This is a genomic window from Actinomyces sp. B33 (assembly GCF_028437565.1).
Lineage (GTDB): Bacteria > Actinomycetota > Actinomycetes > Actinomycetales > Actinomycetaceae > Pauljensenia.
The window spans coordinates 114,347-170,790 of sequence record NZ_JAMRYR010000002.1 but is presented as its reverse complement, the minus strand read 5'-3'; the positions used below and the strand labels follow the sequence as shown (position 1 = coordinate 170,790).

51 protein-coding genes and 1 tRNA gene (2 of these 52 running past the window's edge) are annotated in these 56,444 nt (G+C 71.9%); 26 read left to right on the top strand and 26 right to left on the bottom strand.

The window, feature by feature from the left end; genetic code table 11:
* Positions 1-20: the 5' end (the start) of a glycine--tRNA ligase gene (locus tag M3T53_RS03250; protein WP_272433023.1), read on the bottom strand. 1,372 nt of this gene lie to the left of the window's left edge; 20 of the gene's 1,392 nt are visible here — the first part of the coding sequence; the start codon lies at positions 18-20; its stop codon lies off the left edge, out of view.
* 213 nt (positions 21-233) lie between these two features.
* On the opposite strand from M3T53_RS03250, the gene M3T53_RS03245 reads away from it, so the two are divergent.
* A complete protein-coding gene (locus tag M3T53_RS03245; RefSeq protein WP_272433298.1) occupies positions 234-626 on the top strand; it encodes a Fur family transcriptional regulator in 393 nt (130 codons plus the stop codon).
* Positions 627-727: 101 nt separating this feature from the next.
* Positions 728-1,279 carry a DedA family protein gene (locus tag M3T53_RS03240; RefSeq protein WP_272433022.1) on the top strand — a complete coding sequence of 184 codons (552 nt, stop codon included), beginning with the start codon at positions 728-730 and terminating at the stop codon, positions 1,277-1,279.
* 16 nt (positions 1,280-1,295) lie between these two features.
* Here M3T53_RS03240 and M3T53_RS03235 read toward each other — a convergent pair whose 3' ends face one another.
* The 3 genes from M3T53_RS03235 to M3T53_RS03225 form a co-directional block, all read right to left on the bottom strand.
* Positions 1,296-2,156, bottom strand: a complete 861-nt coding sequence (locus M3T53_RS03235; RefSeq protein ID WP_272433021.1) for an isoprenyl transferase — start codon at positions 2,154-2,156, stop codon at positions 1,296-1,298.
* Positions 2,153-2,887 (bottom strand): DNA repair protein RecO, encoded by a 735-nt coding sequence (recO, locus tag M3T53_RS03230; RefSeq protein WP_272433020.1) that lies wholly within the window; start codon positions 2,885-2,887, stop codon positions 2,153-2,155. Before recO ends, M3T53_RS03235 begins: the two co-directional genes overlap by 4 nt.
* Positions 2,888-3,018: 131 nt before the next feature.
* A complete protein-coding gene (locus M3T53_RS03225) occupies positions 3,019-3,942 on the bottom strand; it encodes a DUF5692 family protein (protein ID WP_272433019.1) in 924 nt (307 codons plus the stop codon).
* A gap of 183 nt (positions 3,943-4,125) precedes the next feature.
* Between M3T53_RS03225 and M3T53_RS03220 the strand changes: the two genes are divergently transcribed.
* Positions 4,126-4,761, top strand: a complete 636-nt coding sequence (locus M3T53_RS03220; RefSeq protein WP_272433017.1) for a TetR/AcrR family transcriptional regulator — start codon at positions 4,126-4,128, stop codon at positions 4,759-4,761.
* Here the strand turns inward: M3T53_RS03220 and leuA are convergent.
* Positions 4,742-6,496, bottom strand: a complete 1,755-nt coding sequence (gene leuA / locus M3T53_RS03215) for a 2-isopropylmalate synthase (protein WP_272433297.1) — start codon at positions 6,494-6,496, stop codon at positions 4,742-4,744. The genes M3T53_RS03220 and leuA overlap by 20 nt on opposite strands.
* A gap of 551 nt (positions 6,497-7,047) precedes the next feature.
* Between leuA and M3T53_RS03210 the strand changes: the two genes are divergently transcribed.
* The 4 genes from M3T53_RS03210 to M3T53_RS03195 all read left to right on the top strand — a co-directional run bounded on the left by M3T53_RS03210 (position 7,048) and on the right by M3T53_RS03195 (position 12,090).
* Entirely contained in the window at positions 7,048-8,754 is a 1,707-nt protein-coding gene (locus tag M3T53_RS03210; protein WP_272433016.1) for an L-lactate permease, read from the top strand.
* A gap of 257 nt (positions 8,755-9,011) precedes the next feature.
* Positions 9,012-9,815 carry a (Fe-S)-binding protein gene (locus M3T53_RS03205; RefSeq protein ID WP_272433015.1) on the top strand — a complete coding sequence of 268 codons (804 nt, stop codon included), beginning with the start codon at positions 9,012-9,014 and terminating at the stop codon, positions 9,813-9,815.
* The gene (locus M3T53_RS03200; protein ID WP_272433014.1) at positions 9,812-11,434 is read left to right on the top strand and encodes a LutB/LldF family L-lactate oxidation iron-sulfur protein; all 1,623 of its coding nucleotides are present in this window, start codon (positions 9,812-9,814) and stop codon (positions 11,432-11,434) included. The genes M3T53_RS03205 and M3T53_RS03200 overlap by 4 nt, the downstream gene beginning before the upstream one ends.
* A gap of 2 nt (positions 11,435-11,436) precedes the next feature.
* On the top strand, positions 11,437-12,090 hold the full coding sequence (locus tag M3T53_RS03195) for a LutC/YkgG family protein (protein WP_272433295.1): 654 nt from the start codon (positions 11,437-11,439) through the stop codon (positions 12,088-12,090).
* 82 nt (positions 12,091-12,172) lie between these two features.
* On the opposite strand, the gene M3T53_RS03190 is transcribed toward M3T53_RS03195, so the two are convergent.
* From M3T53_RS03190 to M3T53_RS03165, 6 genes are read right to left on the bottom strand one after another with little or no spacing between them, the layout of a single operon-like run.
* Complete coding sequence (locus tag M3T53_RS03190) at positions 12,173-12,910, bottom strand: TIGR03943 family putative permease subunit (RefSeq protein WP_272433013.1); 738 nt, start codon at positions 12,908-12,910, stop codon at positions 12,173-12,175.
* Positions 12,907-13,986: a permease gene (locus tag M3T53_RS03185; RefSeq protein WP_272433012.1), complete on the bottom strand. Its 1,080-nt coding sequence runs from the start codon at positions 13,984-13,986 to the stop codon at positions 12,907-12,909. The genes M3T53_RS03190 and M3T53_RS03185 overlap by 4 nt, the downstream gene beginning before the upstream one ends.
* Positions 13,986-15,155 carry a GTPase Era gene (gene era / locus M3T53_RS03180; RefSeq protein WP_272433011.1) on the bottom strand — a complete coding sequence of 390 codons (1,170 nt, stop codon included), beginning with the start codon at positions 15,153-15,155 and terminating at the stop codon, positions 13,986-13,988. The genes M3T53_RS03185 and era overlap by 1 nt, the downstream gene beginning before the upstream one ends.
* A 2-nt stretch (positions 15,156-15,157) precedes the next feature.
* Positions 15,158-16,483, bottom strand: coding sequence for a hemolysin family protein (locus M3T53_RS03175; protein WP_272433009.1), 1,326 nt, complete (start codon positions 16,481-16,483; stop codon positions 15,158-15,160).
* Positions 16,480-16,929 (bottom strand): rRNA maturation RNase YbeY, encoded by a 450-nt coding sequence (ybeY, locus tag M3T53_RS03170; RefSeq protein WP_272433008.1) that lies wholly within the window; start codon positions 16,927-16,929, stop codon positions 16,480-16,482. The genes M3T53_RS03175 and ybeY overlap by 4 nt, the downstream gene beginning before the upstream one ends.
* Before the next feature lie 15 nt (positions 16,930-16,944).
* Positions 16,945-17,991, bottom strand: a complete 1,047-nt coding sequence (locus M3T53_RS03165) for a PhoH family protein (RefSeq protein ID WP_272433006.1) — start codon at positions 17,989-17,991, stop codon at positions 16,945-16,947.
* A 95-nt stretch (positions 17,992-18,086) separates the two neighbouring features.
* Here M3T53_RS03165 and hrpB point away from each other — a divergent pair, with 95 nt between their 5' ends.
* Positions 18,087-20,639, top strand: a complete 2,553-nt coding sequence (hrpB, locus tag M3T53_RS03160; RefSeq protein WP_272433005.1) for an ATP-dependent helicase HrpB — start codon at positions 18,087-18,089, stop codon at positions 20,637-20,639.
* A 103-nt stretch (positions 20,640-20,742) separates the two neighbouring features.
* On the opposite strand, the gene M3T53_RS03155 is transcribed toward hrpB, so the two are convergent.
* From M3T53_RS03155 to argS, 4 genes are all read right to left on the bottom strand, one after another.
* Positions 20,743-21,618 carry an aldo/keto reductase gene (locus M3T53_RS03155; protein WP_272433004.1) on the bottom strand — a complete coding sequence of 292 codons (876 nt, stop codon included), beginning with the start codon at positions 21,616-21,618 and terminating at the stop codon, positions 20,743-20,745.
* Positions 21,619-21,729: 111 nt separating this feature from the next.
* Positions 21,730-23,931 (bottom strand): S8 family peptidase, encoded by a 2,202-nt coding sequence (locus tag M3T53_RS03150; protein ID WP_272433003.1) that lies wholly within the window; start codon positions 23,929-23,931, stop codon positions 21,730-21,732.
* A 209-nt stretch (positions 23,932-24,140) separates the two neighbouring features.
* Positions 24,141-25,556, bottom strand: a complete 1,416-nt coding sequence (lysA, locus tag M3T53_RS03145; protein WP_442866916.1) for a diaminopimelate decarboxylase — start codon at positions 25,554-25,556, stop codon at positions 24,141-24,143.
* Positions 25,553-27,232, bottom strand: coding sequence for an arginine--tRNA ligase (argS, locus tag M3T53_RS03140; protein ID WP_272433001.1), 1,680 nt, complete (start codon positions 27,230-27,232; stop codon positions 25,553-25,555). The genes lysA and argS overlap by 4 nt, the downstream gene beginning before the upstream one ends.
* Positions 27,233-27,578: 346 nt before the next feature.
* On the opposite strand from argS, the gene M3T53_RS03135 reads away from it, so the two are divergent.
* The 6 genes from M3T53_RS03135 to M3T53_RS03110 all read left to right on the top strand — a co-directional run bounded on the left by M3T53_RS03135 (position 27,579) and on the right by M3T53_RS03110 (position 34,020).
* Complete coding sequence (locus M3T53_RS03135) at positions 27,579-28,919, top strand: ABC transporter substrate-binding protein (RefSeq protein WP_272433000.1); 1,341 nt, start codon at positions 27,579-27,581, stop codon at positions 28,917-28,919.
* Between the two features lie 94 nt (positions 28,920-29,013).
* On the top strand, positions 29,014-29,859 hold the full coding sequence (locus M3T53_RS03130) for a carbohydrate ABC transporter permease (RefSeq protein WP_272432999.1): 846 nt from the start codon (positions 29,014-29,016) through the stop codon (positions 29,857-29,859).
* A complete protein-coding gene (locus tag M3T53_RS03125; RefSeq protein WP_272432998.1) occupies positions 29,856-30,740 on the top strand; it encodes a carbohydrate ABC transporter permease in 885 nt (294 codons plus the stop codon). Before M3T53_RS03130 ends, M3T53_RS03125 begins: the two co-directional genes overlap by 4 nt.
* Positions 30,741-30,743: 3 nt before the next feature.
* Complete coding sequence (gene malQ / locus M3T53_RS03120; protein WP_272432997.1) at positions 30,744-32,261, top strand: 4-alpha-glucanotransferase; 1,518 nt, start codon at positions 30,744-30,746, stop codon at positions 32,259-32,261.
* Positions 32,258-33,334 (top strand): LacI family DNA-binding transcriptional regulator, encoded by a 1,077-nt coding sequence (locus M3T53_RS03115; protein WP_272432996.1) that lies wholly within the window; start codon positions 32,258-32,260, stop codon positions 33,332-33,334. Before malQ ends, M3T53_RS03115 begins: the two co-directional genes overlap by 4 nt.
* Positions 33,331-34,020, top strand: a complete 690-nt coding sequence (locus tag M3T53_RS03110; protein WP_272432995.1) for a hypothetical protein — start codon at positions 33,331-33,333, stop codon at positions 34,018-34,020. The genes M3T53_RS03115 and M3T53_RS03110 overlap by 4 nt, the downstream gene beginning before the upstream one ends.
* A 19-nt stretch (positions 34,021-34,039) precedes the next feature.
* Here M3T53_RS03110 and M3T53_RS03105 read toward each other — a convergent pair whose 3' ends face one another.
* Positions 34,040-34,495: a ribose-5-phosphate isomerase gene (locus M3T53_RS03105; RefSeq protein ID WP_272432994.1), complete on the bottom strand. Its 456-nt coding sequence runs from the start codon at positions 34,493-34,495 to the stop codon at positions 34,040-34,042.
* Between the two features lie 157 nt (positions 34,496-34,652).
* Here M3T53_RS03105 and M3T53_RS03100 point away from each other — a divergent pair.
* Positions 34,653-34,725, top strand: a tRNA-Arg gene (locus M3T53_RS03100).
* 399 nt (positions 34,726-35,124) lie between these two features.
* A complete protein-coding gene (locus M3T53_RS03095; protein WP_272432993.1) occupies positions 35,125-36,540 on the top strand; it encodes a sodium:proton antiporter in 1,416 nt (471 codons plus the stop codon).
* Positions 36,541-36,637: 97 nt separating this feature from the next.
* Here the strand turns inward: M3T53_RS03095 and M3T53_RS03090 are convergent, their stop codons facing one another.
* The 4 genes from M3T53_RS03090 to M3T53_RS03075 all read right to left on the bottom strand — a co-directional run bounded on the left by M3T53_RS03090 (position 36,638) and on the right by M3T53_RS03075 (position 40,782).
* Positions 36,638-37,459, bottom strand: coding sequence for a glycerophosphodiester phosphodiesterase family protein (locus tag M3T53_RS03090; protein WP_272432992.1), 822 nt, complete (start codon positions 37,457-37,459; stop codon positions 36,638-36,640).
* The gene (locus M3T53_RS03085) at positions 37,456-38,310 is read right to left on the bottom strand and encodes a M23 family metallopeptidase (RefSeq protein WP_272432991.1); all 855 of its coding nucleotides are present in this window, start codon (positions 38,308-38,310) and stop codon (positions 37,456-37,458) included. Before M3T53_RS03085 ends, M3T53_RS03090 begins: the two co-directional genes overlap by 4 nt.
* 127 nt (positions 38,311-38,437) lie before the next feature.
* On the bottom strand, positions 38,438-39,475 hold the full coding sequence (locus M3T53_RS03080; protein ID WP_272432990.1) for a hemolysin family protein: 1,038 nt from the start codon (positions 39,473-39,475) through the stop codon (positions 38,438-38,440).
* Positions 39,472-40,782, bottom strand: a complete 1,311-nt coding sequence (locus tag M3T53_RS03075; protein WP_272433294.1) for a hemolysin family protein — start codon at positions 40,780-40,782, stop codon at positions 39,472-39,474. The genes M3T53_RS03080 and M3T53_RS03075 overlap by 4 nt, the downstream gene beginning before the upstream one ends.
* A gap of 280 nt (positions 40,783-41,062) precedes the next feature.
* On the opposite strand from M3T53_RS03075, the gene M3T53_RS03070 reads away from it, so the two are divergent.
* The 6 genes from M3T53_RS03070 (at position 41,063) to M3T53_RS03045 (ending at position 49,108) form a co-directional block, all read left to right on the top strand.
* Positions 41,063-41,878 carry a class I SAM-dependent methyltransferase gene (locus M3T53_RS03070; RefSeq protein ID WP_272432989.1) on the top strand — a complete coding sequence of 272 codons (816 nt, stop codon included), beginning with the start codon at positions 41,063-41,065 and terminating at the stop codon, positions 41,876-41,878.
* On the top strand, positions 41,871-42,500 hold the full coding sequence (locus tag M3T53_RS03065; protein WP_272432988.1) for an ABC transporter ATP-binding protein: 630 nt from the start codon (positions 41,871-41,873) through the stop codon (positions 42,498-42,500). Before M3T53_RS03070 ends, M3T53_RS03065 begins: the two co-directional genes overlap by 8 nt.
* Before the next feature lie 56 nt (positions 42,501-42,556).
* Complete coding sequence (locus tag M3T53_RS03060) at positions 42,557-43,594, top strand: ABC transporter substrate-binding protein (RefSeq protein WP_272432987.1); 1,038 nt, start codon at positions 42,557-42,559, stop codon at positions 43,592-43,594.
* Positions 43,595-43,597: 3 nt separating this feature from the next.
* Complete coding sequence (locus M3T53_RS03055; RefSeq protein ID WP_272432985.1) at positions 43,598-44,470, top strand: ABC transporter permease; 873 nt, start codon at positions 43,598-43,600, stop codon at positions 44,468-44,470.
* Between the two features lie 188 nt (positions 44,471-44,658).
* Positions 44,659-48,432: a multifunctional oxoglutarate decarboxylase/oxoglutarate dehydrogenase thiamine pyrophosphate-binding subunit/dihydrolipoyllysine-residue succinyltransferase subunit gene (locus M3T53_RS03050; protein WP_272432984.1), complete on the top strand. Its 3,774-nt coding sequence runs from the start codon at positions 44,659-44,661 to the stop codon at positions 48,430-48,432.
* A gap of 76 nt (positions 48,433-48,508) precedes the next feature.
* A complete protein-coding gene (locus M3T53_RS03045; protein ID WP_272433293.1) occupies positions 48,509-49,108 on the top strand; it encodes a GDSL-type esterase/lipase family protein in 600 nt (199 codons plus the stop codon).
* Between the two features lie 30 nt (positions 49,109-49,138).
* On the opposite strand, the gene M3T53_RS03040 is transcribed toward M3T53_RS03045, so the two are convergent.
* The 3 genes from M3T53_RS03040 to M3T53_RS03030 are packed head-to-tail and all read right to left on the bottom strand — an operon-like array spanning position 49,139 to position 51,653.
* Positions 49,139-49,924, bottom strand: coding sequence for an ABC transporter permease (locus M3T53_RS03040; protein ID WP_272432983.1), 786 nt, complete (start codon positions 49,922-49,924; stop codon positions 49,139-49,141).
* Positions 49,921-50,706 (bottom strand): ABC transporter permease, encoded by a 786-nt coding sequence (locus M3T53_RS03035; RefSeq protein ID WP_272432982.1) that lies wholly within the window; start codon positions 50,704-50,706, stop codon positions 49,921-49,923. The genes M3T53_RS03040 and M3T53_RS03035 overlap by 4 nt, the downstream gene beginning before the upstream one ends.
* Positions 50,703-51,653, bottom strand: coding sequence for an ABC transporter ATP-binding protein (locus tag M3T53_RS03030; RefSeq protein ID WP_272432981.1), 951 nt, complete (start codon positions 51,651-51,653; stop codon positions 50,703-50,705). The genes M3T53_RS03035 and M3T53_RS03030 overlap by 4 nt, the downstream gene beginning before the upstream one ends.
* A gap of 128 nt (positions 51,654-51,781) precedes the next feature.
* Here M3T53_RS03030 and M3T53_RS03025 point away from each other — a divergent pair, with 128 nt between their 5' ends.
* Both M3T53_RS03025 and M3T53_RS03020 read left to right on the top strand, forming a co-directional pair.
* Entirely contained in the window at positions 51,782-53,071 is a 1,290-nt protein-coding gene (locus M3T53_RS03025) for a sensor histidine kinase (protein ID WP_272432980.1), read from the top strand.
* Positions 53,068-53,760 carry a response regulator gene (locus M3T53_RS03020; protein WP_272432979.1) on the top strand — a complete coding sequence of 231 codons (693 nt, stop codon included), beginning with the start codon at positions 53,068-53,070 and terminating at the stop codon, positions 53,758-53,760. The genes M3T53_RS03025 and M3T53_RS03020 overlap by 4 nt, the downstream gene beginning before the upstream one ends.
* Positions 53,761-53,882: 122 nt before the next feature.
* On the opposite strand, the gene M3T53_RS09860 is transcribed toward M3T53_RS03020, so the two are convergent.
* The 3 genes from M3T53_RS09860 to M3T53_RS03010 all read right to left on the bottom strand — a co-directional run bounded on the left by M3T53_RS09860 (position 53,883) and on the right by M3T53_RS03010 (position 54,989).
* Entirely contained in the window at positions 53,883-53,957 is a 75-nt protein-coding gene (locus M3T53_RS09860; protein WP_370465157.1) for a 50S ribosomal protein bL37, read from the bottom strand.
* Between the two features lie 89 nt (positions 53,958-54,046).
* Positions 54,047-54,364 carry an anti-sigma factor family protein gene (locus M3T53_RS03015; RefSeq protein ID WP_334540208.1) on the bottom strand — a complete coding sequence of 106 codons (318 nt, stop codon included), beginning with the start codon at positions 54,362-54,364 and terminating at the stop codon, positions 54,047-54,049.
* The gene (locus tag M3T53_RS03010; RefSeq protein ID WP_272432978.1) at positions 54,351-54,989 is read right to left on the bottom strand and encodes a sigma-70 family RNA polymerase sigma factor; all 639 of its coding nucleotides are present in this window, start codon (positions 54,987-54,989) and stop codon (positions 54,351-54,353) included. The genes M3T53_RS03015 and M3T53_RS03010 overlap by 14 nt, the downstream gene beginning before the upstream one ends.
* A gap of 222 nt (positions 54,990-55,211) precedes the next feature.
* On the opposite strand from M3T53_RS03010, the gene M3T53_RS03005 reads away from it, so the two are divergent.
* Positions 55,212-55,727: a DoxX family membrane protein gene (locus M3T53_RS03005; RefSeq protein ID WP_272432977.1), complete on the top strand. Its 516-nt coding sequence runs from the start codon at positions 55,212-55,214 to the stop codon at positions 55,725-55,727.
* Positions 55,724-56,444 carry the 5' portion of a 3-phosphoshikimate 1-carboxyvinyltransferase gene (gene aroA, locus M3T53_RS03000; protein WP_272432976.1) on the top strand. Its footprint extends 575 nt past the window's final position, so only the first 721 of its 1,296 coding nucleotides appear in the window; its start codon is at positions 55,724-55,726; its stop codon lies off the right edge, out of view. Before M3T53_RS03005 ends, aroA begins: the two co-directional genes overlap by 4 nt.

The window sequence follows — 56,444 nt, the reverse complement described above, 5'->3', positions numbered from 1 at the left end:
CGAGAAGGGCCGTGTGCCACTGTGGAGCTCCTTGGGGAATCGCGGCCGCGCCTGGCTGGCGCGGCATCGGTCCCGATGATCCTATCGGACCGCGCCCGGGGGCAGGCGCGCCGTCTTCGCTATCCTGGTCGGTGTCATCGGTTCGGTCCGTCGAGCCGATCGGCCCGGGCCCGTGGGCCGTCGGGCCAGGGCGCGCTCCGCCGGGTCCCGCGCCCGCACGTCCAGGAGGAATGATGCAACGAATGACGAAGCAGCGTCAGGCGGTCTTCGAGGAGCTGACCCGCGTCCCCGATTTCCGCAGCGCCCAGCAGATCTTCGAGGACCTCCACCTCCAGGGGCACCGGGTGGGCCTGGCCACCGTCTACCGCAACCTCCAGACCCTCGCCGAGGACCGGCGGGTCGACGTCCTGCGCTCGACGGAGGGCGAGGCCCTCTACCGGATCTGCGAATCGGACGAGCACCACCACCACCTCGTGTGCCGCGTGTGCGGGCACGCCGAGGAGATCGCCCAGTCGCAGATCGAGTCGTGGGTGTCGGAGATCGCCGCCTCCCACGGGTTCTCCGAGGTCTCGCACTCGATGGACCTGTTCGGCGTGTGCGCGAACTGCTCGGCCTCCCCGCAGTGATCCGGCCTCCGCGTCTGCGCCGGGACTGGAAGCGACAACGCAGGTGAGGCTACCCTGACATCGACGGTCGCGAGCGGATCGACGGGAAGGAGCCGACACCGATGATCCCCGACTGGGCCTCCTCCGGGGCGCCCCTCATCATCTTCCTCTTCTTCGTCGTCCTCCTGCGCGCCCAGGGCACGTACTGGCTCGGCCGCCTCGCGGCCCGCGGGGCCCTGGCCGGGGCCGACAAGAGCGGGGTCCTCGGGCGCCTGGCCTCCTGGTTCACCGGCCCCACGCCCCGCAGGGGCGCGGCCCTCCTGGAGAAGTGGGGGCTCGTCGTCATCCCCCTGTGCTTCCTCACCGTCGGGGTCCAGACCGCCGTCAACGCCGGCGCGGGGGTCGTGCGCATGCGGTGGAGGACCTACACGCTGTGCATGCTCCCCGGATGCGTCCTGTGGGCCCTGATGTACGGCCTCGGGCTGCTGGCCGTGTGGACCGCGGCGATCACCGCGGTCGCGGGCTCCCCCTGGGGGTGGGCGGGGATGGCCCTGGTCGTCGCGCTCGTCTGGTGGAGGGTCGCCTCCAAGCGGCGCGCCCGCCGCGCCCCGGGATCGGAGACGCCCGAGGCCGTCCTCGACGCCCCCGTCCCCGCGCTCGACAGCCGGCGCTGAACGGGCCTCGCCGCCCTCAGCTCCCGTCTCCCCCCGCGCCCGGCCGCGCGACGAGCTCCTCGGCGCCTCCGAAGCGCCTCTCGCGCCCGGCGTACTCCAGGAGGCAGTCCCACAGGGCCTCGCGGTCGAAGGCCGGCCACGGCACGGGGGAGAACATCATCTCCGCGTACGCCATCTGCCACAGGAGGTAGTTCGAGATCCGCTGCTCCCCGGAGGTGCGGATCATCAGGTCGACGTCGGGCAGGTCGGGCAGGTAGAGATGGCGCGCGACGGTCCGCTCGCCCACCCGCGCCGGGTCGAGGCGTCCGGCGGCGGCCTCGGCGGCGATCGAGCGGGCGGCGTCGGCCAGTTCGGCCCGTCCCCCGTAGTTGACGCACATGACGAGGTCGAGGACGCTGTTGCCCCGCGTGCGCTCCTCGGCCCGCTCCAGGGCGCCGATCACGGACTTCCACAGGCGGGGGCGGCGCCCGCTCCAGCGGACGTGGACCCCCCATTCGTCGAGCTGGGCGGTGCGCCGGGCGAGGACGTCGGTCGCATAGCCCATGATGAATCGGACCTCGGCGGGGCTGCGCCGCCAGTTCTCCGTGGAGAAGGTGTAGACGCTCAGATGGCGCACGCCCGCGTCGATGGCGCCGGCGATGGTGTCCATGAGGGCGTACTCGCCGGCCCGGTGCCCCTCGGTGCGGGCCAATCCCCGCTGGTTCGCCCACCGGCCGTTGCCGTCCATGATGAGGGCGACGTGGGCGGGCGCCTCGCCGGGGGCGAATCGGGGGGCGGGGGCCGACCACTGGCCGGGGCCGGCGACGGGGGCGGCGGGGTCGCGGGGCGCCCGGTCCATCGGGGTGGGTCGCGGCTGCGACGGGGCGGGCGTCATCATCGGCTCCTTTCGAGGACCTGGAGGCTGCGCAGGCGCCGCTCCAAGTGCCACTGGGTGTAGGAGGAGATCAGAGAGGCGGCCTCCGGCCGGGCGTAGGTCTCGGAGGCGTCGGCGCACGCCCAGTCCCCCGACAGGAGGTCGCCGAGGAGGGACATGGCGTCGGGCGAGGGCGAGGCGGCGCCGGCGGGGCGGCAGGAGTCGCATACGGCTCCCCCCTCGGGGATGGAGAAGGAGGAGTGGGGGCCGCGGGCCCCGCAGGAGGCGCAGTCGAAGCACGACGGCGCCCAGCCGGCCAGGGCCAGGGCGCGCAGCGTGTAGGAGGTGCGGATCAGCTGAGGGTCGTGGCGGCGTTTCGCCAGGGCGAAGAGGGCGCCGACGAGGAGGAGGTACTGGGAGTGGGAGCCGTCCTCGGGGTCCCCGGTCAGGCGCTCGGCGGTCTCGACGATGACGGTCGCCGTCGTGTACAGCCCGTAGTCGGCGGCGATGGCCTCGCCGTGGGAGGCGATCGTCTCGGCCTGCGTGATGGTGTCGAGGGTCCTGCCCCGGTGGAGCTGGACGTCGACGACGCTGAACGGCTCGAGGCGCGCGCCGAACTTCGAGGAGGTGCGCCGCACTCCCTTGGCGACGGCGCGGACCTGGCCGTGCTCGCTTGTCAGCAGGGTGATGATCCGGTCGGCTTCGCCGAGCTTGTGGGTGCGCAGGACCACGGCCTCGTCCCGGTAGCTCCTCATCACGCAGACGATTGTCCCACCGCGGGGAGCCGACGAGGCCCCGGGGCGTCGGCGGGGCGGACGACGAGAAGCCGACGGGCGCCCCGCGGAGCATCGACGGCTCTGCGGGGCGCCCGCCGGGGGGTGGGGTCTCAGACGTTGGCCGCGCGCACGGAGCGGTAGGCCTCGAGGTCCGTGTAGAGCTCGTCGCGCAGCGGGTTCTTGCGCCCGACGACGATGGCGCGGATCTGGTAGATGGCGACCGCGACGTTGGACGCCAGGGCGATCGCCGAGACGACGAAGAGGGCCGTCGGGTCGTGGGAGGCGTCGACGGCGAACCGCGAGTCGGTGACGAAAGACGGCACCGCCATGGTGAACATCATCCACAGGGCGAGGGTGTGGGCACGGTGCTGGAGCCAGGCGCCCTTCTTGAGGAAGAACGCGGGGATCGTGCACGAGATCAGCAGGGCGGCGCCCGCGTAGAACGAGTGGTCGCCGACGCAGTTGTAGACGTAGGCGAAGTTCCACAGGTCGTAGGCGATGATCCAGAACCAGACCATGTCGGGCCACACCATCGTTTTGGCCGAGTCCTTCGAGATGATGATGCCCGTCCACCCGCAGATCGTCAGGAGGTTGAGCAGCCCCGCGATGCCGTTCATGTAGTTCCACGGGCCCGACACCATGAAGACGCCGTCGACCATGCCGTTGGCGCCCATGGCGCCGACCTCGAAGTCGCGGATGCACGCTTCGAGGATGTTGATCGCGAGGATCGCCGGCGGGAAGGCCAGCGCCCATGTGTTGGTCGACAGCCGGGGAATGTACCTCAGCGCCATGAAGCCGAGGCACCCGGCGAGGGCCGAGTAGACCTTGACCCAGTGGAACCACGTGCCGGTCGAGGAGTCGGGGCCGGCGGTCGTCGGCCACACGAAGATCGTCAGGAGGATCGGCAGGGCGACGAAGATGGCCAGGCCCGCCCACTTCCAGCGGCGGGTGATTTCGTTGCCGATGATGAGGGCGAGGAGGACTCCCAGCCAGGCCAGCCAGGAATACCAGGGGATGGATTCGAAGAGGAACACAGCAGCTCCTTGGACGGGGGGATCGGCGTCGATCCCCGATGGGACGGTGACGTCACCGTACGGGTCCCCTCGCCGCGGCACCATGGACACTCCTCCGGAAGTGTCAAGTTCTCATCCTCCGCGATTCCGGGCCCCACGACCGTTGCCCTATCCTGCTGTCAAGGCAACGGGGAGGCGGTCGGCATGAGGGCGGACGGACGGTCGGACGCGCGCGAGGCTCTCGCGCGGGCCCTGACCGAGGAACTCACCCGCGTCCCCCTCTCGCGCGTCTCCGTGCGGCGCCTGAGCGACCTGGCCGGCGTGAGCCGCCAGGCCTTCTACTACCACTTCGCCAACGTCAACGACCTGACGGTCTGGGTCTTCACCCACGAGATCGCCGACCGCATCCTCGCCCACGCCTCCTACGACCAGTGGTCCGACGGGTTCCTCTCGATGCTCGTGTGGATGCGCGCCCACCCGGACGAGACCTACGCCGTCATCGAGTCGCTGTCCGTCCAGGATTTCGAGATCTTCCTCCACCGCCAGCTGCGCGCGATGATGGAGGTCATCGCCGCCGAGGTCGGCGACGGCCTCGAGCCGGCCGACGACGACCTCTCCTTCGTCATCGACCACTTCACCCTGTCCGTCCTGGGGCACCTGAGCCACTGGCTGGCGACCCGCATGCGCGACGACCCCTATGTGCTCGTCGAGAGGATCGAACGGATCCTCCACGGGCAGGTGCGCCGCTCCCTCGAGCTCTTCGCCGCCTCCCCCACCTCGTCCTGGAGCAGGCCCCCGGCCCCCGCACGCGGGGACTCGCCTAGCGCAGCGCCCGGTTGACCGCCGAGACCACAGCCTTATAGGAGGCGCGCGTGATCGACGAGTCGATGCCGACGCCCCACACGATCTGCCCGTCGACCGCCGCCTCGACGTAGGCCGCGGCCTTGGCGTCGCGCCCCTGGCTCATCGCGTGCTCGGCGTAATCGAGGACCCGCACGTCGAGATCGAACTGGTGGAGGGCGACGACGAACGCGTCGACGGGCCCCGTCCCGTGGGAGACGACCTCGACGCGCTCCCCCGAGTCGACGATGACGGCCCGCAGGTCGACGTCCTCGTCGCCGCGTGTCGTCACCTGGGAGGATGCCAGGGCGAACCGGCCCCAGGGCGTCAGATCGGGAGCCGCACTGGTCGGCAGGTACTCATCTGCGAAGATCGTCCACAGGGTCTGGGCGTTGATCTCACCGCCGTAGGTGTCGGTGTGGCGCTGGACGATGCGGGAGAACTCGACCTGGAGGCGGCGCGGCAGGTCGAGGCTGTGGGCCGTCGACATGAGGTAGGCGACCCCGCCCTTGCCGGACTGGGAGTTGACGCGGACGACCGCCTCGTAGGAGCGCCCCACGTCGTGCGGGTCGATCGGCAGGTAGGGCAGCTCCCACGCGACCGCGTCCTCGTCGCCGCCTGCCGCGTCGACCCGGGCCTTGCGCGCGGCGAACCCCTTCTTGATCGCGTCCTGGTGGGAGCCGGAGAACGACGTGTAGACGAGGTCGCCGACGTAGGGGGCGCGCACGGGCGTGTCCATCTGCGTGCACTGCTCGACGGTGCGCCGGATCGCGTCGACGTCGGACAGGTCGACGCCCGGGTCGACGCCCTGGCTGAACAGGTTGAGGCCGAGGGTGACGAGGTCGACGTTGCCGGTGCGCTCGCCCTGGCCGAGGAGGCAGCCCTCGACGCGGTCGGCGCCCGCCATGATCGCCAGCTCGGCGGCCGCCACCCCGGTCCCCCGGTCGTTATGCGGGTGGACGGACAGGGCGATGTGCTCGCGCCGGGTCAGGTTCCGGGACATGTACTCGATCTGGTCGGCGTAGACGTTGGGGGTGGCCCTCTCGACGGTCGCCGGCAGGTTGAGGATGATCTCGCGGTCCTCGTCGGGCTGCCAGACGTCCATGACGGCCTCGCAGATGTCGAGGGCGAAGTCCGGCTCGGTGTCGACGAAGACCTCCGGCGAGTACTCGAATCCGAACACCGTGTCGTCGCCGAGGCGCTTGTCCGCCTGGGCGATGACCTCGCGGGCGCCGGCCACCGCCAGTTCGAGGGTCTGCGCGCGGTCATTGCCGAAGACGACGTCGCGGAAGACGGGCGCGGTCGCGTTGTACAGGTGGACGGTGGCCCGGGGGAGGCCGACGAGGGCCTCGACGGTGCGCTCGATGATCTCGGGGCGCGACTGGGTGAGGACGGAGACGGTGACGTCGTCGGGGACCGCCGCGTCGTCGACGAGGGAGCGGACGAAGTCGAAGTCGGCCTGCGAGGCCGCGGGGAAGCCGATCTCGATCTCCGTGTAGCCCAGTCGCACGAGAAGGTCGAACATCCGGCGCTTGCGCGCGGGATCCATCGGCTCGATGAGGGCCTGGTTGCCGTCGCGCAGGTCGGTGGACATCCACCGGGGTGCGCGGACGATCCTGCGGTCGGGCCACATCCGGTCCGTCAGGGGGACGGGATTGACGTCGAGAAAAGAACGGTACTTGCCGATCGGCATGCCGTATCCGGCGGGGGCGGGGACGCGGGCGGTGGTCTTCATCATGCTCCGTTGCTGCGGGGACGGTCTGGGAGGGGACCGGAGGGCGTGTCGGCCGCGGCGAGTTTCCGGCCCGTCAGGCCTCGCCGCGGCACCCAAGGAGGAGGAGCATGTCGTCGCGCATGCCCCCAAGGGTAGGAGGAGGGTCCGCGGGGCGCGGGAGGCGACACCATGTGGACGCCGCCGTCGGCGCCCGGTCCCCGCGCGGGCCGGTGAAAGGGCGCACTGTCCAAGGACCTTGTCTCGTCGAACCGCCGTCCCCGCGCGAACGGGACATCGGGCAACGAAACCGTCTCCAAAAAGGTCGCCGAACCGCCGTCCCCGCGCGAACGGGACGCCTCGGGCCCGCCCGGCGCTTGCCCACGGCGGCGGGCGCAGCTCCCGCGCGAGCCGGTGGGCGGCGCGGCCGCCCCGGCCCGGCCCATCGCCGGCGTCGTCCCCGCGCAGGTCGACAGGGGCGTCGCGGTTCACGGGGCCGGATCGATGTGGAATGATGTGGGACCAAGGTCCGATGCCCGGTCGCATCGGATCCGACCACGATCACCGCCGCGTCCATGGAGGCCGCCATGCTCCTCACCGTTCCCCTCGGTGCCCACGCCCTCGTCCCGATACAGTCCTTCACTCCCTCGACGTCGGCCGTCGGCGGATCGGTCGGGCTGACCGCGGCCGTAGGCATCCTCCCCCTCCTCGTGTTCTTCACGCTCATGGGAGTCTTCAAGGTCGCGACCCACTGGTGCGCGCTGATCTCGTGCGCCGCGGCTGCCGTCCTCGCGGTCGTCGCCTTCCACATGCCCGTGGGGCTGACGCTCCTGTCAGGGACCCAGGGCCTGGCGATGGGTTTCGTCCCGATCATCTACATCATCATCGCGGCCGTGTGGCTCTACAACCTCACCGAAACCTCCGGGCGCAGCGCGGACCTCAAAGCGGTGTTCAACACCATCGGTAAGGGCGATCAGCGCGCTCAGGCGCTCATCATCGCCTTCTCCTTCTGCGGCCTCCTCGAAGGCCTCGCCGGCTTCGGCGCCCCCGTGGCCATCGCCGCCGCGATGCTCCTGACCGTCGGCGTCCCCAAGATGAAGGCCGCCGTCGCCACGATCGTCGGCAACGCGATCAACGTCGGCTTCGGGGCCATGTCGATCCCGATCATCACGGCCGCCCGCCTGGGCGGGTCCGAGCCGGCATCCGTCGCCCAGAACATGGGGCACCTGACGTGGATCATCGCCTCGACGATCCCCCTCCTTCTCCTCCTCATCCTCGACGGCCGCCGAGGCGTCGCCCAGCTGTGGCCCCTCGCCCTCGTCGCCGGAGCGGCCACAGCCGCCGGGCACTTCTTCACGCCGTTCCTGTCCTTCGAGCTGACCGCGGTCGTCGCCTCCCTCCTGGGGCTCGCGGCCTCCTACCTGTTCCTCCTCGTGTGGACGCCGACGATCCCCGAGGAGTACCGCACCCAGGTGCTCGACGAGGACCGGCCCGACCGCGGGCGCGTCCTCCTGGCCCTCGCCCCGTACATCCTCGTCGTCGTCATCATCGGGGTGACGAAGCTGTGGACGATCGGCGTCGACCTGCGCCAGGCGCTGGCCGCCACCGACGTGCCGATCCCGTGGCCGGGCCTGTACGGGCACCTCCTGGGCGCCGACGGCGCCGCCTCCGGGTCGGCCGTGTACACGCTGCAAACCCTGTCGAACCCGGGGACGTGGATCTTCGTCACCGCCGCGATCATCGCCGTCCTGTACGGGACGAGGTCGTCGGGCGGTCGCTATCGGGTCACGGTCGGGCAGATGTTCGCCGTCCTGCCCAAGACGATCTACTCGCTGCGCCTGTCGATCCTGACGATCGCGACCGTCATGGCCCTCGCCTACATCATGAATTTCTCCGGGCAGACGAGCGCCGTGGGGGCCGCGTTGGCCTCGACCGGCACCGCGTTCGCCTTCCTCTCGCCGATCCTCGGGTGGATCGGGACGGCCGTCGCCGGCTCGGCGACGAGCGCCGGCGCCCTGTTCGCCAACCTCCAGTCCACGGCGGCCGCCGGCGCCGGCCTCGACCCGAGGATCCTCCTGGCGGCCAACACCATCGGTGGGGGCCTGGGCAAGATCGTCTCCCCCCAGAACCTGGCGATCGCCGCGACCGCCGTCGACGCGCCGGGATCGGACGCGCAGATCCTCAAGAAGGCCGCCCCCTACTCGCTCGGGCTCCTCCTCGTCCTGTGCTCCCTCGTCTTCGCCGCCTCGCAGGGGTGGTTCGGGGCCTATATGCCGGTGTGAGGCCGGGTCCCGGCGCCCGCCCGCATGGAAAAACTATGCGCGGCCGTTGTGTAATCCGACGACGGCGGGGGCCAACGGGGCCGGGACCCAAGACCCATCCCCGATTCCTCGCAGCACCGGGAAACGCTGCTATTCCGGCGTTTATGAGGATTCGTCGAAACTTCGGGCCCGCAGCCGTTCACGGGACCTCCGGCCCAGCCCTACTCTCGGAGGCGTTCGCCCGCCCGACGAGGGGCGGGCCCGTGAAAGGAAAACCCGTGCGCATCGCCCTGTTCGCGACGTGTCTGGCCGACACGATGTTCCCCCAGGCCGCCCAGGCCACCGTCTCCGTCCTCGAACGCCTCGGGCACGAGGTCGTCTTCCCCGAGGGGCAGACGTGCTGCGGCCAGATGCACGCCAACACCGGCTACTTCGAGCAGGCCGCCTCCATCGCCCGCAACCACGTGAGGACCTTCGAGCCCGTCCTCGACCGCGAATGGGACGCGATCGTCGTGCCCTCCGGGTCGTGCACCGGCGCCGCCCGCCACGAACAGGAGCTCGTCGCCGACCACGTCGGGGACCGCGATCTGGCCGCCCGGGCCTCGCAGATCGCCGCCCACACCTACGACCTGTCCGAGCTGCTCACCGACGTCCTCGGCCTGGAGGACGTCGGCGCCTACTTCCCCCACACCGTCACCTACCACCCGACATGCCACTCGATGAGGATCGCCCGCGTCGGCGACCGGCCCTACCGCCTCCTCAGGGCCGTCGAGGGGCTGACCCTCCTCGACCTGCCCGACGCCGAGGTGTGCTGCGGCTTCGGCGGCACATTCTCGCTGAAGAACGCGGACACCTCGACGGCGATGCTCGCCGACAAGGTCTCGAACATCATCTCCACGCGCGCCGAGGTCCTGTGCACCGGCGACTACTCGTGCCTCATGCACATCGGCGGCGGCCTGTCGCGGCTGCGGTCGGGAGTGCGCATCATGCACCTGGCCGAGATCCTCGCCTCGACGAAGGAATCCCCCTTCCTCGCCAATATCTCCTTCGCCCCCGCTCACGCACAGGTGGTGACCCGATGACCCCGACGTTCCTCGGTATGCCCTCCCCCGCCGCCCCCCAGACCCCGCACACCGGCGGCTGGCGGACCACCGTCGAGATCCCCGAGAACACGCTGCGCTGGGGGACGACGTTCCCCCAGGGCGCCCGCAAGACCCTGGCGAACACGCAGATGCGCCGCAACCTGGGCCACGCGACCCGGACGATCCGCGCCAAGCGCCAGATGCGCGTCGACGAGATGCCCGACTGGCAGGAGCTGCGCGACGCCGCCGAGGCCGTCAAGTTCGAGACCGCCTCGCGCCTGCCCGAGCTCCTCGAGCAGTTCGAGGCCAACGTCACCGCCCGCGGGGGCGTCGTCCACTGGGCGCGCAACGCCGCCGAGGCCAACCGGATCATCGGCGACATCATCGCCTCCAAGGGCGTCGACGAGGTCGTCAAGGTCAAGTCGATGGCCACCCAGGAGACGAACCTCAACGAGTACCTCAAGACCCGGGGGATCACGGCCCACGAGACCGACCTCGCCGAGATGATCGTCCAGCTCGCCGACGACATGCCCAGCCACATCGTCGTCCCCGCGATCCACCGCAACCGCTCCGAGGTCCGAGGCATCTTCCTCGACCGCATGGACGACGCCCCCGAGGACCTGTCCGACGACCCCCAGGAGCTCACCGCCGCGGCCCGCGCCCACCTGCGCCGCAAGTTCCTCCACACCAAGGTCGCCGTGTCCGGCACGAACATGGGAATCGCCGAGACGGGCACCGTGTCCGTCTACGAGTCCGAGGGCAACGGCCGCATGTGCCTGACGCTGCCCGACACGCTCATCACCCTCATGGGCATCGAGAAGATCGTCCCGCGCTTCCAGGACGTCGAGATCTTCTCCCAGCTCCTGCCCCGGTCGGCCACCGGCGAGCGGATGAACCCCTACACGTCGATGTGGACGGGCGTCACCCCCGGCGACGGCCCCCAGGAGTTCCACCTGGTCCTCATGGACAACGGACGGACGAAGACCCTGGCCGACCCGGTGGGCCGCCAGGCCCTGGCCTGCATCCGCTGCGGGTCGTGCATGAACATCTGCCCCGTGTACCAGCACACGTCGGGCCACGCCTACGGGTCGATCTACCCGGGGCCGATCGGCGCGATCCTCACCCCCCAGCTCACCCAGGGCCTGGCCGAGGACGACCCGGTCCACACCCTGCCCTTCGCCTCGTCCCTGTGCGGGGCGTGCGCCGACGTGTGCCCCGTCAAGATCGACATCCCGTCGATCCTCATCGAGTTGAGGGCCCGCAGCGTCGACGTCAAGCGGACGGTGCTGCCCGACGCCTGGGACATCGGGATGCACGCGTCGGCCCCGGTGATGTCCAACGACAAGCTGTGGCGCGTCGCCACCGAGGCCGCCAAGGCGATGAGGCTCCTGGGCGCGAAGAAGGGGCGCATCGGGGCCCTGCCGTTCCCCGCCTCCCTGTGGACCGGCGCCCGCGACCTCCCCGTCCCCCCGAAGGAGACGTTCCGCCAGTGGTGGAAGAGGACGCACCCGGATTCCGACGCCTCGGCGGCCCGCACAGACGCCCCCGCCCGGGGGGTGCCCCTGGCGAGCTCGCGAGGAATGACCGACCTGACGAACGACGAGGAGGCCCAGCGATGACGATGGATGCGAAGACGGCGATCCTCGCCCGCGCGCGCGACGCGATCTCCCGGTCCCAGCAGGGCCGGCCCGTGGGCGACATCCCCCGCGGATACACGCGCAGGGGGGAGTTCGGGCCAGGCTCCGACGAGGCGGTGGCCGCGATGGTCGAGGCCCTGGAGGACTACGGCGCCGAGGTCGTCCTGGCCGCCGACGAGGCGGGGGTCGCCGATGCCGTCGACTCGATGCTCGCGGGGCTGACGAGCGTCGTCGTCCCCGATGGGCTCCCCGACGCCTACAAGGAGGCCGCGGGCCGTTCGGGCCGGCGGGTCCGGGAGGACTCGCGCACCGCCCCCGTGCCGACCCTCGACCTGGACGGCGTCGACGCGGTCGTCACCTGCTCTCGCGTCGGCGTGTCCCTGTCGGGCACGATCGTCCTCGACGGCGAGCCGGACCAGGGGCGCCGCGCGATCTCCCTGGTGCCGGACACGCACGTCGTCGTCCTCGACCGGTCGATGATCGTCGAGACGGTCCCCGAGGCCGTCGCGATCCTCGGCGAGCACCCGACCCGCCCGACCACGTGGATCGCGGGCCCGTCGGCGACCAGCGACATCGAGCTCGTGCGCGTCAACGGCGTCCACGGGCCGCGCACCCTCCGGGTCGTCATCGCCGGCTGAGGCCGCGAGCGGGAGAGCGGGGCGGGGCCGATGGCCCCGCCCCGCTCCCGTGTCACGAGGTCAGGAGCTCGGGGGCGGCGGTTCAGTAGACGTAGGGGTCGTCCGGCTCGTCGATGGGGACGACGGACTCGGCGCGGACGAGGACCGTCCCGTCGACGGGCGCGGGCTCGTCGGCGGTGAACGTCCCCGACAGGCGCACCCAGTCCCCCGGCTGGAGCCGGTTGCGCCACCCGGGGTCGCGCACGGGCACTCCGACGGGGATCGCGTCGAGGGCGCAGCAGGTGATGGCGAATCTGGCCACCCAGTACGTGTCCTCATCGAGGGAGTCGGTGACCATGACGAATCCGTCGACGTCGAGGTCGCGGCCGTCGAGGTCCCGGGGGTCGGTCGAGGCGGACACGTCCGACCAGTCGCGCACGGTGGGCCGCTCGGGCAGGGTCTCCAGGGTGGTCGGCTCGCGCGCCGGCGCCAGGGGGGCGGCGGCGCCGACGGGGGCGCGGCGCGCCGCCGACGAGGCGCTGAGGGACGCCGCGGGGACGAGGCCCAGGGCGCAGGTCATCGCGATGACGAGGAGGGCCGAGCCGCCGGCGGCCAGCCTCCCCCGCGCGCCCGGGGTGGCGGCGCCGTGGTCCTCGTGGTCGTCGCCGGCGCGCAGGGCGAGGGCGCCGATCGACCCGATGAGGCCGATGGCGGCCATGAGGGCCGACAGGAGGACGTGGCGGGGGTGGACGTAGAGGACCAGCCGCCCGGTGGCGGCGTAGCAGAGGATCACGCACGAGGCGACGAGGGCGGCCAGGAGGCTGAGGGTCGAGCGCTTCATCGGGTCATCACCAGGTTGACGACGAGCCCGAGGAGCAGGCTGGCCCCCGCCGCGCCGATGGCGGTGCAGGCGACGACGCGGGTGGTGAAGGTCGTGCGCAGCAGGGCGAGCATCTTGATGTCGATCATCGCGCCGAACACGAGGAAGGAGACGATCCCCCCGGGCAGGAAGGCCGATCCGAGGGCGAGGATGAAGAAGGCGTCGACGGTCGAGCACACGGACACGACGAAGGCCAGGACCATCCCGGCGATCACGGAGGCCACCGGGGAGGAGCCCAGGTCCGTCAGCGCATCGCGGCCCACGCAGACCTGGATGAGCCCGGCGACGAGGCTCCCCCCGGCTAGGGCCGGCACGAGCGCGGGGATCTCGCGGGAGAAGAACGTCAGGGCCCGTCTCCAGGCGCCGGCCCCCGCGGGGTGCGCCCCGTCGACTGCGACGAGCGGGGCCGGGAGCCCGTCGACGGCCCCGATCCGCGGGGCCGTCCCCCCATCGGCGGGCGCGGCCGGGGGCGGGGGCGCTCCCCACCGGGCGACGAGGGCCGCGACGACGTGGGCGACGGCGAACCCGCCGATGACCCGGATCAGGAGGATCGGGCTGGTCCACCCGAACGCCTGCGCGGTCGTCAGGATCGTCACCGGGGCGATGAGGGGGGCGGCGAGCGTGAAGGCGATGACGTCGGGGACCGGCAGCCCCCGGGCGAGGAGGCCACGGGCGAGCGGGACGTTGCCGCATTCGCACACGGGGATCACGGCGCCGAGGACTGACACGGCCAGGCGGCGCAGCCACGGGCGGGCGTCGATGAGGGGCCGGACGAGGGAGTCGTCGGCCCAGGCGCGCAGGAGGGCCGACAGGGCGACGCCGAGGACGACGAAGGGGAAGGCCTCGAGGAACACGCTCGTCGACAGGGTGACGACGTCGCGCGCTCTCTCCCACGGGAGGGGCTCGAGCTCGCCGGTCGCCAGGCGGACGACGACGACGAGGGCCGCCACCGCGATCCACAGGGCGAGGCGGGCCCCCGTCCGCTCCCGCGGGGGGGCCGTCCGGTCGGCACGGTGGCGCGAGGCGGCGGGGGCCATCAGAATCCCAGTCGTCCGAGCATCTTCGGATCCGACTGCCAGTCCTTGGCGGTGCGCACGTGCAGGTCGAGGAAGATCCGCCGTCCGAGGAGCTCCTCGATGCGGGGGCGCGCGTCGGTGCCGATCTGCTTGAGGCGGGACCCGCGCTTGCCGATGATGATGGCCTTCTGGGAGTCGCGCTCGACGTAGACGTTGACGTGGACGTCGAGGAGGGGCTCGCGGTCGTCGCCGTCGCGGCGGGGCCTCTCGATGATCTCCTCGACTTGGACGGCCAGCGAGTGCGGCAACTCGTCGCGCACCCCCTCGAGGGCCGCTTCGCGGATGAACTCGGCGATGAGGGTGTCGCGCGACTCGTCGGTGACGTCGCCGTCGGGGTACAGGGGCGGGGACGGGGGGACGTGATCGACGAGGACCCGCGTCAGGGTGTCGATGCCGCGCCCCTCGACGGAGCTGACGGGAACGATGGCCGCGAAGTCGCCCATCTCGTCGATGGCCAGAAGGTGCTTCATCAGGCGGTCGCGGGTCACGAGGTCGCATTTGGTGGCGACGGCCACCACGGGGCGGCGCACGTCGCGCAGCTCGCGGGCGATGAAGCGGTCCCCCGGGCCGATCCTCTGGTCGGCCGGCAGGCACAGGACGACGCAGTCGACCTCGGCGAGGGCCTCGCGGACCATGTCGTTGAGGCGCTTGCCCAGGAGCGTGCGGGGACGGTGGTAGCCGGGGGTGTCGACGAGGACGAGCTGGGAGTCCGGGGCGTGGACGATGCCGCGGATGTTGTGGCGGGTCGTCTCCGGCCGCGTCGAGGTGATGGCGATCTTGCGGCCGACGAGGGCGTTCGTCAGCGTCGACTTGCCGACGTTGGGCCGTCCGACGATGGAGACGAATCCGGCGCGGAACCCCTCCGGGTAGTCGGGGGCGACGAGGGCGGCGCCGGCGTCGGCGTCCTCGCGCAGGGCGCGCAGGTCGGTCAGGCGCTCGAAGGCGTCGAGGTCCGCGTCGTCGGCGTCGTCGAGGCCGTCGGCCCCGTCCTCGTCCATCCCCGCGCCGTCCGGCCCGTCGGCGGGAGCGGGGCCGGGGACGGGCCCCTCCTCGTCGGCGTCGACCTGCGGCGGGGCGTCGCCGAAGGCGTTCGGCCCGGACATCAGCTCCTCGTCGGAGGGGAAGCGCACGATCAGTTCTCCTTGTCGGTCTCGTCGGGGCCCGCGACCCCGTCCTCGTCGATCCGCGAACACACGATAGTCCCCACCTGGCGGCGCCTCCCGCGCGCTTCCTCGGCCTCCATGCGCACGCCCGCGGCCTCGCCGACCGCGCCGGGCAGGGGGACGCGGCCGATGGCCTTGGCGAGGAGGCCCCCGACGGAGTCGACGTCCTCGTCCTCGATCTCCAGTCCGACGAGCTCGCCGAGCTCGCCGATGGGCAGGCGCGACGGGACCCGCCACACGCCCGGCGCGATCTCCTCGGGCTCGACGACGTGGCGGTCGTGCTCGTCGGTGAGCTCGCCGACGACCTCCTCGATGAGGTCCTCGAGGGTGACGAGCCCGGCGACCCCGCCGTACTCGTCGATGACGATCGCCATGTGGAAGTGGTCGGCCTGCATCTGGCGCAGCAGGTCGTCGGCGGGCTTCATCTCGATCGTGTACTCGACGGGGCGCATCATCTGCTCGGCCGTCAGGTCGAGGTCCCGCCCGTGGGTCTCGCGCCGGGCGACAACGTCCTTGAAGTAGAGGATGCCGCGGATGTCGTCGACGTCGTCGCCGACGACGGGCACGCGCGAGAAGCCCGAGCGCACGAAGAGCCGCAGGGCCTTGCCGGCGGGCAGGCCGGCGTCGGCGGTCACCATGGCGGTACGCGGGACCATGACCTCGCGCACGAGGGTGTGCCCCAGGTCGAGGACGGAGCGCAGCATCTCCCGGTCCTCGTCCTCCAGCCCCTCGGTCTCGCCGACCTGGTCGACCATCTCGCGCAGGTCGTTGGCCATCTCCGCCCGGGCCTCCGCCTCCGTCTGGGCAGGCTGGGGCAGCCTCCCGCGGATCCTCTCGACGAGGGGGTCGAAGGCGCGGGTCGCGGCGACCATCGCCGATGCGGCGCCGGTGCCCGCCAGGGCGATCCCCTCGGGCCTGCGGCCCCCCCACCGGGTCGGCAGGAGGGAGACGAGGAAGAACTGGAGGGTCGACACGAGGCCGACGGACACGAGGGCGACGACCCACCAGGGGAGGTGGGCGCGCACGAGGAGGAGGGTGACGAGGACGGCGACGACGACCTGGAAGAACGTGCGGCCCCCCCGCAGCGCCAGGCTCGCGCGGGTCCGGTGCCCGAGGAGGGCCCGCAGGTCGTGGGCGCGCGGCCGGTCCTCGTCGACGAGGTCGTCGACGGCGGCCAGGGACAGGCGCTGGAAGGCGACGTCGAGCGCCTGGAGGAGGCTCGCGGCCGCCAGGGCGACGACGGTGACGACGAGGAGGGCGGCGACGGGGATCGAGTCGGCGGCGGCGCTCGTCATCGGGTCGCGAGGAAGGTCAGGAGGAGCTTTCGCTGGAGGGCGAACATCTCCTCGCGCTCGGCGTCCTCGGCGTGATCGTACCCCATGAGGTGAAGCATCCCGTGGGTGGCCAGGAGGAGCATCTCCTCGACCGTCGAGTGCCCGGCCTCGCGGGCCTGCTCCTCGGCGACCTGGGGGCAGATGCAGATGTCGCCGAGGGTTCCCGGCGGCGTCGGCCGGTCCGGCGTGCCTGGGCGCAGCTCGTCCATGGGGAAGCTCATGACGTCGGTGGGGCCGGGCAGGTCGAGCCAGCGCACGTGCAGGTCGGCCATCGGCTCGGGGTCGATGAACAGGATGTTGAGCTCGGCGTCGGTGGCGACGTGCATGGCGGTGAGCACGTGGTCGGCGAGGGCCGCGAACTCGGAGCCGTCGATCTCGTAGTCGGTCTCATTGATGACCTCGGTCATGCCTGGTCCCCTTCTTCAGCGGTGGCGGGCGCGGGAGGCGCGGATGCGGTCGCGCCCGGTCTCGGCGCGCAGGCGGCGCGCGGCGGCCCCGGCCTCGTCCCAGCGCGAGTAGGCGTCGATGATCTGGCCGACGAGCTCGTGGCGGACCACGTCGGCGCTGGTCAGGTGGCAGAACTCGATGCCGTCGATCCCGTCGAGGATGCGCTCGATGACGGCGAGGCCCGACTGCTGGGCGCCTGGCAGGTCGACCTGGGAGGAGTCGCCGGTGACGACGATCTGGGAGTTGAAGCCCAGGCGGGTGAGGAACATCTTCATCTGGTTCGCCGTGGTGTTCTGGGCCTCGTCGAGGATGATGAAGGAGTCGTTGAGGGTCCTGCCGCGCATGTAGGCCAGGGGGGCCACCTCGATGGTCCCGGCGGCCATGAGCTTGGGCAGGGCCTCGGAGTCGAGCATGTCCTTGAGGGCGTCGTACAGGGGCCGCAGGTATGGGTCGATCTTGTCGGTGAGGGAGCCGGGCAGGAATCCGAGGTTCTCACCGGCCTCGACGGCGGGGCGGGTGAGGACGATGCGGCGAGCCTGCCCCGACAGGAGGCGCTGCACGGCGCGGGCCATCGCCAGGTAGGTCTTGCCGGTGCCGGCCGGGCCGATGCCGAAGACGACGGTCGACCGGTCGATGGCGTCCGCGTACGCCTTCTGCCCGGGGGTCTTCGGGCGGATCGCGCGGCCGCGGACCGACAGAATCTCGTCGCCGGGGGCCGAGGCCAGGCTCGTCGACGTCAGCAGGGAGATCGCGTGCTCGACGGCAGCCGCGTCGAGCGGCTGTCCGCGCTTGGCCAGCGAGATCAGCTCCTCGAGGAGCTGGGCGGCCGTGTCGGTATCGTGGCGGTGCCCGCTCAGCGAGATCTCCCGTCCGACGACGAGGACGCGCACGCGGGCGAAGCCCCGTTCGACGGCGCGCAGCACCTGGTCGGAGGTCCCCAGGACGAGGACCGGGTCGACGTCGGCGGGGATGACGACGCGACGGGTCGTCGTGACGATGCTCTCGGTGGTCGGATCGCTCATGGGCGGGCGAGGGCCTCCTTCGGGTGTGCTCCTGCGGAGAGTCTAGCCTCCGCCGGTCGTGGCGGCCGAGGACGCGCATCGGGGATACTCGGGGGGTGCGCCACCTCGAGGACCTCCTGTCCGCCCCGCCGGATCTGCCGGTCGTCTCCGCCCTCGGCGCCCTCGCCCGCGCCTGCGAGTCGGGCGCCGCGCTGGTCGTCACCGCCCCGCCGGGCACGGGCAAGACGACGCTCCTGCCGCCGGCCGTGGCCTGCGCCCTGACGTCGCCGGGCCGCGGACGCGTCCTCGTCACCCAGCCGCGCCGAGTCGCCGTTCGGGCGGCGGCCCGCCGGATCGCCTCCCTCCTGGGCGAGGGCGTCGGCGGCCACGTCGGCTACTCGGTGCGCGGGGACTCGCGGGTCTCGGCGGCGACGCGCGTCGAGATGGTCACCCCCGGCGTCCTCCTGCGCCGCCTCCACGCCGACCCTGAGCTGCCCGGGGTCGCGGGCGTCGTCCTCGACGAGTTCCACGAGCGCGACCTCGACACGGATCTCGCCCTGGCGTTCCTCCTCGACGTGCGCCAGGCGCTGCGCGACGACCTCGTCGTCGCCGTCGCCTCCGCGACCCTCGAGGCCGACCGCGTCCGCTCCCTCCTGGAGTCGGCCGTCGGCAGGGCGCCCGCGCGCATCGACGTGCCCGGCGTCCTCCACCCGTTGACCGTCCGGTGGGAGCCCCCGCCTCGCGGCGCCGAGCCCCTCGGCCCGGTGGGGGACGGGAGGATCGGCGTGCGCAGGGAATTCCTCGGCCACGTCGCCCGCAGCGTCGTCTCCCACCTGGGGGACTCCTCGGGCGACGTCCTCGTGTTCGTGCCCGGCGCCGCCGAGATCGAGCGCGTCTGCGCCCTCCTGGACGGCGTCGACGCCGACGTCCTCCCCCTCCACGGCTCCCTGCCCGCGCGTGCCCAGGACGAGGCACTGGCCCCGGGGAGAAGGCGCCGGATCGTCGTGAGCACGGCGGTCGCCGAGTCCTCCCTGACGGTCGCCGGCGTCGACCTCGTCGTCGACGCGTGCCTGGCGCGCGAGCCGCGGCTCGACGCGGCTCGCGGCGTCTCCCGGCTCGTCACCGTCCCCGCGTCGCGGGCGCGCCTGGATCAGAGGGCGGGCCGCGCGGCGCGCCTGGGGCCCGGCACGGCCGTGCGCCTCATCGACGAGGCGGACTGGGCGCGCCGACCCGCCCAGTCGGAACCCGCGATCCGCGTCGCGGACCTGACGGGACTGCGCCTCCAGAGCGCCGCGTGGGGGGCTCCGGACTGCTCCGGGCTGGCTCTCCTCGATCCGCCCCCGGCTGGGGCCTTCGAATCGGCGGGGGCGCGGCTGCGCTCGATCGGGGCGATCGACGCCGCGGGGGCGGCGACCCGCCTCGGGCGGCGCCTCGCCCGCTTCCCCCTCGACCCTCCGCTGGCCCGCGCCCTCGTCGACGCCGCTCCCGTCCTCGGCGCCCGCCGCGCCTGCCGGGTCGTCGCCCTCCTCGGCGCCGACCTGCGCTCCCCCGGCGCCGACCTCGCGGCCCTCGACAGGCGCCTCGACGAGGCGCGCGATCCCGACTCGCGGCGCGTGCGCGACGACGCCCGGCGCCTGGAGGCCCTGCTCGGGTCCGAGCCCGCCGCTTCGACCGGCGCCGGCGCGCGCGTGGCCGCCGGGCGCGAAGAATCGCTCGGGCTCGTCGCCGCCCTCGCCCGACCCGACTGGATCGCCCGCAGGCGCCCGGGGTCGACGTCGTACCTGCTCGCCCAGGGCGTCGGCGCCGACCTTCCCGCGGCCTCCCCGCTCGAGGGGCAGGAGTGGCTGGCCGTGGCCTCCCTGGATCGCACGGGCGGCGCCCGTCAGGCGAGGATCCTGTCCGCCGCGCCCCTCGACGAGGTCGCCGCTTTGGAGGCCGGGGCTCCCCTCCTCGTCGACGAGTCCCGCGCCCGAGTCGTCGACGGCCGCGTCCGGGCGACCCGTGAGCGCCGCCTGGGGGCGATCCCCCTGGCCTCGCGCGACGCCGGCCGGGTCGGCGCCGATGAGGCGGTGTGCCTCGTCCTCGACGCGCTGCGCGCCGATGGGCTCGACGCCCTCGGATGGTCGGCCCCGGCCAGGTCCCTGCGCGAACGGATGGCGGCGCTCCACCGGGCCGTGGGGGCCCCGTGGCCCGCGGTCGACGACGAGGCCCTGCTCGCCCGAGCCGACGAGTGGCTCGCCCCGCGGGGGCCGGATCTGGGGCGCGGGGCGCGCCTCGACTCGGTGTCGATGCTCGACGCCCTGCGGGCCCTCATGCCGTGGCCGCAGGCCTCTCGGCTCGACGAGCTCGCCCCGGAGTCGCTGGAGATCCCCGCCGGGGGGAGGCGTCCCGTCGACTGGTCGAGCGGGACCCCGGCCCTGTCCCTTCGCGTCCAGCAGGCCTTCGGCTGGACGCGCGCGCCGGTTCTCGCCGACGGCGCCCTCCCCCTCGTCCTCCACCTGACCGATCCGGCGGGGCGCCCCGTCGCCGTGACCTCGGATCTCGAGTCGTTCTGGGGCGAGCCGTACCGGCAGGTCCGCGCCCAGCTCCGGGGCCGCTACCCGAAGCACCCGTGGCCCGAGGACCCGCTGAGCGCGACCCCGACGTCCCGAGCCAAGCCCCGGCGCTGACCCCGTGCCAGGCGGCGCCTCGACTCGTCGTCATCGCAGGGGGCCGGGACCCGCATGAGCGGCGGCCGGCCCCGGACTCATCGGGCGCGCGGCCCGGTGCGGCTCACTCGCCGCGGGCCTTCATGTCCTCCAGGGTCTGCGGGAAGGAGAAGGTCGCGGGGTCTCCACCGACTCGTCCGTCCTCGCGGTGGAGGAGGTTGAGCTCGTCGGCGTCCACGTCGGACAGGGCGACGGCGGCGGCCGCGAGGTTCTCGGCCATGCGGTCGGGGTGGACCGACTTGGGGATGACGACGTGGCCGACGCTCAGGTGCCAGGCGAGGACGACCTGGGCGGGGGTCGATCCGATGCGGTCGGCGATGGACACGACCGTGGGGTCGGCGAGGTCGGCGCCCTGGCCGAGCGGGGAGTAGGCCTCGACGACGACTCCGAGGTCTCGGCACAGGGCGCGCAGCTCGGGCCGGTGGAACAGGGGGTGGGCCTCGATCTGGTTGACGGCGGGGACGACGCCGGTCTCGTCGACGAGGCGGAGCAGGTGATCGGGCAGGAAGTTCGACACGCCGATGGAGGTGGCCAGGCCCTCGTCGCGGATCCGGATGAGTTCCTCCCATGTCTCGACGTAGAGGTCGGCGCTGGGAACGGGCCAGTGGATGAGGTAGAGGTCGACGCGATCGAGGCCCAGGGCGTCGAGGGACCTCTCGAAGGCCTCACGGGCGCGATTCGCGCCCTGGTCGTAGTTGCGCAGCTTGGTCGTCACGAAGATGTCGTCACGCGCCAGGCCCGATCCGTTGACCGCCTCGCCGACTCCCGCCTCGTTGTAGTAGCCGGCGGCGGTGTCGATATGGCGGTAGCCGATGCTGAGAGCCTCCTCGACGGCGGCCCGGGTCTGCTCCGGGGGGATCTGGAAGGTGCCGAAGCCGATCTGCGGGATCGTCGCCGCGGAGTTGAGGGTGAGGACGGGGGCGTCTGGGAGAGTGCTCATGCTTTCACCCTACGGCGGCTCGTCCCGGCGCGCGCGGGGATCGCGCGGGAATGCCCAGAGGGGAGCCCCTCCCGGCCTCGTCGGTCCGGGAGGGGCTCGTGAGTCGGGTGGTCAGCGCCCGGCGCGCCGCTTGGATGCGCCGAGGGCTCCCGCGCCGACGGCGAGCGCGGCGAGGGCGGCCAGGAGCGCGATGGCGTCGGCGCCGGTGGCCGCGAGCTTCGTGGCCGTGGCCGCTCCTTTGTCCCGCGTCGAGGCCGGTGCGGCCGGGGCGTCGCCCGTCGGGGCGGGGCCCTCGGGGGCCGGAGTCGGATCGACCGGAGTCGGGTCCACCGGAGCGGGAGTCGCCGGCTCCGTGGACTCGGGATCGACGTCGATGAGGGGCTCGTCTTTCTCCTCGGCGACGGTGAACCGAACGGCGGCGGTGACGTCGTCGTCGGCCCTCTCGTCGTTGTTGCGCCCGTAGGCGGCGATGTCGAGCGTCAGCGAGGACCCCATGAGGCGCAGCGCCTCGAAGTCGACGAGGCCGGTCTCGACGACGACGGAGCCGTCGAAGGAGCCGTCCGCAGTGGCCTCGGCGGTGACCGCGTCGACCGGCTCGGCCGGGGCTCCAAGGGTCGCCGGGGCTGCGGCGGTGGGACCGGGGATGGAGACGACGGCCCGGGTCACGGGGCCGGACACGGGGACGCGCAGGTATGCCGCGGCCGGCAGGCCCGCCCCGTCGAGGGGCAGCCAGGTGGTCCCGTCGACCGAGTACTCGGCGGCGCCGATCGTCGGCCGGGGCTGATCCTTGAGGACGGCGGCCAAGGCGTTGACGAGGCCGGCGCCCTCGTAGGCCTTACCCGCCGGATCGGCGGTCAGGCGCGGCTTGAGCTCGGCGGCGTGCTTCTTGAGCAGAGCCGTGATCTCATCGACGCCGGCCTCGGGGTGAATCGCCCGCAGGAGGGCGCCGACCCCGGCGGCGTGCGGAGAGGCCATCGACGTGCCGTTGAGATTGGTGTAGTTGCTGCGGTACCGCATGGGGATCGTCGAGTAGATCCCGGTACCCGGGGCGGCCACGTCCACGGAGTCGACGCCGTAGTTGGAGAAGGTCGAGCGCGCGAGATCGGCCTGCGCGGGATCCGCGGCGGCGTCCATCATCGCGACGGCGGAGACGGAGATCACGCCGGGGAGCATCGAGGGGATGTCGACCCCGGAGGTGACGTCCCGGTCGCGGATGAACTGGTCCTCGGGCAGGTCGTTGGGCGATCCGGAGTCGGTCGTCGGGTTGTCGTGGTCGGTGTCCGAGTTGCCCTCGGCGCCGAAGTGGACGACTCCGGCGGCGGCCGAGTACTCGACGGCCCGGCGCACGACCTCCAGTCCGGCGGCCTGGCTGGCCTCGGTGGGGACCCAGTACTCCCACGGATCGACGTAGTAGCTGTTGTTCGTCACGTCGAAGTCGTGATCGGCGGCCCATACGAAGCCGCAGGCGACGTACTCGGGGTAGAAGAGCCCGTCGGCGTTCGAGACCTTGACGGCGGCGAGGCGAGCTCTCGGGGCGACCCCGTCGAGGCCCGCGCCGTTGTTCGCCGCGGCGATGGTGCCGGCGACGTGGGTGCCGTGGTAGTGGTCGTCGGCCCACGCGGCCGGGGCGGGGTTGGGGACGCCGTTGACCTGGCAGCCGACCGACTTGTCGGCGTCGACCTGGGCGGCGAGGTCGGGGTGGGTCGCGTCGATGCCGGTGTCGAGGACTCCGACGGTGACGGGTTCGAGGGGGACGTCGACGGCGGCGGCCTCGATGGCGCCGATGGCGGTCAGCCCCCACGCCCGCGCGTTCTCGGGGTCGGGGGCGTACTCGTCGAGCTGGCTGGCGCCCTGCCCCCCGCCGGCGCCGGGCGCGACGGGGGCGCCGGGGACGACGTCGGGGACGACGACCTCGGCTCCGGAGACGGGGGCCTGGCGGGTCGGGCCGATGGAGGCGATCGGCAGCCCGACGCCCGCGGCCTCGTTGTTGAGCGTGCCGGCGAACGCCCCATCGGCCGATTGGGCGAAGAAGGAGTTGAACTCGGGGTACTGCTCGAGGACGACGGCCCCGAGGGCCTCGGCCCTGGCGACGGCGTCGGCGAACTGGGCGGCCGAGGCCGACGCCGCGAGGTTGACGGCGTAGTTGCGGGGCACGCCCTGCTCGGGGGCGCCGTCGGCGGTGATGTAGTCGGCCGATACGAGGGCGTCGGCGGCGGCTTGGGCGGGAGGCGCCGCAGGGGAGGCGGCCATCGCGAATCCGGCGACGACCGCCGCGGCGGCCCCGATCCGGACGCGCGCGGGGGTATTGCGCATGGTGGTTCTCATCTCTGACTCGTGACTGCGCTCGTCCGCGTGGGATGAGGACGAGACGTCGATCACTGTGCCAAAGAATCAAGTGGCGTCGACGACGAGGATCACATTGTGGAAAGGTCTATATTCAGTAAATAGATCCCCAAGCTCGTATGGACTGGATAAAGAAGCGGTGGGATCCGAGGATCCCACCGCTCCCGCAGCCGGTGCGTTCAGCCGAGCCCCTCGTCGAGGGCGAGGAGGTCCTCGATCCCCTGGGGTCGGATCATCCAGCGAGCGCACCCGTCCTCGACTGCGATGACGCCCGGCTTGGTCGCCATGTTGTAGTTCGACGCCATCGAGTACCCGTAGGCGCCGGTCGCCGGGACGGCGAGGAGATCGCCCGTGCGCACGTCGCCGGGCAGGTCGACGTCGCGGACGACGATGTCGCCGCTCTCGCAGTGCTTGCCCACGACGCGGCAGCGCACCGGGGCGCTCTTCCCGTGCCGGTTGGCCAGCACGGCCGTGTAGTCGGCCCCGTACAGGGCCGGGCGGATGTTATCCGACATTCCGCCGTCCACGGCGACGTAGCGGCGGGTGCCGCCTCCGGGCAGGGACACGTCCTTGACGGCGCCGACGCGGTAAAGGGTGATCGTCGTCGGCCCGACGGTCGACCGGCCCGGTTCGACGCTGACATGGGGGATCGCCAGGCCCAGGGCACCGCACCTGTCGCGCACGATCCGGGCCAGCGCGCGGGCGACCTCGACCGGAGGAGTCGGGACGGGGTCGGCGCCGGTGTAGGCGATGCCCACGCCGCCGCCCAGGTCCAGGGCCCCGACCTCGATCCCGAGCCGCTCGCGCGCGAGCGCGGCGAAATCGATGACGAGGCGGGCCGCCTCGACGAATGCCTCGACACCGAGGATCTGCGAGCCGATATGACTGTGGAGGCCCAGGAAATCGAGGTGCTCGGCGTCGCGCACCCGGCGGAGGACGTCGAGGGCCTGGCCGTCGGCGATGGACACGCCGAACTTCTGGTCCTCGTGAGCGGTCGCGATGTACTCGTTGCCGCCGGCGTGGATGCCGCATGTGAGGCGGACCATGACGGGCGCGCGCACGCCGAGCCCGTCGGCGATCGCCTCGATCCGATCGACCTCGCCGGCCGAGTCGATGAAGATCCGATGGACGCCCGATTCGAGGGCCAGGCGGATCTCCTCGTCGGATTTCGAGTTCCCGTGCAGGCCGATGCGCGCCGGATCGACCCCGGCCCGCAGGGCGAGGACGAGCTCTCCCAGGGACGCGGTGTCGACCCCCATCCCCTGACCGGTCACCGAGCGGACGACGTCCGCGGACAGGAACGCCTTGCCCGCGTAGAAGGCGTCGCCCCCGCTCATGCCGTACCCGTCCCAGAACTCCTCGGCCATGGCGCTGGCCCACACGCGGGCCCGGCCGGCCAGGTCGGCGGCGTCGACGACGAAGGCCGGGGTGGCGAAGTCGGCGGCGAGGCGGACCGCGCCCACTCCCCCGATGGTCAGCTCTCCGGAGGCGTCGCGCTTAGCCGTCCAGGGCCACAGGTCGGGCCGCTCGTCCGGTTCGGGGGCGACGAGGGAGCCGGCGGGGGCCTCGGGGCGAGCGCCGCTCTCCACGGTCACATCCTCTCCGGGGCGGACACGCCGAGCAGGCCGAGACCGGTGCGCAGGACCTGGGTCACCGCGTCGTTGAGCCACAGGCGCGCGACGTGCCCGGCGTCGACCGGGTCGTCGCCGCGCGGGGTGACGCGGCACTGGCCGTACCACGCGTGGTAGGCGGCGGCGAGCGACTCGAGGTAGCGGGCGACGCGGTGCGGCTCGCGCAGGTCGGCGGCCTGGGCGATCTGCGCGGGGAACTGGGCGAGGACTCCGAGCAGGTCGGCGTCCGCCGGAGCATCGAGGGCGCCCGGATCGAATCCGGCCTCTCGCGACACCCCGTGCTCGGCGGCGTTGCGCGCGACGTTGCGGGTGCGGGCGTGCGCGTACTGGACGTAGTAGACGGGGTTCTCGTTCGTGTGGCGGGTCAGCAGATCGAGGTCGATGTCGAGGGTGGAGTCCATCGACACGCGGACGAGGGCGTAGCGGGCGGCGTCCACGCCGACCGCCTCGACGAGGTCGTCGAGGGTGACGATGGTGCCGGCGCGCTTGGACATGCGCACGGGCTGGCCGTTCTTGACGAGGTTGACCATCTGTCCGATGAGGATCTGCATGTTCTCGCCGGGCGTGTCGCCGAAGGCCTCGCACATCGCCATCATGCGCCCGATGTAGCCGTGGTGGTCGGCGCCCAGCAGGTAGATCGCGGTGTCGGCGCCGCGGGTGCGCTTGTCGAGGTAGTAGGCGACGTCGCCGGCGAAGTAGGCGGCCTGGCCGTCGGACTTGATGAGGACCCGGTCCTTGTCGTCGCCGTAGGCGGTGGTGCGCAGCCAGACGGCGCCGCCGGAGTCGAAGACCTCCCCTCGCTCGCGCAGGCGGGCGATCGCGGCGTCCACGGCCCCGGAGGAGTGGAGGGAGTCCTCGTGGAAGAAGACGTCGAATTCGGAGCGGAAGTCGCGCAGGCGGGCCTTGATCTCGGCGAACATCAACTCGACGCCGCGGGCGCGGAACGCCTCGACGGCGGCCGCCTCGTCGAGGTCGACGGGGTCGGGCTCTCCCGCGGCGACGGCGTCGCGCCGGACCTGATCGGCGATGTCGGCGATGTATTGGCCGCCGTAGCCGTCCTCGGGGGCCTCCCGGCCCATGGCCCGGGCGTAGAGGGAGGACGCGAAGCGGTCGATCTGGGACCCATGGTCGTTGAAGTAGTACTCGCGGGTGACGGTCGCCCCCGAGGCGACCATGAGGCGGGCGAGGGAGTCCCCGACGGCGGCCCAGCGGGCGCCGCCCAGGTGAACGGGCCCGGTGGGGTTGGCCGAGACGTACTCGAGGTTGATGTGGGAGCCGGCGAGCTGCGGATTGGTCCCGTAGGCGTCGCCGGCCTCGACGATGGTCCGGGCGAGTTCGCCGGCCGAGGCGGCCGCCAGGCGGATATTGATGAATCCGGGTCCGGCGACCTCGACGGAGTCGATCCCCTCGTGGGCGGCGAGCGCGTCGGCGAGGACTCGGGCGACGTCGCGGGGGGCCATCGAGGCCTTCTTCGCCAGTTGCATGGCGATGTTCGTCGCCCAGTCGCCGTTGTCCCGGTTGCGGGGGCGCTCGACCTTGACGGCCTGGGGGAGGTCCTCGGGGGCCAGGGTCAGGCGGTCGTCGGCGGAGGCGGCGGCGAGGGCGTCGCGGATGAGGGAGGCGAGTTCTTCAGGAGTCACCCCCCCAGGGTAGTTGCGCGGGACGCCGCTGGGCGAACCGATCGTCCGCGCCGTCGTCTCCCCTGTCGGCGGCGCCCCTCGCCCCTCGATCCGAAACGTTTTCGGTCCATAGTGCCCCACCACCTGCGAAGACGCGGGATAAACGCTGTCAAGCCCGACAAATTCCTCTCACACCGTTGCCAAACCGTGACCCATTTCGCCTAGATTCGCCTACCGAAACGGCCGCCTTCCCCCTATAGTCCCCAGTACCGGAAACGTTACCGGTCGATTCGTCGGCCGATCGCCATCCGCACCCGTTCGGGCGACGCTGCCCGAGCCCCACAACCCGTCCGAAGGAGGACACCAGATGTCGACGCTCACCAGGGCCGCAGCGATCAGCATGACCGCAGCCGTAGCCCTCACCTCCCTGACCGCCTGCTCCTCGGGGGCCGATTCCGCCTCCTCCGGCGACGACTCCAAGGGCTCCGTCTACTACCTGAGCTTCAAGCCCGAGCAGGACGCGATCTGGCAGGAGGTCGCCAAGGCCTACCAGGAGGAGACCGGAGTCCCCGTCAAGGTCGTCACCGCCGCCTCGGGCACCTACGAGCAGACGCTGAAGTCCGAGATCGCCAAATCCGACGCCCCCACCCTCTTCCAGGTCAACGGCCCCATCGGCATGAGGACCTGGCAGGAGTACCTCGCCGACCTGTCCGACACCGAGATGTACAAGGACCTGCTCGACCAGTCGATGGCCCTGGGCGCCGACGACAAGATCCTCGGCATCCCCTACGTCGTCGAGGGCTACGGCATCATCTACAACGACGAGATCCTCAACGCGTACTTCGCCCTCGACGGCGCCAAGGCGACCTCCATGGACGACGTCACGAGCTTCGCCAAGCTCAAGGAGGTCGTCGAGGACATGCAGGCGAAGAAGGACCAGCTCGGCATCGACGGCGTCTTCGCCTCGACCTCCCTCAAGCCCGGCGAGGACTGGCGCTGGCAGACCCACCTTGCCGACCTGCCCGTGTACTTCGAGTACCAGGACAACAAGGTCGACGACATGGACGAGCTGACGTTCGCCCACAACGAGGAGTTCAAGAACATCTTCGACCTCTACCTCAACAACTCGACGATCGAGCCCGCCCTCGCCTCCTCCAAGGCCGTCACCGACTCGATGGCCGAATTCGCCCTCGGCAAGGCCGCCATGGTTCAGAACGGCAACTGGGCCTACGGCCAGGTCTCCGAGGTCCAGGGCAACACGGTCAAGGCCGAGAGCGTCAAGATGCTCCCGATCTACACCGGGCACAAGGGCGAGGAGACCCAGGGCCTCAACGTCGGCACCGAGAACTTCTTCGCCGTCAACTCCAAGGCCTCCGAAGCCGACCAGAAGGCCTCCAAGGACTTCATGGACTGGCTGATCACCAGCGAGAAGGGCAAGAAGTTCATGGTCGAGGACCTCGGCTTCATCCCGCCGTTCAACACCTTCGGCGACGACGAGCGCCCGTCCGACCCCCTCGCCCAGGAAGTCATCGCCTCGATGGCCAACCCCCAGACCACGACCATCCCGTGGGTGTTCACGACCTTCCCGAGCCAGAGCTTCAAGGACGACTTCGGGGCCGCCCTGTCCCAGTACGCCGCCGGGCAGATGGATTGGACCGAGGTCGTCGACCTGTTCGTCTCCGGCTGGAAGGCCGAGAAGGGCGCCTGACGCGCCGCGACACCGGACACCAACCAGAGCGGGTGCGCGTCGTCCGCACGGACTGCGCGCACCCGCTCCCCTTCCACGAATCGGAGCCACGCCCATGCTCAAGAGCCTCACGAAACTCGGGCCCGTATTCCTCGGCCCGACACTCGTCGCCTTCCTCATCGCCTTCCTCGCGCCCTTCGCGATCGGCCTGTACCTGTCCTTCTCCTCCTTCACGACGGTCACCGACGCCTCATTCGTCGGCATCGACAACTACATCAGGGCCTTCAGCGAATCGGAGGGATTCGTCAGGGCCATCGCCTTCACCGCCGCGATCACCATCCTGTCGGTCGTCTCCGTCAACGTCTTCGCCTTCGCCATCGCCTACCTGCTCACCCGCAAGCTCAAGGGCACGAACTTCTTCCGCACGGTGTTCTTCATGCCCAACCTCATCGGCGGCATCGTCCTGGGCTACACGTGGCAGACCATCATCAACGCCATCCTCCTGAAGTGGAACACGACCCTCGTCACCAACCAGTGGTACGGGTTCGTCGGCATCATCGTCCTGCTCAACTGGCAGATGGTCGGCTACATGATGATCATCTACATCGCCGGCCTCCAGTCCGTTCCCAAGGAGCTCATCGAAGCCGCCCAGATCGACGGCGCCGGCAAGTGGCTCACCCTGCGCAACGTGACGATCCCCATGGTCATGCCCTCGATCACCATCTGCCTCTTCCTCACCCTGAGCAACTCCTTCAAGCTCTTCGACCAGAACCTCGCCCTGACCAACGGCGCCCCCCTGCACAAGACGGAGATGGCGGCGCTCAACATCGTCGACACGTTCTTCGGGCGTCCCGGGCACGAGGGCGTCGGCCAGGCCAAGGCCGTGGTCTTCTTCCTCCTCGTCTCCGCCATCGCATTCATCCAACTGCGCGCCACTCGAAGCAAGGAGGTCGAAGCGTGAGCACCGCACCCACCACCACCCAGAACCCGACGACAGACTCCCCCTCCCGCGGCCTCCTCGGCACGACCCTGACCTACGTCGTCCTCGCCGCGCTGACAGCCGTGTTCCTCGGCCCCCTCCTGTTCATCCTCATGAACTCGTTCAAGGGGCGATTCTTCATCTCCGACAGCCCCTTCTCCCTGCCCGGGGGCGAGACCTGGGCGGGGATCGAGAACTACCTCAACGGCGTCAGCGTGACGAACTTCTTCGCCGCGGCCGGCTGGTCCTTCTTCATCACCATCGGCTCGGTCGCCGTCATCGTCTTCTTCTGCGCGATGACCGCCTACTACATCACCCGGGTCAAGACGTGGTGGACGAACGTGCTCTACCTCCTCTTCGTGTTCTCCATGGTCGTCCCCTTCCAGATGGTGATGTTCCCGACCGTCAAGATCGCCGACATCCTCAACCTCGACAACCCGCTCGGCATGATCGTCCTCTACCTCGGATTCGGCGCGGGGCTGTCGGTCTTCGTGTTCTCCGGCTTCGTCAAGTCGATCCCGATCGAGATCGAGGAGGCCTCGATGATCGACGGGTGCGGGCCCCTCCAGAACTACTTCCGCATCGTCATGCCGATGCTCAAGCCCGTGATGATCACCGTCGCCATCCTCAACGCGATGTGGGTGTGGAACGACTACCTCCTGCCCTACCTCGTCATCGGCCTGGCGACCCCCTTCAAGACGATCCCCGTCGTCGTCCAGCAGCTCGTCGGCTCCCACGGGTCCAACGACCTCGGGGCGCTCATGGCGATGCTCGTCCTCGCGATCATCCCCATCGTCGCCTTCTACCTCGCCAGCCAGAAGTACATCATCGAGGGCGTCGTCGCCGGCGCCGTGAAGGGATAAGCAGTGCTCGACGCCCGTCGCTCCGGCATCCTCATGCCGATCTCCTCCCTGCCCGGCCCCTGGGGGATCGGGTGCCTGTCGGCCCATGCCCGCGACTTCGTCGACTCCCTGGCCCGAGCGGGCCAATCGATCTGGCAGATCCTCCCGCTCGGGCCCACCGGGTACGCGGACTCCCCGTACTCGAGCTTCTCCACCCACGCCGGCAACCACTACTTCATCGACCTCGACCGCCTCGTCGCAGACGGGCTCCTCGACGAGGACGAGCTGCGCGGACTCGACTGGGGCGACGACCCGGCGCGCGTCGACTACGGGGCCCTCTACGCGTCGCGCAACCGCGCCCTGCGCACCGCGTTCGCGAGCGCCCCCTCCCCCGACGCCGACCCCGCCTTCGGGGAGTTCTGCGCCCGCTGCTCCCCGTGGCTCGACGACTTCGCGCTCTTCATGACGATCAAGGGCCTCCAGGGCCAGGCCCCCTGGCAGTCCTGGCCCGAGGACCTGCGCCACCGCCGACCCGACGCGATCGCCGAGATCCGCGACTCCCACGGCCACGAGATCACCTACTGGAAATGGCTCCAATGGGTCTTCGACGCCCAATGGTCCGACCTCCACTCCTACGCGCGCTCGCGCGGCATCTCCATCCTCGGCGACCTGCCGATCTACGTCGCCGCGGACTCCGCCGACGCCTGGTCCCACCCCGAACTCTTCGACCTCGACGAGCACCTGTCCCCCCGCCGCGTCGCCGGCGTCCCCCCGGACGGCTTCTCCGCCACCGGCCAGGTCTGGGGCAACCCCCTGTACGACTGGGACCGCCACCGGGACGACGGATACGCCTGGTGGGTCCAGCGGATGCGCCGCCAGCTCGAGCTCGTCGACCTCGTCCGCCTCGACCACTTCCGAGGGCTCGAGTCTTATTTCGCCATCCCCGCCGGCCACGCCACCGCCGCCGACGGGCAGTGGTGCCCCGGCCCGGGAATGGACCTCTTCGACGCCCTGCGCGAGGCCCTCGGCCCCCTGCCGCTCATCGTCGAGGACCTCGGGTACCTCACCGACGGCGTCATCGATCTGCGCGCGCGCTCCGGGTTCCCCGGGATGCAGATCCTCCAATTCGCCTTCGACTCGCGCGAGCCCTCCGACTACCGGCCCCACCGTTTCCCCCGCGACTGCGTCGTCTACACCGGCACCCACGACAACGACACCCTGCGGTCCTGGTACGGCGCTCTCGCCGCCGACGACCGCGCCGCCTCCGTCGCCTACCTCAACAACGCCCGCACCCCCGACGAGGAGATCCCCTGGGACTTCATCACGCGGGCGATGACGTCGGTGGCCAACACGTGCATCGTCCCCATGGGAGACTATCTGTGCCTGGACGGGACGGCCCGGATCAATACCCCCGCCGTCCCCGAGGGCAACTGGCAGTGGAGGATGCTCGACGGCGCCTTCACCGACGGCCTCGCCGACCGGGTCTCCCGATTGACGCGGGTCAGCGAGAGAGCACCGGCGCACCCCCGAGGAACGACATGACCGCACCAGAGGCCAAGCCCCGCCCGACGATCAAGGACATCGCCCAGGCCGCCGGCGTCGGGGTCGTCACCGTCTCGCGCGCCCTCAACGACAAGCCCGACGTCTCCGAGGCCACCCGCGCCCGCATCCTCGACCTCGCCCGGCAGATGGGCTACCGGCCCAACCGGCACGCCCGTTTCCTCAAGCTCACCCACAACCCGACGATCGCCCTGGTCATCAAGGGCATCGACAACCCGTTCTTCCAACAGATGCTCGACACGATGGAATCGATCGTTCGCGAGAGGAACCACCTCCTGACCGTCGTCAAGGTCCCCCACTGGGCCGACGAGGTCGAGGAGGCGATCACCGTCGTCGACGAGGACCTCATGGCCGGCGTGATCTTCCTCGGCGGGTCCTTCACCCACGACGCGAAGATCTTCGAGGACCTCCACGTCCCCTTCGTCATGTCGACCGTGCCGCGCCTCGACCACGTCCCCGACGGCCTGTACTCGTCGGTGTCCATCGACGACCGGCTCGAAGCGGCGCGCGCCGTGCGCCACCTCATCGACCTGGGTCACCGGCGCATCGCCGTCCTCGGCGTCCCCTCGACCGATGAGTCGATCGGGCTCCAGCGCCTCCTCGGCTACCGGCGGGCGATGGCCGACGCCGGCCTCGACGTCGACGAGGGGCTCATCCGCTCGGTCCCCCACGACCGGTCCGACCCCTACACCTACGAGCACGGCTACCGCCTCGCCCAGGCCCTCCTCTCCGAGCGCCCCGACGTCACCGCCGTCTTCGCCATCGCCGACGTCATCGCCATCGGCGCCATGCGGGCGATCCACGACGCGGGGCTGCGCATCCCCGAGGACATCTCCGTCATCGGCTTCGACGGCATCACCCTGGGGGAGTACGTCGAGCCGAGGCTGACGACCCTCGTCCAACCGCCCGACGTCATCGCCCGCCTGACCTGCCAGATCCTCTTCGACCAGATCGAGTCCGGGCCCGCCCAGCACGTCTTCATCCCCGGCTCGATCCGCGCGGGGGCCTCCACGGGGCCGGCGCGCGACGACGGCGCTCGAGGAGCTCTCCGGTGAGCTCCCCCCTGGCCCCGACCTCGCCCGTCTCCCAGGCGCTCGCGTGGATCGCCGCCCTCGTCGTCGCCAACGCCGCCGGACTCGTCCTCATGGTCCCCGTCGTCACGGCGGGGTGGGGTCTCCTCGTCGTCACGCTCGCCTGCCTGCGCCTCGTCGACTCCGACTCGACGGCCCTCCTGCCGGCGCTGCGCACGGTCCTCGCCCGGGGGCGGGCCAGCGCGCTCGTCCTCCTCGCCGAGGCGGCGCTCCTGGCCCTCCTGGCCTGGGAGTGGGCGGTCTCCGGGTCGCTGGCGCAGGACGCGGCCATGTGGGCGGCGCGCGTCGTCATCGGCTTCGTCGCCGCTCTCGTCGCGGTCGTCCACGCGTGGATCTGGCCGATGATGGCCCACCGCCTCCTCAACGGCGGCTCCGTGGCGGTCGCGGACCTGCCGGTCCTGGCCAGGGCGGCGCTCGTCGTCGGCGTCGTCAAACTCCACCGGACGGCGGCCCCCCTCATCGTCGCGGCCCTGCCCCTGGCCGTCGCCTCGGCCTCCCCCGCCTGGGCGCTGCGCGCGGGCTTCTACCTGCTCGTCCTGGGCGCGGCCCTGCCCGCCTACGTCGGCGTCGTGTCGACGCGGCCGGTCCTGGATCCGTCGAGGGCCGAGGACGACGAGGGCCGCGGCCCTGACGCAGGGGCCGCGGCCTGATCGGTCCGAGAGGGGCTCCTCAGCGGCGGTGCTCCTCCTCGTAGTCGTCCATCAGGCCGATCCGGCGCTGGTGCCGCTCGTCTTCGCTGAACGGCGTTTCGAGGAAGGCGTCGACGAGTGCGAAGCACTCCTCGACCGAGTGCTGGCGGGCTCCGACGGCGACGACGTTCGCGTTGTTGTGCTCGCGGGCCAGACGGGCCGTCGCGTCGTTCCACACGAGGGCGGCGCGCACGCCCTTGACGCGGTTGGCGGCCATCTGCTCGCCGTTGCCGGACCCCCCGATGACGACGCCGAGCGACCCGGGGTCGGCGACGACGGCCTCGGCGGCCTCGAAGCAGAAGGGCGGGTAGTCGTCGAGGCTGTCGTAGTCGTGGGCCCCGTGGTCGACGACCTCGTGCCCCTGTTCGGCCAGGTGCGCGACGATCTGCTCCTTGAGCTCGAATCCTGCGTGGTCGGTTCCGATATGGACTCGCATCGAACCCCTCCTCGGGTCGTGGTGGCAGTGAGCGCATCCAGTATGGCATCCACCACCCGGTCGGCGAGGACACGGGCTCCGGCCCCCGCCCCCGTCCCGGGGCCGGGGGCGGCGTTGGCGCGCGCGGCGGGGACGCTGGTAGAGTTGTCGCTCGTCGGCCCCGATAGCTCAGTGGATAGAGCGTTCGCCTCCGGAGCGAAAGGTCGCAGGTTCGAATCCTGTTCGGGGCGCCGGTGTGAGGTCTCGGGGTATCATCAACGGATGTCCCGAGACTTCGTTTATTTCCCGGGTGGTTGTGGGGCTTCTGCGTGTGCTCGGGGTTTTCGCGTGCCCGGCTGAAGCCGGCGAGTCGTGGCCCATCGCGTTCAAGGGACTCGGGATCGTGGCTGTCCTCGCCACCGCCTAGCGATTTCCCCGGAAAACGAAATTCTGGGCCCGTTTTCCGCAGGAAATGTTCGTTTTCGGGGGAAATCGTGGGAAGGGTGGGGCGGTGAGCGGGCTGGTGGCCGCATGGGCGCCGCATGCGCGGGGACCGAAGGCCCAGACCGGCCCCCTCAACAGCAGGTCTAGGATTATTGTCAACAATGCGAGGATCCGAGGAAGCAGCCCGCGCGGCAGAAAGGACTGCGATGACCTACCAATGGTGGTGCCTGATCCCCTTCATCGCGATGCTCGCGAGCATCGCGCTCCTGCCGATCATCCCGGCGACCTCGCACTGGTGGGAGAAGAACTCCAGTCAGCTGATCGTCGCCCTGGCCCTCGGCGTCCCCACGACGATCTGGATGTGGGCGACCGCCGGCCCCGGCTCCTTCATCGCCACCGCCGTCGAGTACATCCAGTTCATCGCCCTGCTCTTCGCCCTCTTCGTCGTCTCCGGCGGCATCCACCTCGAAGGCGACATCCAGGCCACCCCCCGCAACAACACGATCTTCCTGGCCATCGGCGGCCTCCTCGCCTCCTTCATCGGCACCACCGGAGCCGCCATGCTCCTGATCCGCCCGCTGCTGGCGACGAACAAGGAACGCGTCCACCGGGTCCACACCGTGCTCTTCACGATCTTCGTCGTCGCCAACTGCGGCGGCCTCCTCACCCCGCTCGGCGACCCGCCGCTCTTCCTCGGCTTCCTCCACGGCGTCCCCTTCACCTGGACCCTCGGCCTCGTCAAGGAATGGGCGTTCGTCCTCGTCCTCCTCCTGGCCACCTACTACTCCATCGACTCCGTGCGCTACGCCTCCGAGAACCCCGCATCCCTCATGCGCGACGACACCGAGATCACGCCCCTGCGCCTGCGCGGGGGGATGAACCTCCTCCTCTTCGGGGTCATCATCCTCGCCGTCGCCTTCATCCCCTCGTGGGACGGGGAGGCCCTCGCCGAAGGGCACGCCCACGGGGCCGGCCTGATCCCCTGGCGAGAGCTCGTCATGGCCGGCGCCGCCGGCGCCTCCTACGTCCTCGGCGACCGCGACATCCGCTTCCGCGACAACGCCTTCACCTGGGCCCCCATCGCCGAGGTCGCCACGCTCTTCATCGGCATCTTCACGACGATGGCCCCCGCCCTGCGCTACCTTGAGCAGATCGCCCCGAGCCTGCCCCTGACGCGCATGACCTTCTTCCTCTTCACCGGCGGCCTATCCTCGATCCTCGACAACGCGCCGACCTACATGACCTTCTTCGAGATGGCCAAGGCCCTGGGCGGCGCGGATCCGCTGATCGCCGGGGTCCCCGAGCACTACCTCGTCCCGATCTCCCTGGGCGCCGTCCTGTGCGGCGCGATCACCTACATCGGCAACGGGCCGAACTTCATGGTCAAGTCGGTCGCCGAAGCAGACGGCGTCGCGATGCCGAGCTTCGGGCACTACATCGCCCACGCGTTCGCCCTCCTCGTCCCGATCCTGGCCGCGATGGCCCTGATCTTCATCGCCGAGTCGACGTGGGCGCACGCGTCCGGCTGGGGCCTGACCCTCGCGCTCCTCGCGCTGGTCGGCGTCCGCCTCCTCAAGGCCCGAAAGGCCGAGGGAGTCGCGGGATTCACCGGGGAGAACTGACCCGGCCGCGCCCGCCAAGGGAGCGTCGGACCGGGAGAACGGGGCCCGCCCGGCCCCCGCCCCGACGCGTCAGTCCCGGGCGGGCGCCGAGGGCGCGTCAGTCCCGGGCGCCCTGGCGGCTGCGCCGGGAAGAAGGCGGCTCCGGCTCGGCCCACAGGCCGCGGGCGTCCAGGAGGTCGCGGACGACTCCCGGGCGGTTCGTCACGATCCCGTCCACCCCCAGGCCGATGAGCTCGACGACCTCCGCTTCCTCGTCGACCGTCCACACGTGGACGGCCAGGCCCGCCGCGTGGGCGGCGGCGACGAATCGGGCGTCGACGACGCGCAGGGCGCCCTGACGGATCGGCACCTGAACGGCGACGGCCCCCTGACGCGGGCCGGGCAGCCGCCACCGGGTCGGGGAGGTCGCGGTCTGCGCGGCGGCGACGAGGCGGGCGACGGCCGCGACCCCGAGGGACGTCGCGACCCCGCCCTCGCTCATTGCGCGCACGCGCCGCAGGCGCGACTCCGAGAAAGAGGCGATGAGGACGCGATCGGCGGCCCCATGGCGTTCGACGACCTCGAGGAGGGGCCGCTCGACGCCGAAGGCCTTCGCGTCGACGTTGAAGTACATGTCCGGGAACGCGACGAGCGCCTCCGACAGGAGCGGCATGCGCTCCCCCGTCGGCGTGCGCAGCTCGGCGAGCTCTCGCCACGTCAACTGGCCGATCCTCATATCGATCCCGAAGCACCGGGCCAGATCCGGATCGTGGCTGACGACGACCCGCCCGTCGGCGCTCAGGTGGACATCGGTCTCGATATGGCGCACCCCCAGGGCCCGCGCGGCCGCGAACGCCTCCAGGGTGTTCTCCCCGTGGCCGAGGTCTCCCCCCCGGTGGGCGAGGACGAGGGGCCCGGCCCCGTGTCGCACGAGCATCATCGGCAGCTCTCCTGCCCGATGTAGACGGCGCGGGCCTCGTCGAGCCACGCCTGCGGATCGACGGGCTTGTCCTCGGCGTCGTGGATCTCGAAGTGCAGATGCGGCCCGGTCGACCACCCGTTGTTCCCGACGGCCCCGATCCGCTGGCCGGCGGAGACCTCGTCGCCGGTCTTGACGAGGATCGCGTCCATGTACTGGTGCAGGTACATCGAGTAGAAGACGGTGCCGTCGCTCAACTGGTGCTTGATCTTGACGAAGGCGCCGGAGCGCGAGTTCTCCGAGACCTCGACGACCGAGCCCGAGTAGGTCGCGTACACGGGGGTGCCCAGCGGGGCCGACAGGTCGATGCCCTCGTGCATGAGGAGCTGGCCGGAGATCGGCGACACCCTCATCGAGAACGGGGAGGTGATCTGGAAGGCGCCCTGCTCGACGGGCCAGTAGATCGTGTCGGCCCGGACTTCGATGATCCTCGATCCGTCGGCCACCGCCGACGAGGCCGCGCAGTCGGTGAGCGTCAGCGGCGCGCGGACGCGGGCCCGGGACGCGGCCGTGGCCGACCCGGCGAGGTCCGCCTCGACGGGGGCGGCCGCGCCCGAGGCCCAGCTGGACGATCCCGCGGGTGTGCCGAGGAGACGGGCCGGCAGGGCGACCGAGGAGTCCGAGCCGACGAATCCGGAGACGGGGACGACGACCGTCGTCGTCGCCAGGGCGATGAGGACGGCGACGCGCAGCCCTCCCGAGCGACTGCGCGAGATCCTCTGAGCGCGCCGACCCGTCTGCTCGGCGGCGGCCTCGCGCTCGCGGACCTGGCGTCGGGTCGGCAGGGGGCAGGGCCTCGATTCGTCGTTCACTGCGCTCCTCGGATCGCGATCGGGCGCGTACTCGATGCGCGCCCCGTCAAATCTACCCCGGCCGCTCCCTCCCGCGCGAGGGGCTGGGCGCGATCCCGCACGGAGTCACACCGACCGGTGCGGTCGTTCAGCCCTTCTGGAGGGAGTCCCTGACCTCGCCGACGAGCTCCTCGAGGACGTCCTCGAGGAAGAGGACGCCGAGGAGGGCCCCCGCCTCGTCCTTGACGAGCGCGCAATGGGTGCCGGCGCGCTGCATGTGCCGCAGGGCCGTCTCGACCTCGTCGGTGTCCCGCACGGACTCCATTCGCCGCACGCGCCAGGGCGTCACCGGCTGGTCCCTCTCCTCTCCCTGCGCGTACAGGACGTCCTTGAGGTGGAGGTACCCGATGATCGTCGCCTCGTCGTCGACGACGGGGAATCGGGAGAACCCGGTGGCTGCGACGTGGTGCTCGAGTTCGGCGGGGGTCGTCGAGGCCGGGAGGAGGACGAGGTCATCGACGGCGACCATGGCGCTGCCGGCGGTCTCCGAGGAGAACTCGAGGGTCCCGGTCAGCAGGCCGAGGTCGTCGGAGATCGTCCCCTCGGCCTGGGACAGCTCGACGATCGAGGCGACCTCCTCGACGGTGAAGGCGGCGGCGATCTCGGACTGCGGCTCGAAGCCGGCCCTGCGGACGAACCAGTTGGCGATGCGGTCCATCGCCTCGATGATCGGGCGGATCGCCCGGCCCAGGGCGACGAGGACGGGCGCGAGGACGAGCAGCATCCGCACGGGCGTCGAGATCGAGACGTTCTTGGGGACCATCTCGCCGAAGACGACGTGCAGGTAGAGGACGATGACGAGGGCGACGGCGAATCCGACGACGTGGGCGCTGGCGGCGGGCAGGCCGGCGGAGACGAGGGGTTCCTCGACGAGGCGGGCGATGGTGGGCTCGGCGACGACGCCGAGGGTCGTCGAGGCGACGGTGACGCCGAGCTGGCAGATCGCCAGCATGAGGGAGACGTGTTCGAGGGCGTGCATCGCCTGGGCGGAGCCGCGCCTGCCCTGGGCGAGGAGCGGCTCGATCTGGGAGCGGCGCGTCGAGGTGACGGCGAATTCTCCGGCGACGAAGACGGCGTTGAGGAAGAGGAGGAGCGCGGTGATCGCTATCCCGGTCAGGGGGCTCATCGGCCGGCCTCCTCGGCGTCGGCGGCGGGCGCGTCGATGGCGATCTGGGTGATCCTGCGCCCTTGGATCTGGGCGACTTCGAGGCGCGTCCCGGCGCAGTCGACGGCGTCGCCGACGACGGGCAGGCGGCCCAGGTCGGTCATGATGAGGCCGGCGACGGTGTCGTAGGGCCCGTCGTCGGGCAGGGCGATGCCGATCCTCTCGGCGATCTCGTCGGGGCGCAGCGTCCCGGGGACGAGGAAGGCCCCGTCGGCGCGGCGCCGGATCCCCAGTCGCCTCTGGTCGTGCTCGTCGGAGACCTCGCCGACGATCTCCTCGATGACGTCCTCGAGGGTGACGATCCCCGAGACGCCGCCGTACTCGTCGACGACGACGGCCATCTGGAGGCCTTCGTCGCGCAGTTGGACCATCAGGGGCCCCAGGGGGGCCGTCTCGGGGACCTCGGGGGCCTCGGCCATGAGGGAGGAGGAGACGACGGGCACGTCGGCGCGCCGCTCGTAGGGGACGGCGACGGCGCGACGCAGGGAGACGAGGCCGATGACGTCGTCGCTGTCCTCGCCGATGACGGGGAAGCGGGAGTGCCCGGTCTCCCGGGCGAGGGCGACGACGTCGGCGGCGGTCCGGTCCTCCCCGAGGGTGTGGAGGAGCCCTCGGTCGGTCATGACGTCGGCGGCGGTCAGGGAGGAGATGCGGATCGAGTTGGTGAAGAGGGAGGCGGTCGAGGTGTCGAGGGTGCCCTCCTCAGCGCTGTGGCGGACGAGGGCGGCGAGCTCGGAGGCGGAGCGGGCCGAGGAGAGCTCCTCCTGCGGCTCGATGCCGAAACGGGCGAGGACCCAGTTCGCCGATCCGCCGAGCACGGCGATGACGGGCGAGAAGACCGTGGTGAAGGCCGTCTGGAAGGGGACGACGAGGCCGGCGGTGCGCAGCGGGTGGGCCAGGGCGAGGTTCTTGGGGACGAGTTCGCCGAAGAGCATGGAGAACGCGTTGATGACGAGGGCGGCGACGACGGCGGCGATCCCGGTGGCGAGGGCCTGGGCGAGCCCGGCGTCGTCGAGGAGCCGCGAGAGGAGCCGGGCGATCGTCGACTGGGTGGTGTAGCCCAGGAGGATCGTCGTCAAGGTGATGCCGACCTGGGCGCCGGACAGCTGGGTCGACAGGGTCTTCGTCGCCTTGAGGACCTGGGCGGCGGACTTGTCCCCGGCGTGGGCGCGCTGTTCGACGGAGGCCTGGTCGAGGGCGACGAGGCTGAACTCCGCGGAGACGAAGATGAAGGTCCCGGCGGTCAGGAGGACGCCGAGGAGGAGCATGAGGAGATCAGCGACCACAGCCGCTCCGTCGACTCGCGGCAGGGGGAGGATCGGAGGGCGTCGCGCCGCCCGTACTGTCGTCGTCCATGGTGCCCACATCCTATCGGGTTCGCCGCGCGGGCCGCGCGCCGTCGAGGGTGGGCCGACGCACACCCGGGCCCTCCGTTACCCACCCCGGACCGCACCACCCTATGGCAAGGCTCACCTCTGTTATATTCGGAATGAGTGAATGATCTATTTCATTCGTCGCCCTTCCCATCCCGTCGGCGAAAGGACCCCGATGACCGAGCACCCGCCCGTGCGCGGCGACCGTTCCGGCCCCGAGGAGGAGCGCCTCCAGGGGCACTGGCTCATGGCCAGGCTCGGCAAGCGCGTCCTGCGCCCCGGCGGCATCGAGCTCACCCGCAGGCTCATCGCCGCCGCGGCCCCCGGCGAGCACGACCGCATCGTCGAGTTCGGCCCCGGCGTCGGCCGCACCGCCGAGATCCTCCTGCGCTCCCGGCCCGCCTCGTACATCGGGGTCGATCCGAACAGCGAGCCGGCGGGCGACATGCGGGCCGTCCTCGCCGCCCACCCCCGGGCCCGCCTGCACGTCGCCGACGCCCAGGACACCGGATTGGAGGAGGCCAGCGCCGACCTGGTCGTCGGCGAGGCGATGCTGACGATGCACTCGGCCGCCGAGAAGCTGCGGATCATGCGCGAGGCCCACCGGATCCTCGCCCCCGGCGGCCGCTACGCGATCCACGAACTCGGATTCTCCCCCGACGACCTGCCCGACGCCGTCGTCGATGAGGTGTCGCGCGCCCTGTCGCGCACGATCAAGGTCGGCGCCCGGCCCCTGACGCACGCCCAGTGGCGCGCCCTCCTGGAGGAGGCCGGATTCGAGGTCGTCCACGAGGACTCCAACCCGATGCGGCTGCTCGAGCCCTCACGCCTCATCGCCGACGAAGGGCCGATGGGGGCCCTGCGGTTCCTCGCCAACGTCCGGCGCAACCCCGCCGCCCGCACACGCCTGCTCGCCATGCGCGCCGTCTTCCGGGCGAACGCCGACCATCTCCACGCCGTCGCCTACGTCGCGGTCAAGCCCCGTGACTGACACCCGGGCCACGGACCTGGGAGTCGACCGGCTCAGGCTCGTGCGCCGGGGCCTCCTCCTCGTCGACGCGCTGACCTTCAGCGTCGCCCCCGGACAGGTCCTCGGCGTCTCCGGGGCCTCGGGCGCGGGCAAGACGACCCTGCTGCGCGCCATCGCCGGACTGACAGACGACTACGGGGGAACCGTCGAGCGGCCCGACGGACCCCTCGGCATGGTCTTCCAGGAGGCCCGGCTCCTCCCATGGCTCACGGCCCACGAGAACGTCCTCCTGCCCGTGGACCGCTCTCGCGCCGACCGTTTCTTCTGGGCCGAGGAGTGGCTCGAACGGGTCGGGCTGGCGGACGCCGCCGGCCTGTACCCCCACCAGATGTCCGGCGGGATGCGCCAGCGCGTCGCCATCGCCCGCGCCCTCGCCGTCGGCCCGCGCCTCCTCCTCGTCGACGAGCCGTTCTCCGCCCTCGACAAGCCGCTGGCCGCCGCCCTGCGCGACGAGCTCATGCGCCTCGTGCGCGACCACGCGCCGACGACCGTCTGGGTCTCCCACGAGGACGGGGAGCTCGATGCAGTCTCCGACCGGCGCCTCCACCTCGACGGCCCGCCCGGGACGTGGACCCTCTCCTGATCCCGCCCGCGGGCCCCCCGACGAAAAGCACAGCACCCCTGAGAGAAAGGACCCCCATGATCCGCCGACTCCTCGCCGCCTCCGGCGCGCTCGCCCTGGGCCTGGGCCTGGCGGGCTGCTCGACCCCCGCCGACCCGGGAGCCGTCCAGTCCTCGCCCCCGGCGGCGCCCGCCGAAACGGCGCCCGCCCGCATCGACTCGATCCGCGCCTACGTCCCCCAGACGATGGCCTTCGGCGCCCCGATGGCCGGATTCGGCGCCGAGGGGCATCTCGCCGAGTTCTCCGACGACATCGAGGTGACGAACTGGGAGAACATCGAGCAGCTCAAGGCCGCCCTCATGGGCGGACAGGTCGAGGTCGCCGCCACCCCCGCCTACGTCGCCGCCAACCTGTACAACAAGGGCGTCGACATCCAGTTCGTCGGCCCCGTCGTCTGGGGGATGCTCCACGTCGTCGGCCCCGCCGACGCCCCCCAGGGCGACTGGGAGCAGCTCAGGGGCGCGAGGATCGCCGTCCCGATGCCCGGCAACATGCCCGACCTCGTCTTCCGCTATCTCCTCAAGCAGAAGGGCCTGACCCCCGACGACCTGGAGATCGTCCCCGTCGACGATTCTCAACAGGTCCTCCAGATGCTCGTCCAGGGACAGGTCGACTGGGCAGTCCTGCCCGAGCACGGCGCCACCGTCGCCGCCGCCAAGGCCAAGGAGGCCGGCATCGATCTGGCCTCGGTCATCGACTTGCAGACCGCGTGGGGCGAAGCGACCGGCGGGGAGGCGAAGTTCCCCATGGCCGGCCTCGTCATGCCCGGGGAGCTGGCGCGCTCCAACCCGGGCCTCGTCGACGCCGTCCGCGCCGAGCTGACGGCGACGATCGACAAGCTCAACGCCGGTGACGAGCAGACCCTCCAGAAGGTCGCCGACCACTACGGCCTCCCCCTGCCCATCGTCACGGCGGTCGTCCCGAAGCTGCGCCTCGACATGGTGCCCGCCGGCGAGGCGCGCGCCGCCTACGAGGACTTCCTCACCCGCATCGGCTCGGAGTCGTCGGACATCTACGGCGGCACCCTGCCCGACTCCGGCTTCTACGGGGGCTGACCGGTGGCAGGCGCAGCGCACCGCCCGCGGACGGTCATCGAGCCGGAGTCGCCCGACCCCGGCTCGCCCTCCGAGATCCCCGCGGGCGCTGCGCCGGCGACCGGGGGCGGTGCGGGCGGGGCTCTTTCGCGGCGCTCCGAGGGCCGGTGGCTCCTCGTCGGATCAGCGGCCCTTCTGCTCGCCTGGTGGGCCGGGTCCTCCGGGCGCCTCGAATACGTGTTCCCCGGGCCGGCCGCGACGGGCCGCGCCCTGTGGGAGATGGCCCTCGACCCCGGGTTCTGGTCCGCGCTGGGACTGTCCCTGTCGCGGGCCCTGGGAGGCCTGCTCCTCGCCCTGTCCGTCGGCCTGGCGTGGGGCGCGTCGCGCGGCGCCTGGCCGCGCGTGCGCGCATTCACCCAGCCGCTCCTCCAGCTCATGCTGTCGACCCCGGCGATCATCTTCGTCATCCTCGTCATGCTGTGGCTCGGTCCGACCGGCGCCGTCGTCCCCGTCGTCGTCGCCATCGTCACGTCCCCGCTCATCGCCGAGGCGACCGCGCAGGCGGTCCGCGGCATCGACCGGGATCTCGTCGAGATGGGCCGGGTCTTCGGGCTGCCCCGCAGGCGCATCGCCTGGCGCATCATCACCCCGATGGTCGTCCCCCCGATCGTCGCCGCGACAACCGTGGCCCTCGGCCAGTCGATCCGGGTGACGGTCATGGCCGAGCTGCTGGCGACGGCCTCCGGGATCGGGGGCGCGCTGCGCCTGGCCCAGATCAACATCGAGACGCCCGACGTCTTCGCCTATGCGATCGTCATGACGTCCCTGACGTACGTCCTCGAGCGCGTGCTCGTCGCCCCGATCCGCCGCCGGATGACGCCCCCGGCGTCGTCCTGACCGGCCGCGCCCCTCCTCCCCCGTCGGGGAGGCTCCCCGCGCCCACCGCCTACGATCCCCAACACTTGACCGCATCGGGTTCAAGGCCTCATCACCTGAGGTTCATCGGTCGCCCAAGTCCGACGAAATCCGCCGGCGCCTGCCTAAACTGGCCCCCATCGGGGTGAGAACGACAAGGGAGTCCGACCGTGGAAGATCCGAGCAACCCGTCCGCGCAGCAGTGGTACGTCGAGAAGATGCGAGCCGCCTACCTCGCCGACCCCTCCTCCCTCGACGACTCCTGGCGCGCCTACTTCGAGGCCTCGCAGGGAACAATCCCCTCCTCCTGCGAAGCCGAGCCGGTGCTCGCGCCGAAGACCCCTCCCGCGCCCGCCGAGCCCCCCGCGCCCCCGAAGCAGGACGCGCCCGCCCCCGCCGACGCCGACGAGGGTGCTGAGGACCCGCGCGCCGGCCTCGGCGAGGAGACCGTCACCCGCTCCGACTTGCCGCCCGCGCCCCCCTCGCGCATCGCCGAGGCCACCTCCCCCTACACCCGCCAGCGCTCCGGGCGCGCGGCCGCCGCCCTCAACGCCGACGCCCTCGACGCCGACGAGACGGTGATCCTCAAAGGGGCCGCCCGCGCCACCGCGATGAACATGGACGCCTCCCTGTCCGTCCCGACGGCCACCTCCCAGCGCCAGATCCCCGCGACCCTGCTCATCGAGAACCGCGCGATCCTCAACGCCCACCTCACCCGCACCGTCGGCGGCAAGGTCTCCTTCACCCACCTCATCGGGTACGCCCTCGTCGAGGCCCTGTGCGAGATGCCCGAGGTCAACGTCCGCTACCTGCCCGACGCCCCCAAGCCCACCGTCGAGCGCCTCGCCCACGTCGGCCTCGGACTGGCCATCGACGTCGTCTCGCCCTCCGGCGAGCGCACCCTCGCCGTCCCCGTGATCCACGAGGCCGACACCCTGACGTTCATGGAATTCGTCGACGCCTACCAGGACGTCGTCGAACGCGCCCGGCACGGGAAACTCACCACCGCCGACTACTCCGGCGCCACCTGCACCCTGACCAATCCGGGGACCCTGGGGACCACCTCCTCCGTGCCCCGCCTCATGCGCGGACAGGGGCTCATCATCGGTATCGGCGCCACCGACTACCCGGCCGGACTGCGCGGGGCCTCCCCCGCCCGCCTGGCCGCCCTCGGCGTCGGCAAAGCCATGTCGATGACCTCCACCTACGACCACCGGGTCATCCAGGGCGCCGCCTCCGGGCGCCTCCTCGACCTCATCGACCGCAAGATCTCCGGGCGCGACGGCTTCTACGAGCGGGCTTTCGCCTCCTTCCACGTCCCCGTCCGCCCCTACGCGTGGGAGTCCGACCAGGAGTACGACCCCGTGCGCGACAAGGGCAAGCCCGCCCGCATCGCCGAACTCATCCACGCCTACCGCTCGCGCGGCCACCTCGCCGCCGACACCGACCCCCTCGCCTATCGGGTCCGCCACCACCCCGACCTGGCGATCTCCAGCTACGGGCTGAGCGTGTGGGACCTCGACCGGCCCTTCCCCACCGGCGGATTCGGCGGGCACGAGACGATGCTCCTGCGCGACATCCTCACCCAGCTCCACGACACGTACACACGCAGCGTCGGCATCGAGTACATGCACATCCAGGACCCCGAGCAGCGCCAATGGGTCCAGGAGCGCATCGAGCGCCCCTACGAGGCCCCCTCCGCCGACGAGCGCCACCGGATCCTGTCCACCCTCATCCGCGCCGAGGCCTTCGAGGAGTTCCTCCAGACGAAGTTCGTCGGGCAGAAGCGCTTCTCCCTCGAGGGCGGCGAATCCCTCATCCCCCTCCTCGACGAGATCCTCGACGCCTCCGCCAGGGGCGGCATCCACGAGGTCGCCATCGGCATGGCCCACCGCGGCCGCCTCAACGTCCTGGCGAACATCGCCGGCAAGTCCTACGCGCAGATCTTCTCCGAGTTCGAGGGCGCCTACGACCCGGACATGCTCCAGGGCTCGGGCGACGTCAAGTACCACCTGGGGACGTGGGGCGTGTACTCGCCCGAGGACGGGCTGGCCACCAAGGTCTACATCGGCGCCAACCCCTCCCACCTGGAGGCCTCCGACGGGGTCCTCGAGGGCATCGTCCGCGCCAAGCAGGAGGTTCTCGGCGACCCCGACCTGCCGATCATCCCCGTCCTCATCCACGGCGACGCCGCCTTCATCGGCCAGGGCGTCGTCCAGGAGACCCTCAACCTCTCCCAGCTCCCCGGCTACCGCACCGGCGGGACGATCCACATCATCGTCAACAACCAGATCGGATTCACCACCGGCCCGGCGTCCGGGCGATCCACCCGCTACCCGACGGACCTCGCCAAGGGCCTGCAGGTCCCCATCCTCCACGTCAACGCCGACGACCCCGAGGCCGTCGTCCGCATGGCCCGCCTCGCCTGGGAGTACCGCACCCGCTTCCACAAGGACGTCATCATCGACATGGTGTGCTACCGCAGGCGCGGCCACAACGAGGGCGACGACCCGTCGATGACCCAGCCCGTCATGTACTCCCTCATCGACCGGATCCCCTCGACCCGCGCCGTCTACACGCGCAACCTCGTCGGACGCGGCCAGTTGACCGAGGAGGACGCGGCCGCCTCCATCGCCTCCTACGAGGCCGAGCTCAGCCGCATCCTGTCCCAGACGCGCGAGAACGGCTGGCGGTCCGCCGACCCCTACTCGCCCGACTCCGCCGGCCCCACCCAGTGGTCGATCCCCGAAGCCCAACTGCCCGGCCAGGGGATGATGATCGGATGGGACTCCGCCGCCACCCCCGACCAGATCGAGAGGGTCGGCCGCGCCCACGTCGCCTTCCCCCCCGGCTTCACCCCGCACCCGAAGATCCGCGCCCTGTGCGAGCGCCGCCTCGAGATGGCGCTCGGCTCGCGCCCGATCGACTGGGGCTTCGGGGAGGTCCTCGCCCTGGGCACCCTCCTCCTCGAGGGGACCCCGGTGCGCCTGTCCGGCGAGGACTCGCGGCGCGCGACCTTCGTCCAGCGCCACGCCGTCCTCCACGACCACGCCGACGGGCGCGAGTTCACGCCGCTGAGCTTCCTCACCCCCCACCAGGGCGCCTTCGGCGTCTACGACTCGCCGCTGTCGGAGTACGCGGTCCTCGCCTTCGACTACGGCTACTCCGTCGAACGGCCCGACGCGCTGACGATCTGGGAGGCCCAGTTCGGCGACTTCGCCAACGGGGCCCAGACCGTCATCGACGAGTTCATCGTGTCCGCCGAGCAGAAGTGGGGCCAGCGCTCCTCCCTCGTCATGCTCCTGCCCCACGGCTACGAGGGGCAGGGCCCCGACCACTCGTCGGCCCGCATCGAGCGGTACCTCCAGCTCGCCGCCGAGGACAACCTGTGGATCGTCCAGCCGTCGACGCCGGCCAACCACTTCCACATGCTGCGCACCCAGGCGTACGCGCGCCCCCGGCGCCCCCTCATCGCCTTCACCCCCAAGCAGCTCCTGCGCCTGTCGGCGGCGACCTCCTCCCTCGACGAGTTCACCTCCGGCGCCTTCCGCCCCGTCATCGGCGAGCACGAGCGCCGCGTCGAGGCGGCGTCCGTCACCCGGGTGCTCCTGTGCTCGGGGCGCGTCTACTACGACCTCGTCCGCGAGCGCTCCGAGCGGGCCGACTGGTCGACGGCGATCCTGCGCGTCGAGCAGCTCTACCCGTTGGCGGCCGACGCGGTGGCCGCCGAGCTGTCCGCCTACGGCGACGCCGAGGTCGTGTGGGTCCAGGACGAGCCCCGCAATCAGGGGGCCTGGCCGTTCTTCGCCCTCAACCTGTTCCCGCTCCTGGACCGGCAGGTGCGCCTCGTGTCTCGCCCGGAGTCGGCGACGACGGCGACGGGGCGGGCGTCGGATCACGCCGCCCAGGCGCGCCTCCTCATCGCCGAGGCCTTCGGGGACTGACGCCCGCCGACGTGTCGGCGGGCGCGGGCGTCGGCTTCGGGGGATCATGGGGGTGTTGCGCGCGAATGGAGACGAGATGCGGATCTGCGTCATCGGCGACGAGCTGACGGCCGGCACCGGGGATCCCCGGGGATTGGGGTGGGTCGGCCGGGTCGTCGCCCACAGCGTCTTCGAGGAGACGACGAATGTCATGACGCTGCCGGTCCCCGGCGAGACGACGCGGGACATGTCGGCACGCTGGGAGTCCGAGGCTGTTCTGCGCCTGGGCTCCTCGGGGACTCGGGGACTCGTCGTCGCGGTCGGCGCGGCGGATGTTCCCGCCGGCGTGTCGTCGCCCCGCTCGCGCCTCAATCTGGCGAATATCACGGATCGGGCGGCCGCCCTGGGGATCCCGTGCTTCGTCGTCGGCCCGCCGCCCCTGGCGGGGGTCGATCAGGGGGCGCTCAGGGCCCTGTCGGCGTCGTGCGCCCAGGTGTGCGAGCGCCGGGGGCTGCCCTTCGTCGACGTGTTCACCCCGTTGGTCGCCCACGACCAGTGGTTCGAGGACATGGCGGCGTCGCGGGCGCGCACGGAGTCGGGGATGACGCTGCCGGGCCAGTCGGGCTACGCGCTCATGGCGTGGCTCGTCCTCCATCAGGGCTGGCACGAGTGGACGGGGGCCGAGCCGCGCGGCTGACCCCCGTCCCCCCCCGTCCGGGCGCTCCCGTCAGACCCGCCGGGGGCCTCCGACGAGGGCGAGCGCGCCCCAGCACGCGACGGCGGAGACGGCCGTTCCCGCCAGGACGGGGGCGACGCCCGCCCAGTCGAGGGTGCCGGCGTCGCTCAGGGCGGACGACCCGAGGGTGAGGGCCTGGGTGAGCAGCGACGGCGGCCAGACGCGGACGATGAGCGCCCCCTTGCCGAGGACTCCGATCCCGATGACCGCGCCGACGAGGCCGACGGCCGGGGAGGCGATGAACGCCGGCAGACGCGAGGCGACGGCGGACTGGAGGGCGATCAAGGGCAGGGCGGCGACGAGGGCGATGGCGTTCGCGCTGACGAAGGCGGGGGGCATCGTCCCCTCGACGTCGAAGACGAAGGTCCCACAGATCCAGGTCAGCACGGTGAAGACGGTTTGCGCGAGGGCCAGGGGCATGGCGATGACGAGGGTCTTGGCGGTGACGAGCGCCCAGCGCGGGTGCCCGGAGGAGGCGACGAGGTTCCACGAGGTCGTCCGGTGCTCGGGCCGCCACACGGAGGCGGCGATGAGGCTGACCGTCAGGGTGGCGAAGACGAGGCCGTAGAAGAGCGTGACCTGGCTCGTGTAGTCCTCCCACGTCGGGTCCAGGGATCCGCCGGGGCCGGAGTTGCCGGAGTAGTTGATCGCGCCGGTGAGGACGGCGGCCGCGGGGATGAGGGCGGCGAGGAGCCAGGCCGGGCTGCGTCGCAGCTTGATGAGCTCGGCGCCGATGAGGGCGAAGGGCCGGGGCGCGGGTCGGGATGCGGGGGTCATGCGGTCACCTGCTTGCGGTCGAATCGGGCGCAGGCGACGGCGAAGACGACTGCGCACAGGAGGAGGTAGCCGGCGATCCACGCCCAGTCGGGGTCGACGAGGACGATCGACCCGTCGCCGGACGGGCTCATCGAGGTCCGCGAGATCATCGCCCAGTAGCCCCAGGGCAGGAGGCGGGCGACGGCGGAGGGGAAGAGGAACATGTAGAAGGCGGCGAGGGAGCCGATGAAGCCGATGCCGACGCATACGACCTGGTTGTCGACGGCGCCGGCCAGCAGGACGTGGAGGGCCGCGAGCGCCAGGTCGACGGCGATGAGGGTCGCCGTGTACCCGGCCCACAGGCCCGCGTCGAGGGGCTGGGAGCACCCCAGGGCCTTGACGAGGCCGACGAACACGAGGCTCTGGGCCGTGACGGCCGAGGCGAGGAGCAGGGCGAGGATCGTCAACTTGATCCGCATCAGCCGTCCGGCGCCGACCCCCTGGGTGGCGTGGAGCGTCCATCCGCGCCCGGCGTGCTCGACGTCGACGAGGCGCGAGGAGACGAAGGCGATGAGGATCGGGGAGATCAGGCCGTTGATGATCGTGTAGCCCATGAGGAGGCTGAGCCATATCCCGGGGTCGTCGAGGCGGGCCCGGTCGGAGGCTCGCAGCGGCAGGGTGAGCAGGTAGATGACGCCGACGCACACGACGACGATCAGGGGCAGGTGGAGGCGCCGGGTCTTGGCGGCCTCGGCGCGCAGGAGGGTCGCGGTCGAGGGGACGGGCGTCGTCGGCGCTCTCATCGCAGTCCCCCCTCCTGGCCGGTGAGGTCCATGAAGACCTCTTCGAGGCTGCGCCCGGCGCGCCGGGCCTCGTACACGTCGACGCCGGCGGCGGCCAGTCGGCGGACGAGCTCGGCGCCGGCCTCCCGCGTGAGGTCGGCGAGCCGCACGCCCTCGTCGTCGGGCAGGACGCGCGCGCCCAGGCCGGCGAGGGTCGCGGGGTCGGCGACGACGCGCGGGTCGGAGGAGACGACGACGAGGTCGGGCACGGAGCGGGACATGAGCTCGGCGCGGGTGCCCTGGAAGACGAGGCGCCCGGCGGAGAGGATGCCCAGGACGCTGCAGGTCCGGTCGATTTCGTCGAGGAGGTGGCTCGACACCATGATCGTCACGCCCTCGGAGGCCAGGGACCGCATGAGGGCCCGCATGTCCTCGATGCCGGCGGGGTCGAGGCCGTTGGTCGGCTCGTCGAGGACGAGGAGATCGGGCCGGTGGGCGAGGGCCATGGCGATGCCCAGGCGCTGCTTCATGCCCAGCGAGTAGGCCTTGACGAGCTTGCGGCGGTGACCGGTCAGGCCGACGAGGTCGAGGGCGCGGTCGGCGTCGGCGTTCGTCAGGCCGCGCAGGCGCTGGACGATCCTCAGGTTCTCCTCGCCGGTGAGGTGCCCGTAGCCGGGGGGCTGTTCGATCATCGAGCCGGTTCTGGCCATGAGGGCCGGCAGGGAGCGCCGGTCGACGCGCCTGCCGAAGGCCTCGACATGACCGGAGGTGGCGTCGAGGAGGCCGAGGATCATCTTCATCGTCGTCGACTTGCCGGACCCGTTGGGGCCGATGAAGCCGTAGATGGCTCCCCGGGGGATCGTCAGGTTGAGGGAGTCGACGACTCTCGTCGGCCCGAAGGCCTTCGTCAGTTCGTGGGTGGACAGGGCGGGGGCGCCGGGCGCCGGTGCTGCATCGTGTTCGTTCATGGCCTCGATCCAACGCCGTGCGGCGCCCGCGGGCATCGGACGACGGGCTGATCCTGCGAACGTCGTTCGGCGCTTCCTCATACCGGGGGATGACGAGGAGGGAGCCGGATGCGGCTAGCGTGGGGCCCGTGCCACTGCCCCGACTGCCCCGCCTGCGCACCGCCGACCTCGTGACCGCCGGACTCCTCGGCGTCGTCACCGCGATGAACCCGCACGCCTTCACCCCCGACGGCTCCGTCCTCGCCGCCGCGATCGGCCCGGACGCGGTCGTCCCCTTCTTCTGGGGGTTCACCCTCGTGTGCTGCGCGGCGATCGCGGTGCGCACGCGCCTGCCGCTGGTGTGCGTCGTCGTCGTCGAGGCGGCGCTGGCCGCCCACCTCGTCGTCTTCGAGTCCTTGTCTCTCCTGGCGGTCGGCGTGTGCCTCGTCGCCGCCGAGACCATCGGATCGAGGATCGGCCGCCCCTGGTCGTGGGCGCTGCTGGCGGTGATGGCCGTCGGATCGGCGGCGACGGTGCTGCGGGTCTCCCCGCTGTTCTCCGACGAGGTGGCGCTGTGGACGCGCCTGTTCCTCGTCCTCGCCGCCGCGTGGTCCCTCATCGGCGCCGCCTACCTGTGGGGGCTCAATCGGCGCAGGTCCCGCGACCGGGTCGAGCAGGCGGTGGCACGCGCCGAGGAGATCGCGGCGCACGCGGAGGACCGGCGCAGGCTCGCGGTCGCCGAGGAGCGCCAGCGAATCGCCCGCGACGTCCACGACGTCCTCGGGCACTCCTTGGCGGTCATCGGGATGCAGGCCGAGGGGGCCCGGGCGGTGCTCGCCGCCGATCCGGCGCGTGCCGACGGCGCCCTGGCGACCATCGGGGAGCTGAGCCGGGTGGGCGTCGACGACGTGCGGCGCCTCGTCGACGTGCTGCGCGAGGACTCCCCCGTCCCCTCGGCGACCGCCGGCGTGGACTCCGCGCCCGCGCACCGGGACGGCCAGACCGGATCCGGCGCGCATCCTCCCGCGCGAGCGGGGGCGGCCGGGCTCGTCGCCCTCGTCGACCGGGTCCGCTCGGCGGGCGTCGACGTGCGCCTGCGCGTCGACGCCGAGGCCGCCGTCCCCGCAGCCGTCGACGCGGCGGCCTCGGGGATCTGCCACGAGGCGCTGACCAACGCCGTGCGCCATGGCGCCGGCCCCGTCCTCGTCGACCTGCGGGTGGACGCCGACGGGCTCGATCTGACGGTCTCCTCCGCCCCCGGGCCCCGGTCCGACGACGACGCGAGCCCCGGGCGGGTCGGGGCGGGGCTGCGGACGATGCGCGAGCGCGCCGAGGCCGTGGGGGGCGAGTGCCGATCCGCCCCCGGGCCCGACGGGCGGTGGCTCGTGCGGGCCCACCTGCCGGCCCGTCGCCCCGGCGCCGAGGGGGCGGGACGATGATCCGCATCGGCATGGCCGATGACGAGCCCCTGTTCGCCGCGGGGCTGGCGATGCTCCTCGACGCCCAGGAGGGCATGGAGGTCGTCTGGCAGGCCCGCGACGGGCACGAGGCCGTCGACTCCGCGGCCCTGTCCCCCGTCGACGTCGTCCTCCTCGACGTCCAGATGCCCGTGTGCGATGGGCTGGAGGCGACGCGGCGTCTCGTCTCCCGGGGCCTGCCCGGCAGGATCGTCATCCTGACGACCTTCGACACCGACGGCTACGTCCTCGGGGCCATCGAGGCGGGGGCCTCCGGCTTCCTCCTGAAGAACACGCCGCCGACCGCCCTCGTCGACGCGATCCGCACCGTGGCCTCCGGGGACTCGGTGATCTCCCCGGGGCCGACGCGCCGCCTGATCCGGGCGATGCGCGAGGCCCCGGCCCCGCAGGGCGCCCGGAACCGGGAGGCCGGGCGCGACCCCGTCTCCCCCGACCTGACCGACCGGGAGCTGGAGGTCCTCGGTCTCATCGCCCAGGGGCTGACGAACCAGGAGATGTGCGACCAGCTGTGGGTGTCGATGCCGACGATCAAGACCCACGTGTCGCACCTGCTCGTCAAGACGGGGGCGCGCGACCGCGTCCAACTCGTCCTGTACGCCCTGCGCACCGGCGTCGCCGACCTCGACTCGGTCCTCGCGCGGGGAGTCTGAGCGGCCGGCGGGCGCCCCGTCACCGGCTGGCGACGGCCCCCTCGGCCGGTCCCGCGACAAGCCCGGAGAACAGGCGAGGACCCGGTGACGCGGTCACCGGGTCCTGCGCGGCTCGTCTCGGCTCAGGCGTTCGGACGCTTGCCGTGGTTCGCGCCGTTCTTACGACGGTCGCGGCGCTTGCGGCCCCTCTTCGACATGTCGGCCTCCTCATCGGTCGGATTCAACCTCGCTAGTCTCGCATACGCGCGCCGCCGCGTCCACGAGCGCCCCTCGCGGGCGTCGAAGATCACTCGATCACCCGCAGGGTCGTCCTCACCGAGACGCGCGTGATCGTCTCGACGATGCGTTCGCGCAGCCCGTCGGGCGCGGGCTCCCCGTAGCAGCGGCGCAGGAGGGAGCGCACCCGCCGTTCGGCCTCCAGCGCGTCCGCGCAGTGCGGGCACCGCTCGATATGGCGGAGCATCGCCTCGCGGACCGTGGCAGACGGCCCGTCGACGCCCCCGGCGTCGACGAGGGCGCGGACCTCCTCGCACTCCTCGCAGTCGACGAGGGCGTAGAGGAGGGATTCGAACTCCTCGCACGTCATCGCCTCATTGATCGCCATCGTGCCCTCCGATTCCGTAGTCCGCGGCGAGCCCGGCCAGGGTCGCGCGCAGGGCCTTGCGCGCCCGGTGCAGCCTCGACATCACCGTGCCGATGGGGATGCCGAGGATGTCGGCGATCTGCCGGTAGGCCAGGCCCTCGACGTCGGCCATGAGGACGACCATGCGGTGCTCCTCCGACAGGGCGTCCAGGGCACGGCGCAGATCCGGGGAGGGCATCGCGTCGAGGGCCTCGACCTCGGCGGAGACGAGCCCGCGCGAGTCGTGGGAGGCCGCCTCGGCGAGCTGCCAGTCCTCGATCGCGTCCGTCGCCGCCCGCTTGGGGGAGCGCTGGGCCTTGCGGTACTGGGTGATGTACGTGTTCGTCAGGATCCGGTAGAGCCACGCCTTGATGTTCGTCCCGGGCCGGTACTGGTCGAACTTCGCGTAGGCCTTGAGGTAGGTCTCCTGGAGAAGGTCCTCGGCGTCGGCCCGGTTGCGGGTCATGCCCAGGGCCGCGCCGAAGAGCTGGTCGAGGAGGGGCAGGGCCTCGGCGGCGAAGCGCTCCTCGCGGTCGGGGCCGCTCTGGTCGGCGGGGGCGGCCGCAGTCGCGAGCGGGCCGCCGGAGTCGGTCGCGTGTCGTTTCATCGGCGACCACTGTAGCGCCCGCGGTCCGCGGTGGGCCCCGGGGCCCCTCCTCGACCGGCGCGTCCGCGGTCGTCCGCCGATGCCGGGGTGCGCTGGCATGAGTGGCGTCATACGGGTATCAACGCCCGTCCGGCGCCGTCCATTCCCCCGGTCGTGCCGGAACGGAGGCGCTCTCGGCGCCGAACGCTGGCGAAGACGAGGACGACAGTCGACAATGGGGGCATGAACATCCTCCGCGCCCTCGCCCGCCCCATGCTCGCCGCCCCCTTCATCGTCGACGGGGTCTCGGCCCTGCGCGATCCCGACGAGCACGTCGAGCGCGCCGAGCCGATCCGCCCCCTGCTCGCCCGCGCCCTGCCCGACCGGACGGTCACCGACGAGCAGCTCCGCCTGGCGACCCGGGCCCTCGGCGGTGTCACCGCCTGCGCCGGGGCTTGCTTCGCCCTCGGCAAGGCCCCGCGCGCGGCCGCCGCCGTCCTCACCGCCGTCGCCGTGCCCATGGCCCTCGTCAACAACCCCGTATGGGAGGGCGGCACCCGTGTCCAGCGCCGCGACCGCACGAATGGGCTCATCGCCCGCCTCGGCCTCGTCGGGGGGCTCGCGATCGCGTCGATGGACCGGGAGGGTCGTCCCTCCGCCGCGTGGCGGCTGGCCGCCTGGCGGGACGAGCGCAGCCGCCTGGCCGCCGCCCGGCAGAAGGAGCGCGCCCGCTACACCGACTCCTCCGTCCTCGCGTGAGGGGGCTGTGGGAGGCGCCCGTCGGCGCCCCCCTCGACGCCGTCGTCGACGTCCCCGGATCGAAGTCGCAGACCGCCCGCGCCCTGTACCTCGCCGCCGTCGCCGACTCCCCGTCGGTGATCCGCGGGGCCCTGAGAGCGCGCGACACCGACCTGCTGCGCGACGCCCTGCGCAGCCTCGGCGCGGACGTGCGGGACGACGGCGACGAGCTCCGCGTCCGCCCGATGCCGCTGCCCGCGCAGGCCGCCTCCATCGATTGCGGCCTGGCGGGCACCGTCATGCGCTTCCTGCCGCCGCTGGCGGCCCTGGGGCCCGAGCCCGTGCGCTTCGACGGGGACGAGGGCGCGCGCGTGCGGCCCCTGGCGTCCCTCCTCGACGTCCTCGAGTCGCTGGGGGCGTCCATCGACTTCGAGGGCGAGCCCGGTTTCCTCCCCCTGACGATCCGCGGGCCGCTCGCCGCCCCGCCCGGGCCCGTCGTCGTCGACGCCTCCGCCTCCTCCCAGTTCCTCTCCTCCCTCCTCCTCGTCGCCCCCCTCTTGGGCCGCGAGGTCGAGATCCGCGCGGCCGGCCCCCTCGTCTCCGCCCCGCACGTCGAGATGACGGTCGAGGCGCTGCGCGCCCGGGGCGTCGGCATCGACCCCGTCCCCGGGGCCCGGTCGAGCGCCTGGCGGGTGCGCCCCGGCCGCCCCGCGGGCGGCTCCTGGGACATCGAGCCCG

Excerpts from the sequence above, each read along its gene's own strand:
- M3T53_RS03035 (WP_272432982.1), bottom strand. The coding sequence starts at position 50,706 with ATGAGAGCGCCGACGACGCCCGTCCCCTCGACCGCGACCCTCCTGCGC.
- M3T53_RS03090 (WP_272432992.1), bottom strand. The coding sequence starts at position 37,459 with ATGATGCTCGTGCGACACGGGGCCGGGCCCCTCGTCCTCGCCCACCGG.
- M3T53_RS03010 (WP_272432978.1), bottom strand. The coding sequence starts at position 54,989 with ATGAAACGACACGCGACCGACTCCGGCGGCCCGCTCGCGACTGCGGCC.
- M3T53_RS03155 (WP_272433004.1), bottom strand. The coding sequence starts at position 21,618 with ATGAGCACTCTCCCAGACGCCCCCGTCCTCACCCTCAACTCCGCGGCG.
- M3T53_RS03045 (WP_272433293.1), top strand. The coding sequence starts at position 48,509 with ATGCGGATCTGCGTCATCGGCGACGAGCTGACGGCCGGCACCGGGGAT.
- M3T53_RS03190 (WP_272433013.1), bottom strand. The coding sequence starts at position 12,910 with ATGAAGCGCTCGACCCTCAGCCTCCTGGCCGCCCTCGTCGCCTCGTGC.
- M3T53_RS03220 (WP_272433017.1), top strand. The coding sequence starts at position 4,126 with ATGAGGGCGGACGGACGGTCGGACGCGCGCGAGGCTCTCGCGCGGGCC.
- M3T53_RS03080 (WP_272432990.1), bottom strand. The coding sequence starts at position 39,475 with ATGAGCCCCCTGACCGGGATAGCGATCACCGCGCTCCTCCTCTTCCTC.
- M3T53_RS03070 (WP_272432989.1), top strand. The coding sequence starts at position 41,063 with ATGACCGAGCACCCGCCCGTGCGCGGCGACCGTTCCGGCCCCGAGGAG.
- M3T53_RS03150 (WP_272433003.1), bottom strand. The coding sequence starts at position 23,931 with ATGCGCAATACCCCCGCGCGCGTCCGGATCGGGGCCGCCGCGGCGGTC.
- M3T53_RS03175 (WP_272433009.1), bottom strand. The coding sequence starts at position 16,483 with ATGACGAGCGCCGCCGCCGACTCGATCCCCGTCGCCGCCCTCCTCGTC.
- M3T53_RS03030 (WP_272432981.1), bottom strand. The coding sequence starts at position 51,653 with ATGAACGAACACGATGCAGCACCGGCGCCCGGCGCCCCCGCCCTGTCC.
- ybeY (WP_272433008.1), bottom strand. The coding sequence starts at position 16,929 with ATGACCGAGGTCATCAATGAGACCGACTACGAGATCGACGGCTCCGAG.
- M3T53_RS03240 (WP_272433022.1), top strand. The coding sequence starts at position 728 with ATGATCCCCGACTGGGCCTCCTCCGGGGCGCCCCTCATCATCTTCCTC.
- M3T53_RS03195 (WP_272433295.1), top strand. The coding sequence starts at position 11,437 with ATGGATGCGAAGACGGCGATCCTCGCCCGCGCGCGCGACGCGATCTCC.
- M3T53_RS03130 (WP_272432999.1), top strand. The coding sequence starts at position 29,014 with ATGCTCAAGAGCCTCACGAAACTCGGGCCCGTATTCCTCGGCCCGACA.
- M3T53_RS03185 (WP_272433012.1), bottom strand. The coding sequence starts at position 13,986 with ATGGCCCCCGCCGCCTCGCGCCACCGTGCCGACCGGACGGCCCCCCCG.
- M3T53_RS03040 (WP_272432983.1), bottom strand. The coding sequence starts at position 49,924 with ATGACCCCCGCATCCCGACCCGCGCCCCGGCCCTTCGCCCTCATCGGC.
- M3T53_RS03210 (WP_272433016.1), top strand. The coding sequence starts at position 7,048 with ATGGAGGCCGCCATGCTCCTCACCGTTCCCCTCGGTGCCCACGCCCTC.
- M3T53_RS03165 (WP_272433006.1), bottom strand. The coding sequence starts at position 17,991 with ATGAGCGATCCGACCACCGAGAGCATCGTCACGACGACCCGTCGCGTC.
- M3T53_RS03200 (WP_272433014.1), top strand. The coding sequence starts at position 9,812 with ATGACCCCGACGTTCCTCGGTATGCCCTCCCCCGCCGCCCCCCAGACC.
- M3T53_RS03005 (WP_272432977.1), top strand. The coding sequence starts at position 55,212 with ATGAACATCCTCCGCGCCCTCGCCCGCCCCATGCTCGCCGCCCCCTTC.
- M3T53_RS03115 (WP_272432996.1), top strand. The coding sequence starts at position 32,258 with ATGACCGCACCAGAGGCCAAGCCCCGCCCGACGATCAAGGACATCGCC.
- M3T53_RS03105 (WP_272432994.1), bottom strand. The coding sequence starts at position 34,495 with ATGCGAGTCCATATCGGAACCGACCACGCAGGATTCGAGCTCAAGGAG.
- M3T53_RS03235 (WP_272433021.1), bottom strand. The coding sequence starts at position 2,156 with ATGATGACGCCCGCCCCGTCGCAGCCGCGACCCACCCCGATGGACCGG.
- recO (WP_272433020.1), bottom strand. The coding sequence starts at position 2,887 with ATGAGGAGCTACCGGGACGAGGCCGTGGTCCTGCGCACCCACAAGCTC.
- M3T53_RS03015 (WP_334540208.1), bottom strand. The coding sequence starts at position 54,364 with ATGGCGATCAATGAGGCGATGACGTGCGAGGAGTTCGAATCCCTCCTC.
- M3T53_RS03060 (WP_272432987.1), top strand. The coding sequence starts at position 42,557 with ATGATCCGCCGACTCCTCGCCGCCTCCGGCGCGCTCGCCCTGGGCCTG.
- M3T53_RS03095 (WP_272432993.1), top strand. The coding sequence starts at position 35,125 with ATGACCTACCAATGGTGGTGCCTGATCCCCTTCATCGCGATGCTCGCG.
- M3T53_RS03135 (WP_272433000.1), top strand. The coding sequence starts at position 27,579 with ATGTCGACGCTCACCAGGGCCGCAGCGATCAGCATGACCGCAGCCGTA.
- M3T53_RS03245 (WP_272433298.1), top strand. The coding sequence starts at position 234 with ATGCAACGAATGACGAAGCAGCGTCAGGCGGTCTTCGAGGAGCTGACC.
- leuA (WP_272433297.1), bottom strand. The coding sequence starts at position 6,496 with ATGAAGACCACCGCCCGCGTCCCCGCCCCCGCCGGATACGGCATGCCG.
- M3T53_RS03020 (WP_272432979.1), top strand. The coding sequence starts at position 53,068 with ATGATCCGCATCGGCATGGCCGATGACGAGCCCCTGTTCGCCGCGGGG.
- M3T53_RS03075 (WP_272433294.1), bottom strand. The coding sequence starts at position 40,782 with ATGCTCCTCCTCGGCGTCCTCCTGACCGCCGGGACCTTCATCTTCGTC.